Origin of the sequence: Pseudomonas sp. YuFO20 (assembly GCF_035064975.1) — a bacterium.
GTDB lineage: Bacteria > Pseudomonadota > Gammaproteobacteria > Pseudomonadales > Pseudomonadaceae > Aquipseudomonas > Aquipseudomonas putida_AE.
Genome location: NZ_JAXDEO010000050.1, coordinates 1 through 47,826 on the forward strand (window position 1 = coordinate 1; position 47,826 = coordinate 47,826).

Genomic DNA, 47,826 nt, shown 5'->3' on the forward strand with positions numbered 1-47,826 from the left:
AAGATCGCAGCCTGCGGCAGCTCCTACATGGAAACGCATATTCCTGTGTAGGAGCTGCCGCAGGCTGCGATCTTGTGATCTTGCTTAGGCTTGTTCCTTGTAAGCTTTCAACGCCTTGAGCCGTTCGCGCTTGATTGCCTCACCCAGCTCCGGCCCCTTGAATCCCTGCTCCAGCAACGGCTGAACCGCCACGCTACGCGCCGCCGTCGCCGCCCCGCGCAGGTAATCGGCCTGTGGATAACTTCTCTGCTCCAGCCCCTTCCGCCCTCGCGCATCCATCTCACAAGCCGCGATGAATTCCTCGAACCGCTGCGGCCGACGGTAAACGTCGAAGCTCTGCAGTAGCTCCAGCAAGGTCGATGGTTTCAGTTCCAGTGCGCGATGACCGTGGGTGTGGTACTCGCCGACCAGCAACGCAAGCTCCTGGCAATCCCTCGGTGCCTTGAAGCGTTCGTTGACCGCTTTGATCAACTTCAGTCCCTTGGACTCATGGGCAATGTGACGCGGCCACTGCTCCTCTGGCGTCAGCCCCTTACCCAGGTCATGCAGCAGGCAGGCCCAGCGTACGGTGAGCGTTTGTTTGTGTAGTGCCGCTTGCTGCAGCACGCTCAGGGTGTGGGCGCCGGTGTCGATTTCCGGGTGGTGGGCTGCCGGTTGGGGGACGCCGAACAGTGCGTCGACTTCCGGCATCAGCACTTCGAGCGCGCCACACGCGCGCAATACCTCGATAAACACCTGTGGCTGATTTTCCATCAGGGCGCGGGAGATTTCTTTCCAGCTGCGCTCAGCCGTCAGTGCCTGGAGTTCGCCTGACTCACTGAGCTGGCGCATCAGATCGAGGGTTTCGGGAGCGACAGTGAAGCCGAGTTCGGCGTAGCGTGCGGCGAAGCGAGCAACGCGCAAGACCCTGAGCGGATCTTCGGCAAACGCGGGGGAAACGTGGCGCAGTACACGGGCCTCGAGATCGCGCTGGCCGTGGTAGGGGTCGGTCAGGTTCTGCTGATCGTCTTCGGCCATCGCGTTGATCGTCAGGTCGCGGCGTATCAGGTCTTCTTCGAGGGTCACGTCGGGGCTGGCGTGGAACGTGAACCCGCCATAACCGCGTCCGCTTTTGCGTTCGGTGCGGGCGAGGGCATATTCCTCGCCGGTTTTCGGATGAAGAAACACCGGAAAGTCAGCGCCTACAGGCCGATAACCCTTGGCGAGCATCTCTTCAGTGGTCGCGCCGACCACGACCCGGTCGATATCGGTGACAGCTATGCCGAGCAGGCGATCGCGTACCGCACCGCCAACTTTATAAATCTGCATGAAAAACCTCCGTTAGCTCGACAGGATAACCCTTGCGTCGAGCGTTCGGAGGCATAAACGGCATCACAAATGGATGACAGCCAGGTCCAGCCGGCCGTAATCGCCTTCGGCGTGTTCGCCCCTCGGTGGCACATGGTGGGTTTTCATGATCTGGTCACCCTGCAGGGTTTCCAGGTGAATATCAAAGCCCCAGAGGCGATGCAGGTGCTTGAGCACTTCCTCGGTGGACTCTCCCAGCGGTTTACGGTCGTGTTGCTGGTGGCGCAGGGTCAGGGAGCGGTCGCCGCGTCTGTCGATGCTGTAGATCTGCACGTTGGGTTCGCGATTGCCCAGGTTGTATTGGGCCGCCAAGGTTTCACGGATGATGCGATAACCGCCTTCATCGTGAATGGCCGGTACCAGGAGATCGTCTTTCTGGTCGTCATCGAGAATGCTGAACAGCTTGAGGTCGCGGATCACTTTGGGTGAAAGGTACTGCAGGATGAAACTCTCATCCTTGAAGCTGCTCATGGCGAACTTGATGGCTGCCAGCCAGTCGGTGCCGGCAATGTCCGGGAACCAGCGGTAATCCTCCTCCGTAGGTTCTTCGCACATGCGCCGGATGTCGCGGTACATGGCAAAGCCCAGGGCGTAGGGGTTGATACCACTGTAATAGGGGCTGTCGAAGCCAGGCTGGAAGACCACGCTGGTATGGGACGTCAGGAACTCCATCATGAAACCGTCGGTCACCAGGCCTTCGTCGTACAGGTCGTTCATCAGGGTGTAGTGCCAGAATGTGGCCCAGCCTTCGTTCATGACCTGGGTCTGGCGCTGTGGATAAAAATACTGGGCGATCTTGCGTACGATCCGCACGATTTCCCGCTGCCAGGGCTCCAGCAGCGGCGCATGTTTTTCGATGAAGTACAGGATGTTCTCCTGCGGTTCGGCGGGGAAGCGCGCGTTGTCCTTGTCGCTGTACTTGTCTGCGCCTTTGGGAATGGTGCGCCACAGATCGTTGATCTGCTTCTGCAGGTGTTCTTCCCGGTCCTTTTGCCGGCGTCGTTCTTCCTCGGCGGAAATAGGGTAGGGACGTTTGTAGCGATCAACACCGTAGTTCATCAATGCGTGGCAGGAGTCGAGCAAGTCTTCGACCGCATCGATGCCATGGCGCTCTTCGCACTGCATGATGTACTGCTTGGCGAACACCAGGTAATCGATGATCGAGCTGGCATCGGTCCAGGTGCGGAACAGGTAATTGCCCTTGAAGAAGCTGTTGTGCCCGTAGCACGCATGCGCCACCACCAGCGCCTGCATGCAGATGGTGTTTTCCTCCATGAGGTAGGCGATGCACGGGTCGGAGTTGATCACGATTTCGTAGGCCAGCCCCATCTGGCCGCGTGTGTAGGACTTTTCGGTGCTGAGAAAATGTTTGCCGTAGGACCAGTGGTGATACCCCAGCGGCATACCGACGGAGGCGTAGGCGTCCATCATCTGTTCAGCGGTGATCACTTCGATCTGGTTAGGGTACGTATCGAGCGCGTAGCGAGCTGCAATACGACTGATTTCACGGTCGTAGGCCTGGATCAGCTCGAACGTCCATTCCGATCCGGTGGATATGGGTTGGCGCTTCTGCTCTTTGGCGGTCATGTCACTAACCTGCGCTGGAAGAGTTCACGGAAGACCGGATAGATATCCCCGGCCGAGACCAGTTGTTGCTGGGCAAAAGTGTCGGAAAAGGCTTCAGCGATGCGCTCGTACTCGAACCACAGGGCCTGATGTTCCCGTGGGGTGATCTCAACGTAAGTGTAGTACTGCACGAATGGCATGATCTGGTTGATCAGGATGTCGCGGCAAATAGGCGAATCGTCGTTCCAGTTGTCGCCGTCGGAGGCCTGGGCAGCGTAGATGTTCCACTCGTTGGCCGGATAGCGCTCGGCCATGATTTCCTGCATCAACTTCAAGGCGCTGGACACGATGGTGCCGCCGGTTTCTCGGGAGTAGAAGAACTCCTCCTCGTCCACTTCGCGGGCACTGGTGTGGTGGCGGATGAACACCACGTCGATCTTGTCGTAGTTACGCTTGAGAAACAGGTACAGCAGGATGAAGAAGCGCTTGGCGATGTCCTTGGTCGCCTGGGTCATCGAACCGGAAACGTCCATGAGGCAGAACATCACCGCCTTCGAGCTGGGGTTGGGTTGTTTGATCAGCAGGTTGTACTTGAGGTCGAAGGTGTCGAGAAAGGGTACGCGGTGAATACGCGCGCTGAGTTTTTCGATTTCTGCCTCAAGTTCCTGGATATCGCCGAAGTTGTCCGGTTCTTCCTGCTTGAGTCGCAGCAGTTCCTCTTTGGCTTCGCGCAGTTTCGCCCGGCTGCTGCCGGACAGGGCGATTCGCCGTGCGTGGGCTGAGCGCAGGGTGCGGATGATGTTGATCCGCGAGGGGTTGCCCTCGTTGCTGATCCCCGCGCGCACGGTCTTGAAGGTGTCGGTGCCGGTCAGGTTGCGCTTGACCAGGTTCGGCAGTTCAAGGTCTTCGAACATGAACTCGAGGAATTCTTCCTGGGTGATCTGGAAGACGAACTCGTCCATCCCTTCGCCCGAGTTGCCGGCCTTGCCAGGTCCTCTGCCGCCGCCACCCCCAGGTGGCCGGGCAATGTGTTCGCCGCTGGTGAATTCCTTGTTGCCCGGGTGCACGACGGTCTGTTTGCCGCCGCGTCCGTGGTGAAGCACCGGTTCGTCGATGTCGCGCCCCGGGATGCTGATTTGCTCGCCGTGTTCCATATCGGTAATGGAACGCCGGCTGACCGCCTCTTCGACAGCCTTTTTGATGTGATCACGGTAACGCCGCAGAAACCGCTGGCGGTTCACCGTGCTCTTGTTCTTGCCATTGAGACGTCGGTCGATCACATAGCTCATAGGCCCTCCGGGGAGCTTCGAGTCATAAGCTTCAAGCTGCAAGACAGAAGCTTCAGAAACAAGCGGCGCGCGACATATGGCCACATTTACGCCAACAACGCGTTTTCGGTGGGGCGGTGTCGCGTGCCGCTTGCAGCTCCCTTACTGGGACTTTCTGACCCTCAGGTACCACTCGGACAGCAGCCGTACCTGTTTGTCTGTGTAACCGCGCTCGACCATTCGAGTGACGAAGTCGTTGTGTTTCTGCTGGTCCTCTTTGCTGGCCTTGGCGTTGAAGCTGATGACTGGCAGGAGGTCCTCGGTGTTGGAGAACATTTTCTTCTCGATGACCACCCGCAGTTTTTCGTAGCTGAGCCAGGTCGGATTCTTGCCGTTGTTGTTGGCACGGGCGCGCAGCACAAAGTTGACGATTTCGTTGCGGAAATCCTTCGGATTGCTGATGCCGGCCGGTTTTTCGATTTTCTCCAGTTCTTCGTTCAGCGCAACACGGTTGAGGATTTCGCCGGTTTCCGGGTCGCGATACTCCTGATCCTGGATCCAGAAGTCTGCGTACAGCACGTAACGATCGAAGATGTTCTGTCCGTACTCGCTGTAGGACTCGAGGTAGGCGGTCTGGATCTCCTTGCCGATGAATTCGATGTAACGCGGTGCCAGGTACTCCTTGAGGAAGCGCAGGTAGCGTTCACGGGTTTCGGCCTGGAACTGTTCCTGCTCGATCTGTTGCTCGAGCACGTACAGCAGGTGCACCGGGTTGGCGGCGATTTCGTGAGGATCGAAGTTGAAGACCTTGGACAGGATCTTGAACGCGAAGCGGGTCGACAGGCCGTTCATGCCTTCGTCGACACCGGCGTTGTCGCGATACTCCTGGATCGACTTGGCCTTCGGATCGGTGTCCTTGAGGTTTTCGCCGTCGTACACCCGCATCTTGGAGTAGATGTTGGAGTTTTCCGGTTCCTTCAGACGTGAAAGCACAGTGAACTGGGCAAGCATTTTCAAAGTGTCGGGCGCGCAATGGGCTTTGGCCAGCGAGCTGTTGAACAGCAACTTGTCGTAGATCTTCACCTCGTCACTGACCCGCAGGCAGTACGGCACTTTGACGATGTAGATCCGGTCGATGAACGCCTCGTTGTTCTTGTTGTTGCGGAAGGTGTGCCATTCCGATTCGTTGGAGTGGGCCAGCAGGATCCCGGTGAACGGAATCGCCCCGAGACCTTCGGTACTGTTGTAGTTGCCTTCCTGGGTCGCGGTCAGCAATGGGTGCAGCACCTTGATCGGCGCCTTGAACATTTCGACGAATTCCATCAGGCCCTGGTTGGCCCGGCACAGTGCGCCCGAATAGCTGTAGGCATCGGCGTCGTTCTGTGGGAATTCTTCCAGTTTGCGGATATCGACCTTGCCCACCAGTGCCGAGATGTCCTGGTTGTTTTCATCGCCCGGCTCGGTTTTGGCCACGGCGATCTGGTTGAGGATCGACGGGTAGAGTTTGACCACGCGGAACTGGCTGATGTCGCCGCCGAATTCGGCCAGGCGTTTGGTGGCCCATGGCGACATGATGGTGTTGAGGTAGCGTCGCGGGATGCCGAAATCTTCCTCGAGGATCGCGCCATCTTCAGTGGCGTTGAACAGACCCAGGGGCGATTCGAATACCGGCGAGCCCTTGATCGCGTAGAAGGGCACTCTTTCCATCAGTTGCTTGAGTTTTTCGGCCAGGGACGATTTACCACCGCCAACGGGGCCGAGCAGATAAAGGATCTGTTTCTTCTCTTCCAGGCCTTGGGCGGCATGGCGGAAATACGACACGATCTGGTCGATGCATTCTTCCATCCCGTGGAAGTCTTCAAAGGCCGGATAGCGGCGGATCACCTTGTTGGAGAAGATTCGCGACAGCCTCGAGTTGGTCGAGGTGTCGAGGAGTTCCGGTTCGCCGATGGCCAGCAACAGACGCTCGGCGGCGGAAACGTAGGCGCTACGGTCCTTTTTGCACAACTCCAGATACTCTTGCAGCGAGAGTTCTTCCTGGCGTGTGGACTCGAAACGTTGTTGGAAGTGGCTAAAGATACTCATGACGTCACCTCGCTCGATACGTGGAGCCGACGCCGGATCACTCAGTCGATGCTGGCAGCAACCGAACAGGCAGTCGCTGTTTACCCCCCAGAACTCTTTCGGAGCTGACTACCCCGAAAGCTACTCCCGATGACCCGTGCGCCGGTGTACCGGCTCTCCCCTGTTTTGGATGGCCTGCGCTTAAGGATAGTTGGGAATTCGGGAGGTAAAGGCGAGATACGTAATTAGTTGTGGCTGACCGTTCGTCTGCCACCGCGCAAGCCCGCGGTGGCTGGGGCTTGCACATGACAAAAAAATTATTCGCTGGTGCCTTGCGCCGTTTCCGTAGGGTAAGTCGTACGCCACAGCTCAAAACCGCCATCCATGCTGTAGACGTCGGAGAAACCCTGGCTGATCAGGTAGGCGGCGGCGCCCTGGCTGGAGTTGCCGTGATAGCAGACCACCACGGTTGGCGCGTCCAGGTCGGCGCCCTGGATGAAGGCGTGCAGGGAGTGGTTGTCCAGGTGCTTCGAGCCGCTGATGTGCAAGGCGGCAAAGGTTGCAGGATCGCGAACGTCGACCACCACTGCGCCTTGTTCGCGCAGGGCCTGGGCCTGTTCCGGGGGGATACGTTTGAATTCGCTCATGGCGGGCTCCTGTGGCTCGGCTGAAAGCGCAGTCTAGCGCGGGGCGCTGGCTGACGATGGTTCGGAAATCTGTGGAGCGACTGGCGGCGCGGCGGCATGGCCATGTTCGTCGCATTTGCAGGACAGGCGTTCGCCCGTGTCGACATTCATCAGGGTCAGGGCACCGCCCCAGACGCAGCCGGTGTCGAGGGCCGAGATGTTCGGCTCCTGGACCTTGCCTTCCAGCGCTGCCCAGTGGCCGAAGATGATCTTCAGGTCCCTGGTCTTGCGCTCCTTGTGCTGGAACCACGGTTTGTAGCCTGCCGGTGCCGTGTCGAGGCCTTCCTTGCTCTTGAGGTCAAGCTTGCCCTCGGCCGTACAAAAGCGCATGCGCGTGAAATAGTTGGTAATCACCCGCAGGCGCGTCACGCCCTTGAGGTCGCTGTCCCATTTCGCCGGATCGTTCCCGTACATGCCATCGAGGTAGGGTGGCAACAGGTTGTCGTCGCGCAGGGCGGTCTCGACTTCGGCAGCGTATTTCAGCGCTTTGCGCAGCGACCATTGGGGTGGAATGCCGGCATGCACCATCGCAACGTTGCGCTGTTCGTCGTAGTGCATGAGTTTTTGCTGGCGCAGCCATTCCATCAACTCGGCGCTGTCCGGGGCTTCGATAATCTCGCGGAGGGTGTCGGCTTTCTTCAGGCGCTCGATGTTCTTCCCGGCCGCCAGCAAGTGCAGGTCATGGTTACCGAGCACGCACACCAGCGATTCGCGGATGCTATAGAGGAAGCGCAAGGTTTCCAGCGACTGCGGGCCGCGGTTGACCAGGTCGCCCACCAGCCACAGGCGATCGCTTGCCGGGTCGAAGGCGACCTTCTTGAGCAGGCATTGCAATGCGTCGAGGCAGCCTTGCAGGTCGCCAACGGCATAGGTTGCCATCAGTGCAAGGCTCCGGGCACCGCCAGGCGGAACGGGGCGATGATGGCATCGAAATGTTTGCCGTCATCGGCGCGCATCTCGTAGGTACCCTGCATGGTACCGACCTTGGATGTCATGACGGTGCCGCTGCTGTAGGTATGGCTTTCGCCCGGCTCGATCAGCGGTTGCTGGCCAACCACGCCCGCACCGCGAACTTCCTCGACATGCCCGTCGCCATCGGTGATGACCCAATGCCGAGACAACAGTTTGGCCGCTAGCGAGCCGTTATTTTGCACGGTGATGGTATACGCGAAGGCAAAACGCTCTTGCTCGGGTTGCGACTGTTCTGCCAGATAGCGGGTGACGACGCTGACGTCGACCTGATAACGAGGATCGGACATGCAAAGGGCCTTAAAAACGAAGCGGAACGCGGGGCATGACTGATGATCAGTCTAGGCCAGGTATCGGATAGTAAACCAGACATAAACGCTGGTGTCCTACCCGATAACGCTTCAGGTCTGTCAGACGTCCGCGGCTTTCTGTAGGACTTGTTCGCTTAGCTTATCGGCAAGGCGTACGAAGGCCGCCAGATCGAGCTGTTCGGGCCGCAAGCTGCCATCGACGCCAGCGGCTTCGATTTCGGCGTTGCTCAGCAACAGCTTGAGTGTGTTGCGCAGGGTTTTGCGGCGCTGGTTGAATGCCTCGCGCACGACACGCTCCAGCAAACGGTGATCCTTGGCCGGGTGCGGCAGCACCGCGTGGGGCACCAGGCGCACGATGGCCGAGTCGACTTTGGGTGGCGGATTGAACGCACCAGGCCCTACGTTGAACAGGTGTTCGACCCGGCAGTGGTACTGGACCATGATCGACAGCCGGCCCCAGTCACCGCCACCAGGCCCTGCCGCCAGGCGCTCGACCACTTCCTTTTGCAGCATGAAGTGCATGTCGCGAATCAGGTGCGCGTTGTGCAGCAGGTGGAAAATCAGCGGCGTGGAGATGTTGTAGGGCAGGTTACCGACCACGCGCAGGCTGCCAGGTGCGGCATTCAGGCTAGTGAAATCGAACTTCAACGCATCACCCTGATGCAGGTTGAAGTTGCTCTTGCCGGCGAATTGCTGGTTGAGGATCGGGATCAGGTCCTTGTCCAGTTCCACCACGTCGAGCTGGGCGCCGCTGCTGAGCAGGCCTTGGGTCAATGCGCCCTGGCCAGGGCCGATTTCCAGGAGACGGTCTTCGGCCTTGGCATGAATGGAGCGCAGGATGCGGTCGATAACGCCAGCATCGTGCAGGAAGTTCTGGCCAAAGCGCTTGCGCGCCTTGTGTTGGTATTGCTCGGTCATAAACGGGTCTCGGCCATCTGGTAGGCGGTTTCCAGGGCGACTTGCAGGCTGCCGGTGTCGATCTTGCCGCTGCCGGCCAGGTCCAGGGCGGTGCCGTGGTCGACCGATGTGCGGATGATCGGCAAGCCGAGGGTCACATTGACTGCTGCGCCGAAGCCTTTGTATTTCAGCACAGGCAGGCCCTGGTCGTGGTACATCGCCAGCACTGCATCGCAGTGCTCCAGATATTTGGGGGTAAACAGAGTGTCGGCGGGCAAGGGGCCGCGCAGGTCCATGCCTTCGCCGCGCAAGCGCTCTAACGTGGGTTCGATGATATCGATTTCTTCATGGCCCAGATGTCCGCCTTCACCGGCATGGGGGTTGAGCCCGCACACCAGGATGCGTGGCTGGGCAATGCCGAATTTTTGTTGCAGGTCGGTGTGCAGGATTCGCGTGACCCGCTCCAGCCGCTCAGGTGTGATCGCATCGGCAATCTCGCGCAGAGGCAGGTGAGTAGTGACCAGCGCCACGCGCAGCCCGCGAGTGGCGAGCATCATCACCACTTGCGCGGTATGGGTCAGGTCAGCGAGGAATTCCGTGTGCCCGGAAAAGGCGATACCGGATTCATTGATCACGCCTTTGTGCACCGGGGCGGTGATCATGCCGGCAAAATGCCCATCCAGGCAGCCTTGGCCCGCTCGGGTCAGGGTTTCCAGGACGAAAGCGGCGTTGGCCTTGTCCAGTTGCCCGGCGACGACCTTGGCGTTGAGCGGTGTATCCCAGACATACAGGCTGTTGGCGGGAGCGGGAGCATCCGGCCAGTTGTCCGGCGTGACGGGCAGCACATCGACAGCCACACCCAGCTGCGCGGCCCGCTCAAGGAGCAGGTCGCGGCTGGTGATGGCAATCAGGGGGTGTGGCTGGGCGTGCGAGGCGAGCAGCAGGCACAGGTCGGGACCTATGCCGGCTGGTTCGCCGGGTGTCAGCGCGAAACGTTGGGGTTTCACTGCGCTGCCTGGTCGGCGCCAGGGAGTTTGATTTCCACGTACGCTTCGTCACGGATCTGACGCAGCCAGGTTTGCAGCTCTTCATCGTATTTGCGGTTACGCAGTACGGTCATCGCTTGTTGCTCGCGAGCCTGGTTGGTGCTGTCTGTGGCGCGACGGCCAAGGACTTCCAGGACGTGCCAGCCGTATTGAGTCTGGAACGGCTTGGACAGCTGACCTTGCGGGGTCTTGGCCATCACTTCGCGGAACTCTGGAACCAATACGCTCGGGTCGATCCAGTTCAAGTCGCCGCCATTGAGCGCGGAACCCGGATCTTCCGAGTAGCTTTTCGCCAGTTCGCCGAAGTCTTCACCCGATTCGATGCGGCTGTATAGCGATTCGGCCAAGGCCTTGGTTTTAGCTTCGTCACGGATAGGACTTGGTTTGACCAGGATGTGGCGGACATGCACTTCGTCGCGTACCTGGGCTTCACCACCACGCTTGCCGGTGATCTTCAGGATGATGAAGCCACCTGGCGTGCGCATTGGCTGAGTGATGTCGCCAACCGCCATGGTGCTCAGCAGCTGATCGAACGGAGGTGGCAACTGTGCGGCTTTACGCCAGCCCATGTCGCCGCCTTCCAGTGCGGTTTCGCTGGCGGATTTGGCGAGGGCCAATTGAGCGAAGTCAGCGCCTTGCTTGAGCTGCTGGTACACCGCGTCAGCCTGTTTGGCTGCAGCCTGAATGGCCTCGGAATTGGCGCTTTCCGGCGTGGCAATCATGATGTTGGACAGGCGGAACTCTTGGGACAGCTGCATTTTGCCCAGGTCTGAAGCGAGGAAGTTCTTCACTTCCTGCTCGGACACCTGGATTCGCTCGGCCACCCGGCGCTGGCGCACACGGCTGATGACCATTTCACGGCGGATCTGGTCACGCGCGTCATCGTAGGACAGACCGTCATGAGTCAGGGCAGCGCGGAATTGCTCGATCGACATGTTATTGCGCTGGGCAATGGTGCCGACAGCCTGGTTCAGTTCTTCATCGGTAATACGGATGCCGGAACGTTCGCCGATCTGCAGTTGCAGGTTCTCGACGATCAGGCGCTCAAGCACCTGTTGCTCCAGTACGCTGGCCGGTGGCACAGCGGAGCCGCGCTTGGCGATGGTTTGCTGGACTTCGTGGACCCGTTGGTCCAGTTGGCTCTGCATGACCACGTCGTTGTCGACAATGGCCACCACTTTATCGATGGACTGTACCGCGGCGTTGGCCGCGGTACCCAGGAACAGCGCGCCCAGCAAAAGCGGGCGCAGACAATCAGAAAGCTTGGTCTTCACGTTCACGATAACCTTGGATGCCTTTGTCGAGGAAACTCTCTACTTTGGAGCCAGTGAGGCCGCCGAGTCCCTTCAGAACAATTTGGAGGAAGACGCCATGGTCGCCTTTTTCGTTTTCCGGAGCGTCTTGACTGGTTTCGTCATAATCGACCCAGTAACGGTTGATCAGGCGCAGTTTCCAGCAGCAGTTGTCGTACTCGAAGCCACCAAAGGCTTCCAGGGTACGGTTGCGGTTGTAGTCGTACTGCCAGCGGCTGATGACGTTCCATTGCGGCACGACCGGCCAGATCACCGAGAAGTCGTGCTGTTCGATCTTGTAGTAGTCCTTCACGTAGCCAGGAGTGCCCGGGGTGCCATAGTCACCACCGCCGACCTGCCATGTACCGGAGTTCTGGTCGTAACGAACCTGGTCATTGCGGTAGCGATAGCCGGCGTTGATGACCTTGTTCGGGTTGTCTTCAGGCTGGTAGTGGAACATCGCGCTGCCCGAACGAGGGCTGCGGCTGTCCGGGTCCCAGTTGTAATCGGCAGTGGTGCGCCAGTCGCGGTTCCAGCGGTATTCGTACTCCAGCGCATAAGGAGAAACGTCAGAGTGCGCGTCTTCGCGGGTTTTTGCATCGATACCCGGCAATTGGACTTCGCGATCCTTGAAGTATAAAGCCTGGCCGACGCTGATGCGTTGGCGCTCGAAGCCGTTTTCTTCGATCCAGCGACTGGTCACGCCCAGGGACAGTTTGTTCTCGTCGCCGACACGGTCAGAGCCAGAGAAGCGGTTGTCGCGGAAGAGCGACCCATAGCTGAAGGTGTATTCGCTGGTGTCGAATACCGGAATGTCTTCCTGGTCCTTCTCGGGTACGTACAGGTAGAACAGGCGTGGCTCAAGGGTCTGGTTATAGTCTTTGCCGAACCAGTTGGTCTTGCGATCGAAGTACAGGCCACTGTCGATGCTGGCGATTGGCACGCCACGGTTCTGGTTGCTGTCGAACGTGCCGTTTAGGCGGTCCTGTTCTGCAGTCTGCGCGGCAACCTGGCTTTTGCCGATGCTGTCGAGATCCAGTTGGTATTGCGTGTACTGGTACTTGAGTTTTGGCGTGAGGAAGCCATAGCTTGCCTCCATCGGATAGCTGACCGCTGGCGCAAGGTTGAGGCGATCGCCATTGGCGCGGGCCAGACCCTGAACGTTGGTGTCGAGGCGCGGCTCTACGTTGCCATCTTCATCGGTGAAGTTGCCGTTCTTCAAGTCCCGGTCAAACCGTACGAGCTCGGTGTCATAGGTGAAATTCAGTCCGCCTGGACGATCCGGCAGCGCACCGTTGAAGGTGATCTGTGGCAAGCGGTCGTACGGCGTGATGTTCGACACGGTCGCCAGTTGATAAGCCTGGGCATTCACGCGAGCGGTGTAGCTGTCGCCACGGTAGCTGACGACACCTTGCTGGTTCACGTAGTCGGCGCTTTTCACACCGATCTGGTCAGTCTGCAGATCCTGGAAGTAATAAGGATCGCTGATCTTGGTGTAGTCGACTTCTGTCAGCACACGCGAATCAAGACCACCCTTGTGCTGCCAGTTGTACATGTAGCGGGTTTTTTCGTAATCGGTCTGCAGCTTGCGATCGTCGTTCTCGTCGTTGAGGTACGCGGCGCCGAACTGACCTTCGCTGGACTTGGTCAGGTAGCGGAATTCGCCTTCCATCAACAGGCCGCGATCGCTCATGTAACGCGGGTACAACGTGGCATCGTAGTTCGGTGCCAGGTTGAAGTAATACGGCGTGACCAGCAGGAAGCCGGTATCGGTGCCTGTGCCGATGGTCGGCGGCAGGAAGCCGGATTGACGACGGTCGTCGATCGGGAAGTAGATATACGGCGTGTACAGGACCGGAATGTCCTTGACCCGCAGTGTCACGTTGGTCGCGGTACCGAAGCCGGTGGCCGGGTTCAGGGTGATGTTGTTGCCCTTGAGCTGCCAGGCGTTGCTGTTCGGCTCGCACGTGGTGTACGTACCATCCTTGAGGCGGATGATCGCGTTCTCGGCACGCTTGGCGTACAGCGCGTTACCGCGGATACGCGATTTGTGCATCACGTATTCGGCGTTGTCGACCTTGGCTTCACCGGTATCGAGTTGCACATCCGCGTGGTCGCCCACGATCAGTGCGCCGTTGTCGCGAATGCGCACGTTGCCGCTTAGCTCACCACGGCTCTCGGCCTGGTAAAGGTTGGCTTCGTCGGCCTCGACCTGCATGCTGCCCTGGCGCATGACCACGTCACCGGCCAGGGTGGCGACTTGCTCATCCTGCTTGTAGCGGGAGGCTTTGGCGCCGATAAAGGTTGGGGCGTCACTTTTATTCGTCTTGTCATTCATGCCAGGACGAGTCGGTTCGATATAGGAACCAGAGCAATAAGGACCGGTTTCGGCCAATTGTGCTGCAGTGAGCTGCTCGCGCGGAACCCAGTCGAGGTGGCTGTAGTCTGCGCTACGCGACTTCAGGCCACGGCCTTTGGATTCGGTGACCAGTGCGGGTTTGGCCCCCGTGTCTTCGCTGGTACCCGTTTCGGCGGGTGTCTCGCCGGTGGCGCTGACTGCGCTGCCGTCGTGGACCGGACGAGGTGGCAATGCAGCCGCCGGCGATTTTGGCGCACAACTCCAGGCTCCCGAAGCGGAGGCCGAGCAGTCATACTGTTCCGCGGCGACCACGAAAGGGGTGGCCAAGGGTTGCAGAGCCAGCAAACTGCCGGTCATCAACAACGGAAATTTTTTACGAAACGCGGGGGATTTCAATGCCATCTTAATAGTCCGGGCTTCCTGCGTGCCATCTGCCCGCGGTGTGGGCCGCACGCCTCTCGATGGTCTGAAAAAGATGCTGGATAATAAAGCATGACCCGCTTGACGGCTAGCGCCGTCGGAGACCCTTGCAATGCCTGACCAAGATCTACGTTTGCAACACCTGAAAGTTTGGCTCGATGAACAGCTGGCAATCCTTTTTGCGCAACAGGGATGGGGTGCCGTCCCCCCGGCCACGTTGACTGCGGCCAGCAGCGACGCGAGTTTTCGGCGCTATTTCCGTTGGGAAGGCGCAGGCAGAAGCTTGATCGTGATGGATGCGCCACCGCCCCAGGAAAACTGCAAGCCTTTCGTGGATATCGCTTTTCTGCTGGCGAAATCCGGAATAAATGTGCCGAAAATCTACGCCGAAGACCTTGAACGCGGATTTCTTTTGCTCAATGACCTGGGCACGAAGACGTACCTGGATGTGATCGACAGCGAAAACGCCGACGATTTGTTCAAGGATGCCCTGCAAGCGCTCCTGGCGTTCCAGCAGTTGCCGATGGTTGCGCCATTGCCGAGTTACGACGTGGCGTTGTTGCGCCGCGAGCTGGAGTTGTTCCCCGAGTGGTACGTCAAGCATGAGTTGGGCATCGAGTTCGATGCGGCGCAGCAAGTGCTCTGGCAGCAGGTCAGCGATCTGTTGATCGACAGTGCATTGGCCCAGCCGAAAGTCCTGGTGCACCGCGACTACATGCCGCGCAACCTGATGCTCAGCGAACCCAATCCCGGTGTGCTGGACTTTCAGGACGCCGTCTACGGTCCTGTCACCTACGACGTGACCTGCCTGTTCAAGGATGCCTTCCTCAGTTGGCCCGAGGAGCGCGTGCGCGGCTGGCTGGAAAATTACTGGCAGCAAGCGGCTGCGCTGGATATTCCGGTGCAGCCTGACTTTGAAGACTTTTTGCGCGCCAGCGACCTGATGGGGGTGCAGCGTCACCTGAAAGTGATCGGTATCTTCGCGCGCATTTGCCACCGGGATGGCAAGCCGCGTTACCTGGCTGATGTGCCACGCTTCTTTGCTTATATAGATTCAGTGATCGCGCGGCGTCCTGAGCTGGCTGAACTGGATGTTCTGCTTGCCAGCCTGCGTGCTGGAGTGCCGGCATGAAGGCAATGATTCTGGCGGCGGGCAAGGGCGAGCGCATGCGTCCCTTGACCCTGACCACGCCCAAGCCGCTGGTTCGCGCAGGTGGCGTGCCGCTGATCGAGTACCACCTGCGAGCGTTGGCCGCTGCCGGGTTTACCGAGATTGTGATCAATCATGCCTGGCTCGGCCAGCAGATCGAAGACTATCTCGGCGATGGATCGCGCTACGGTGTCAGCATTCGCTACTCGGCCGAAGGCGAACCCCTGGAAACCGGTGGCGGAATCTTCCGTGCGTTGCCGTTGTTGGGTGACGAGGCTTTCCTTGTCGTCAACGGGGATATCTGGACCGACTATGACTTCAGCGTGCTGCATCAACCCATCGCCGGGCTGGCGCACCTGGTGCTGGCCGACAACCCACCCCATCACCTCGCCGGCGACTTCAGCCTGACCGGTGACCAGGTCCGGGACGGTCAGCCGGACGCCGCCACCCTGACCTACAGCGGTATCGCCGTGCTGCATCCACAGCTGTTCGATGGCTGCTCGGCAGGGGCGTTCAAGCTTGCGCCATTGTTGCGCAAGGCCATGGCTGAAGGGCAAGTGACCGGCGAACGTCTGAAAGGTCTTTGGGTCGATGTCGGCACCCACGAGCGCCTGGCGGAAGCTGAATCCCTGATCGAAGCGAGCCGCTGACATGCTGTGGCCAGGGACTCTGATCGGAGCCGGAGCGGGCTTTGCCATCGCCAGTATTCCCGGGGCCATGCTTGGGGCCTTGATGGGGCAGGTGCTGGACAGGCACCTGGCCCTGCAAAGTTGGGCGCATCTGCGCGAAAAGCTCGGGGGGCGACCGGTCCTGCGCAACGACGAGTTGCTGTTTGTATTACTGGGGCGCCTGGCCAAGTGTGATGGAAGGGTAGTGGAGGGGCATATCCAGCAGGCCCGCGCGGAGATGCGTGCCCTGGAAATGTCCGAATCGGCACAGCGACGGGCGATTGCCGCGTTCAATAGGGGCAAGGCGGGCAGTGACCGGTTGCGGGGTCATCTGCTCCGGCTGAGGTCTCAGCCTTTTGCCGCAGAAGGGGTCTTGCGCGCTTGCTGGCGGATGGTTTGGGCCGATGGTCATGCCGGTACCCGGGAGCGTGAACTGCTCTTCCAGTGGGGCAGTTGGCTGGGGTGGAGCGCGCCACAGGTCAAGGGGCTGGCAACCGATTACGAGCCGCAGCATCGACCGCCGGTCAGCAGTGTCATTACAAGCTATCAGGACGCCTTGCGGTTGTTGGGGGTGTCCGCGACCAGTGAGCCCGCCCAGATCAAGCGTGCCTATCGACGCCTGCTCAGTCGCCATCACCCGGACAAGATTGCCGGCAGTGGTGCAACCGCGTCGCAGGTTCGCGAGGCCACCGACAAGACGCGCGAGCTGCACAATGCCTATACGTTGATTCGTCAGCGGCGGGATTTTCGCTAGCAGCGACCCGGTCAATCAGTCCGCCGCATTTTGCGGATTCAACCAGCCCCGCACCCGGCGCACCAATTGCTCCTGTTGTGCCTTGTTATTGCCCGGCAAAGCCTTGAGCGAGACCTGGCTGAAGGCCGAAGTCTTCACGCGCTTGCTAGCCTGCAAGCGAGCCAGCGCCGCGTTGCGATCCAGCGGCTTGTCCATATAGAAGAGGTCGACGGTGGGCAGCTTTAGGGTTGGCGCGAGTTCGTCCAGTTCTGGTGTCACTTTGACCGGCGTCTGCGCGGCGACCATGGCGAAGCGCTCGACTTGCGCCGTCTGCTTCTCGCTCAGATACCGCGCGGCCCAATAGGCGCCCGTGCCATGCCCCAGCAAGACGATGCTGCGGGCGCTTTGCTGTTCGGCAAAAGCGATGGCCGCGTCGATTCGGGCGAAGATTCGCTCGGCGTCAGCCTTGCTTTGCTCGTCGGCGGTTTCGGCGACGGCCTTGTCCGCCACCTCGGCTTCGCCGCCCGCCGCCTGTTCAATCGGGGCCGCGGTGGTCGAGTCTTTGCTGCCGACGTCCGGGGCCTTGGGGGCTGGAGCGGCTTCCATCACGCGTGGCGCAATGGCATCACTTTGCAAATCTGGCAGGGTGATACTCAGGCTGCTCCATTGCGCATCCGGCAATTGGCGACGCAGCGGACCGATTGCTTGCGGCCAGTCAACGGTTTCGCCTGCGCCAGGGATGATAATCACCGCGCCTTTGGGGTCAGCGGCGTTGGCCGGTTTCCACAGGGCCAGGAACGTATCGCTGCCCGCTTGCAGTTGTTGCTGTTCTTGAAGCGGAATTTTTCGCTCGAGTGCAGCGGCTTCTTCCTGACTACGCTCAGGCAATGGTTGGCGTTCGAGTGGTTTTTCTTCGGCGGGTTTTGCCTCTGCGGCAGCTGCCGCGGAAAAAGCCCATGGCAGGATCAGCGACAGGCACAATGCTGGCAGTGCCAGGCGGTAGACAGGGAGCATCGGATATTCCAGGCCAGAAGTTATCCCGGCAGCCTAATGGGTTGGTCAGTATTTGTCAGTGTGTGAGAGATCGATGATGCTTTTTCGCTGCCTGTGGGTTATCGGCTGTTTGTGGTTGCCCTTGATGGGCTGGGCGGCCGCCGCGCCACCGGCGCATGTCGCGCCGTTGTCGGCAGGCCAGCAGCAATGGCTGGCGCAGCAGGGCGATCTGCGGGTGGGGTTGGTGTTGCAAGCGCCCTACGCCCAGTACGACCGCCGCTTGCAGCGCTTGTCCGGAGTCAATGTCGAGCTGATGAAGTGGCTCGCCAAGTCGCTCAAGGTGGAACTGAGCTGGCGCAACTTTCCTGACCTGGAGCAACTGGAAGCGGCCGCCCGCGCAGGCGAAATCGACATCGCCCCGGGGTTGACCCAGACCCCGGGCGGTCTGCGCCTCTGGCAGTTTTCCGATCCGTACATGCGGGTGCCGCAACTGGTGGTCAGCGACCAGAAAAGCACCGGTGCGGTGGAACTGGAGAAACTCGACAGCCAAACCCGCGTCGCCGTACGCATGCCCAGTGCCACCGCCGATTACCTGCGCGGCAACTACCCGCATTTGAACCTGCAGGGGGTGCCGGTCGAACGCCAGGCGTTGCAGCTGTTGCTGAGCCAGCAAGCGGCCTACGCGGTGGTCGACGAGGCGCAATTGGGGCGCCTGTCCGTCGAGCCGGAGTTCGCCGGGTTGGTGGTGGTCGGGGATATCGGCTTGCCACAGCTGCTGCGGGTGGCCACGCGGCGCGACCTGCCAGAGTTGGCCGGTATTGTCGAAAGCGCGCTGCGGGCGATCCCGGCCAAGGATCTGGAGGCGCTGCACAGCCAATGGCTGCAACCCAAGTATCCTCGGCTCAGCGAATCCCCGGGGTTCTGGCAAAACCTCTGCCTGCTGATGCTGGTAGTGGCGCTCAGCGCCATGGCCATCGTGTTCTGGCAACGGCGCCAGCAGCACAGCCTGGAGCAACGCCTGGCGGCGGCGCAGGCTGACATTGCCCTGCGCGCCGCCAGCGAAGAAGCCCTGCGACTCACGCAGTTTTCCATCGACCAGAGTACCGTCGGCATTCTGTGGGTGAACTGGGACAGTCACGTGCGCTACGCCAACCGCGCCGCCGAAACCATGCTGGGCTATCCGCCTGGTGGGATCATCGAGCGGCCATTGATCGACTTCGAGCCCGGCCTGCACATGGATCGCTGGTTGAACCTGTGGAAGCGCGCCAGGGCCAGCGACGACGCGCCGCAAAGTTTCGAAACCCATTGCCTGAGGGCCGATGGCAGCGTGCTGCCGGCCGATGTCTCGTTGAGCTTCCTGCGCTTTCGCGATGGCGAGTACCTGGTGGTCTACCTGACCGATGTCACCGAAAGGCGTCGCGCCTTGGCGGCGCTGCAGGAAAGTGAAGCGCGCTTGCAAGGGATCGCGGCGAATGTGCCTGGCCTGGTCTTTCGCCTGGAGCGGGCGCCGGTGACGGGCCAGATCGACTTTGCCTACATCAGTGAAGGCAGCGAGAGCCTGGTGGGTTACTCGCCGGCCACCCTGGCCCATCGTGACAAAGGCCTGCGCAGCCTGGTGCATCCGGACGACAAGGCGAGCTATCACCAGACCCAGGATCATGCGCTGGACACCGACAGCGACTGGTCCTGGCAAGGGCGAATCCTGACGCGACAGGGCGAGCAGCGTTGGGCTGAAATCAAGGCGATCACCCGGCAACTCGAGGATGGCGCCTACGTCTGGGATGGGATTGTCTGGGACATCAGCGAGAGCAAGCGCATCGAGCTGGAACTGGCCAGCTCCCGTGGGCAATTGCGGGAATTGTCCGCGCACCTGGAGAGCGTGCGCGAAGAGGAAAAGGCCCGTATTGCCCGGGAAGTCCACGACGAACTGGGCCAGATGTTGACGGTGCTCAAGCTGGAAACGTCCATGTGCGAGCTGGCTTATGCACAACTCGATCCCGGGTTGAACAAGCGGTTGAACAGCATGAAGCGTTTGATCGCCCAACTTTTCCAGCTGGTACGCGATGTAGCGACGGCTTTGCGACCGCCGATTCTGGACGCCGGGATTGCTTCGGCCATCGAGTGGCAGGCACGTCGCTTCGAGGCGCGCACGCAGATTCCGTGTCTGGTACAGGTGCCGGAAAACTTGCCGGTGCTCAGTGATGCCAAGGCCATCGGCCTGTTTCGTATCCTTCAGGAGGCCTTGACCAATGTCATGCGTCACGCCCAGGCGCATACTGTCGAACTGACTTTGGCGATTGAGGGTGACGACCTGTGCCTGACCGTCAGCGATGATGGCGTAGGATTTGTCGCCTCGAGCGGCAGGCCGACATCCTTTGGGGTGGTGGGCATGCGCGAGCGGGTGTTGATCATGGGCGGGCAGCTGTCCCTTGAGAGTGAGCCGGGTGAGGGCACGACCCTGATCGTGCGAGTACCCCTGGATGAGGAGAGGTAAGTGATCCGTGTACTGGTAGCCGAAGACCACACCATCGTGCGTGAAGGCATCAAGCAATTGATCGGCCTGGCCAAGGACTTGCTTGTGGTGGGGGAGGCGAGCAATGGCGAACAGTTGCTCGAGACCTTGCGGCACGTGCCCTGCGAAGTGGTGCTGCTGGATATCTCCATGCCGGGGATCAACGGCCTCGAGGCAATTCCGCGGATTCGTGCCTTGAACAATCCGCCGGTGATCCTGGTGTTGTCGATGCACGACGAGGCGCAGATGGCCGCGCGGGCCTTGAAGGTTGGTGCGGCGGGCTATGCCACCAAGGACAGTGATCCGGCCCTGTTGCTGACAGCCATCCGCCGGGTAGCCGCTGGAGGGCGCTACATCGACCCGGACCTGGCCGACCGGATGGTCTTCGAAGTCGGCCTGACCGACTCGCGGCCGTTGCACTCATTGCTCTCGGAACGTGAGTTTTCCGTGTTCGAACGCCTGGCCCAGGGCGCCAACGTCAACGACATCGCCCAGCAACTGGCATTGAGCAGCAAAACCATCAGCACCCACAAGGCGCGGTTGATGCAGAAACTCAACATCACCTCACTGGCGGAGCTGGTGAAATACGCGATGGAACACAAACTTCTCTGAAAACACCGACCCCCCTGTGGGAGCGGGCTTGCTCGCGAAAGAGGTGTATCAGGTCCAGATATATCGACTGACGCACCGCTTTCGCGAGCAAGCCCGCTCCCACAGGTTCGGTTGTGGCATATCCATTTGCGACATACCGGACAAGCTGCTTTTGCTCTGACTTGCGGCTTGTAGCTGAAAGCTTGCCGCTGCCTCTACCCAAACGCGCCATCCTTGTAGGGCAATCCCTACCCCCAGTCTTCCATATGGCTGAGGCGATTCTCTCTTGCCCCCCGATTTGCGTGGTCCCCAGCGTCCACTAGGCTTAGTCCACAGCAGTCATCAACAACAAGGGTGTGGGTATGAGCCAGGTCGATTCAAGCGCAGGGGCCAATGATGTTCTGGTCAGCTTTCGTGGAGTGCAGAAGAGCTACGATGGCGAGAACCTGATCGTCAAGGACCTCAACCTGGACATTCGCAAAGGCGAATTCCTGACCTTGCTCGGGCCCTCCGGCTCCGGCAAGACCACCAGCCTGATGATGCTCGCCGGTTTCGAAACACCGACCGCGGGCGAAATCCTGCTGGCTGGTCGCGCCATCAACAACGTGCCACCGCACAAGCGTGACATCGGCATGGTGTTCCAGAACTACGCGTTGTTCCCGCACATGACGGTGGCCGAGAACCTGGCGTTCCCGCTGACCGTGCGCGGGCTGAATAAAAGCGACGTCAGCGACAAAGTCAAAAAAGTCCTGAGCATGGTGCAGCTCGATACGTTCGCCCAGCGTTACCCGGCGCAATTGTCCGGTGGTCAGCAGCAGCGCGTGGCACTGGCCCGCGCTCTGGTGTTCGAACCGCAGCTGGTGCTGATGGACGAACCCCTCGGCGCCCTCGATAAGCAACTGCGCGAACACATGCAGATGGAAATCAAGCACCTGCACCAGCGTCTGGGCGTGACCGTGGTCTACGTGACCCACGACCAGGGCGAAGCGCTGACCATGTCCGACCGGGTGGCGGTGTTCCATCAAGGCGAAATCCAGCAGATCGCTCCGCCGCGCACCCTTTATGAAGAGCCGAAAAACACCTTCGTCGCCAACTTCATCGGCGAAAACAACCGCCTCAATGGCCGCCTGCACAGCCAGACCGGCGATCGTTGCATCGTCGAGTTGAGTCGCGGTGAAAAGGTCGAAGCCCTGGCCGTCAATGTCGGCCAGACCGGCGAACCCGTCACCTTGTCCATTCGCCCGGAACGCGTGAGCCTCAATGGCTCCAGTGAGTCGTGCGTCAACCGCTTCTCGGGAAGGGTGGCGGAATTCATCTATCTGGGCGACCACGTCCGGGTTCGCCTGGAAGTCTGTGGCAAGACCGACTTCTTCGTGAAACAACCGATTGCCGAGCTGGATCCTGCGCTCGCGGTCGGCGATGTGGTACCGCTTGGCTGGCAGGTCGAACACGTTCGCGCGCTCGATCCACTTCTAGAGGCGCATTGATCGCCCCGGCTTCAACAACACCAACCCTGCACGTGGAGAGAACAATAAATGTTGAGATCCCTGAAATTCACCGCTCTGGCACTGGGCATGATGGGGGCAGCCAGCGCGATGGCGGCTGGCCCGGACCTGACCGTGGTGTCCTTTGGCGGGGCGAACAAGGCCGCGCAGGTCAAAGCCTTCTACGCACCGTGGGAAGCGGCAGGCAACGGCAAGATCGTGGCGGGCGAGTACAACGGCGAAATGGCCAAGGTAAAAGCCATGGTCGACACCAAGAGCGTGTCCTGGGACCTGGTGGAAGTGGAGTCGCCGGAACTGTCCCGCGGTTGCGACGAAGACATGTTCGAACAACTCGACCCGGCACTGTTCGGCAAGAACGAAGACTATGTCAAAGGCGCTATCCAGCCGTGTGGCGTGGGTTTCTTCGTGTGGTCGACCGTGTTGGCCTACAACGCCGACAAGCTGAAAACCGCACCAACCAGTTGGGTGGATTTCTGGGACACCAAGCAGTTCCCGGGCAAGCGTGGCCTGCGTAAAGGCGCGAAGTACACCTTGGAATTCGCGCTGATGGCCGACGGCGTTGCGCCGAAAGACGTCTACAAGGTATTGGCCAGCAAGGATGGTCAGGACCGCGCGTTCAAAAAGCTTGATGAACTCAAGCCAAGCATCCAGTGGTGGGAAGCCGGTGCACAACCACCGCAGTACCTCGCTTCTGGTGACGTGGTCATGAGCTCGGCCTACAACGGTCGCATCGCTGCCGTGCAGAAAGAAAGCAACCTGAAAGTGGTGTGGAACGGCGGCATCTACGACTTCGACGCATGGGCCATTCCAAAAGGCCTGGACGCCAAGCGTGCCGAAGCTGCGAAGAAATTCATCGCCTTCTCGGTGCAGCCGCAGCAGCAAAAGACCTACTCGGAAAACATCGCATACGGCCCGGCCAACACCCAGGCTGTTCCGTTGCTGGCCAAGGATGTCCTGAAGGACATGCCGACCACCCCGGAAAACATCGCCAACCAGGTGCAGATCGACGTCAGCTTCTGGGCTGACAACGGCGAGCAACTGGAACAGCGCTTCAATTCCTGGGCTGCCAAATAACGTGCGATTAAACCTGTAGGAGCTGGCTTGCCAGCGATCCGGGCGGCACGGTGTATCTGCCAGACCCCGTTATCGTTCATCGCTGGCAAGCCAGGCTCCTACAGGTGATCAGTTGTTATCAAGAACAGAGGTGGACTCACATTCAAAGAGTGCCACCTCTGTAACGATCAAAGATTTCCGGAGTACGCCATGGCTATCGCCGTTCCCGTGAACGCGGGCACTGACCCCACCTTGAAGCAGCGGCTCAAGCATGCCGAGCGGGTCAACCGCTGGAAGGCCCAGGCGTTGATCGCGCCGCTGGTGCTGTTCCTGTTGCTGGTGTTCCTGGTGCCAATCGTGGCGCTGCTCTACAAAAGCGTGGGTAACCCGGAAGTGGTCGGCGGCATGCCGCGCACCGTGGCAGCCATTGCCAGCTGGGACGGCCGCGGCCTGCCTGCGGAACCTGTGTACAAGGCGGCCAGCGAAGACCTCGCCGAAGCGCGCAAGAATCAGACCCTGGGCGATTTGTCCAAACGCTTGAACATGGAGTTGGCCGGCTACCGCAGCCTGCTGACCAAGACCGCCCGCGCCTTGCCGTTCGCCACTGAACCGGCCTCTTATAAAGAAGCGCTGGAAGGACTCGACGAGCGCTGGGGTGACCCGGCCTACTGGCAAGCCGTACGCCGCAACACCAGCAGCATCACCCCGTACTATTTGCTGGCCGCCGTCGACCACCGCATCGACGACCTCGGCGAAATCGCCCCGGCCACTCCGGACCAGGCGATCTACCTCGACATCTTCGCCCGCACCTTCTGGATGGGCCTGGTCATCACCGTGATCTGCCTGGTCCTTGCCTATCCACTGGCTTACCTGCTGGCGAACTTGCCGTCGCGCCAGAGCAACCTGCTGATGATTCTGGTGTTGCTGCCGTTCTGGACCTCGATCCTGGTGCGTGTCGCGGCGTGGATCGTGTTGCTGCAATCGGGTGGCCTGATCAACAGCGGCCTGATGGCCATGGGCATCATCGATAAGCCGATCGAGCTGGTGTTCAACCGGGTCGGTGTCTACATCTCCATGGTGCACATCCTGCTGCCGTTCATGATCCTGCCGATCTACAGCGTGATGAAAGGCATTTCGCCGACCTACATGCGCGCCGCGATTTCCCTCGGCTGCCATCCGTTCGCCAGTTTCTGGCGGGTGTACTTCCCGCAAACCTATGCCGGTGTCGGCGCCGGTTGCCTGTTGGTGTTCATCCTCGCCATCGGCTACTACATCACCCCGGCGTTGCTGGGCAGCCCGAACGATCAGATGGTCAGCTACTTCGTCGCCTTCTACACCAACACCAGCATCAACTGGGGCATGGCGACCGCACTCGGCGGGCTGCTGTTGCTCGCGACGGTCGTGCTTTATCTGATTTACAGCTGGCTGGTGGGCGCCAGTCGCCTGCGCCTGAGCTAAGGGGAGAATGAAATGCTGAGTCCTTATATGTCCCCCATTGAGCGGGTGTGGTTCTACAGCTTGCGGATACTCTGCGGCTTGATCCTGTTGTTCCTGATCCTGCCGGTGCTGGTGATCATCCCGCTGTCGTTCAACTCCGGCAGTTTCCTGGTGTACCCGCTGCAAGGCTTCTCGCTGCAGTGGTACCACGACTTTTTCGCCTCGGCGGAATGGATGCGCGCCCTGAAGAACAGCATCATCGTCGCCCCGGCGGCCACGGTGCTGGCGATGGTGTTTGGTACGCTGGCGGCCATTGGCCTGACCCGTGGCGACTTCCCCGGCAAACCGCTGGTGATGGCGCTGGTGATTTCGCCGATGGTGGTGCCAGTGGTGATCATCGGTGTGGCCAGCTATCTGTTCTTTGCGCCGTTGGGTCTGGGCAACAGCTTCTTCTCGCTGATCGTGGTGCATGCGGTATTGGGTGTGCCGTTCGTGATCATCACGGTGTCGGCAACCTTGCAGGGTTTCAACCAGAACCTGGTGCGCGCCGCTGCCAGCCTCGGTGCTTCGCCACTCACGGCGTTCCGTCGGGTGACCTTGCCGTTGATCGCACCCGGGGTGATTTCCGGTGCGTTGTTCGCCTTCGCCACTTCGTTCGATGAAGTAGTAGTAACGCTGTTCCTCGCCGGCCCCGAGCAAGCGACCTTGCCACGGCAGATGTTCAGCGGCATCCGCGAAAACCTCAGCCCGACCATCGCCGCCGCCGCGACGCTGCTGATTGCGTTCTCGGTGATCCTGCTGCTGACCCTGGAATGGCTGCGTGGCCGCAGCGAGAAACTTCGTACCGCCCAGGCCTGAAGTCCAACCCGGTAACAATGTGGGAGCGGGCTTGCTCGCGAAAGCGTAGTGTCAGTTGACGTATAAGCTGCATGACACACAGCCTTCGCGAGCAAGCCCGCTCCCACATTGGATCTCCATCGGACGTTCGGTCATTCATGACCTGAATACCAGCCAACCCCAAATCCCCAGCTACTATTGTGCCCAGCTCCCACTCCTATAAGAGGCTGCGCACATGGGTCTTTCCTCTTTCAAAATCGCTCACAAACTGATCACTGGCGCAGAGGCCATCGAGCAACTGTCCGCCGAGCTGACGCGTCTGGATATCGATAACCCGCTGATCGTCACCGACGCCGCGCTGGTCAAATCCGGCACGGTAGAGCTGGCGCTGGCGCAGCTGGGTGGGCGCAGCTACGAAATCTTCGACCGGGTGCTGCCGGACCCGGAAATCGCCATCGTCGAAGACTGCATGCGGGTCTATCGCGACGGAGGGCATGACGGGCTGATCGGCCTCGGCGGTGGCAGTGCCATCGACATCGCCAAGAGCGTGGCGGCCTACGCCGGTTATCACGGCGCGCTGGAAGACCTGTTCGGTGTCGACCAGGTGCCGCGCAAGGGCCCGCCACTGATTGCCATCCCGACCACGGCCGGCACGGGTTCCGAGGTCACCAACGTGGCGATCCTTTCCGACAAGGTCGCGCAGTTGAAGAAAGGCATCGTCAGCGACTATCTGTTGCCGGACGTGGCATTGGTCAGCCCGCAGATGACCCTGACCTGTCCGCGCAGTGTCACGGCGGCCAGTGGTGTCGATGCGCTGGTGCATGCCATCGAATCCTATCTGTCGGTCAATGCCTCGCCGATTACCGACGCCCTGGCCATCGGTGCAATCAAACTGATCGCCAAGGCATTGCCCAAGGCCTACGCCAACCCGTCCAACCTTCAGGCCCGCGAAGACATGGCCACCGCCAGCCTGATGGCGGGCATGGCATTTGGTAATGCCGGTGTCGGCGCGGTGCATGCTCTGGCGTATCCTCTGGGTGGGCGCTTCAACATTGCCCATGGCGTCAGCAATGCCTTGCTGCTGCCCCATGTCATGACCTGGAACAAGATGGCCTGCGTTGAACGCATGCAGGATATCGCCGAAGCCATGGGCGTAAAGACTGCTCATCTGAGCGCCAATGAAGCGGCCGATAAAGCCGTTGAGGCCATGACCGAGCTGTGCGCGGCCGTGGAAATCCCCCAAGGACTGCGCAGTTTCGGAGTTCCCGAGGATGCCATTGCAGCGATGGCCGTGGAGGCGGCGGGGATCGAGCGCCTGATGCGCAACAATCCGCGCCGGTTGAGTGCTGTCGATATCGAGAAAATCTACCGGGCGGCCTACTGATCATCGCGCTTTCGGTGCGCCGGCCAAAGCATGAGGTATACAATGCGCGCCATCGTGATTCTGCTCAGAAAAGGTGCGTCATGCAGCCCTTCGTAATTGCTCCGTCGATTCTTTCCGCCGACTTCGCCCGCCTGGGTGAAGAAGTGGACAACGTCCTGGCCGCCGGTGCCGACTTCGTGCACTTCGATGTCATGGACAACCACTACGTGCCGAACCTGACCATCGGCCCGATGGTCTGCTCGGCGCTGCGCAAGTACGGCGTGACCGCGCCGATCGACGCGCACCTGATGGTCAGCCCGGTGGACCGCATCGTCGGTGACTTCATCGAAGCGGGCGCGACCTACATCACCTTCCACCCGGAAGCCACCCAGCACATCGACCGCTCCTTGCAACTGATCCGCGAAGGCGGCTGCAAGTCGGGCCTGGTGTTCAACCCGGCGACGCCGCTGGACGTGCTCAAGTACGTGATGGACAAGGTCGACATGATCCTGCTGATGAGCGTCAACCCGGGCTTTGGCGGGCAGAAGTTCATCCCTGGCACCCTCGACAAGCTGCGTGAGGCGCGGGCGCTGATCGACGCTTCGGGTCGTGACATTCGCCTGGAAATCGACGGTGGCGTCAACGTGAACAACATTCGTGAAATCGCGGCGGCCGGCGCTGACACCTTCGTGGCCGGTTCGGCGATCTTCAATGCACCGAACTATCAGGAAGTGATTGAAAAAATGCGTTCCGAACTGGCGCTGGCTCGCCCATGAGTGGCTTTGAGCAGCTGTTCCCGGGATGCCTGCCCAGGCTGGTGATGTTCGATCTGGATGGCACGTTGGTCGACTCGGTCCCGGACCTGGCGGTAGCTGTGGACAAGATGCTGCTCAAACTCGGTCGCGCACCGGCCGGTCTCGATGCGGTGCGTGAATGGGTGGGTAATGGCGCGCCGGTGCTGGTGCGCCGTGCGTTGGCCGGCGGTATCGACCATTCGATGGTCGATGACGCCGAGGCCGACAGTGCGCTGGAGATTTTCATGCAGGCCTATGCCGACAGCCATGGCTTGACCGTGGTCTACCCCGGTGTGCGCGATACCCTGAAATGGCTGCAAAAGCAGGGCGTCGAGATGGCGCTGATCACCAACAAGCCGGAGCGCTTCGTCGCGCCGCTGCTGGATCAGATGAAGATCGGCCGATATTTCAAATGGATCATCGGCGGCGACACCCTGCCACAGAAAAAGCCCGACCCGGCCGCGCTGTTTTTCGTGATGAAAATGGCCAACATCCCGGCCTCGCAATCCTTGTTCGTCGGCGATTCGCGCAGCGATGTGCTGGCGGCGAAAGCGGCGGGGGTCAAGTGCGTGGCCTTGAGCTATGGCTATAACCACGGGCGTCCGATCGCCGAAGAATCGCCTGCGCTGGTGATCGACGATCTGCGCAAGCTAATTCGCGGTTGCCTGGACCCGGCCGCTGAGATAACGTTGGCCGACGCTGTTCAACCCCCTTCTGGAAACGCCATCGTGGTGGTCACTCGCAAACTCTGGATGAAAGTCATCAAGGCCCTTGCCCGCTGGCGTTGGCGCGCCTGACTTGATCCTGGCCGGTCATCCGGCGCGTTTGCATACCTGACTGTTAGAACCTCAAGCCACGAGGCACCTCATGATCCGCGAAGAATTCCTGCGTTTGGCCGCTGCCGGCTACAACCGCATCCCGCTTGCCTGCGAAACCCTGGCCGACTTCGACACGCCGTTGTCGATCTACCTGAAACTGGCCGACGAGCCCAACTCCTATTTGCTGGAGTCCGTGCAGGGCGGCGAGAAGTGGGGCCGTTACTCGATCATCGGGCTGCCGTGCCGCACCGTGCTGCGGGTGCATGACCATCACGTCAGCGTGACCATCGACGGCGTCGAGACGGAAAGCCACGATGTAGAAGACCCACTGGCTTTCGTCGAAGCTTTCAAGGCTCGCTACAACGTGCCGACTATCGCCGGCCTACCGCGCTTCAACGGTGGCCTGGTGGGCTATTTCGGTTATGACTGCGTACGTTATGTGGAAAAGCGCCTGGGCAAGTGCCCGAACCCGGATCCGCTGGGCGTACCGGACATCCTGCTGATGGTGTCCGACGCAGTGGTGGTGTTCGACAACCTCGCCGGCAAGATGCACGCAATCGTCCTGGCCGATCCGGCCCGGGAAGACGCCTTCGAGCAAGGGCGCGCGCGACTGGAGGAGTTGCTGGAAAGACTCCGTCAACCCATCACCCCGCGCCCTGGCCTGGATTTCAGCAAGCAGCAAGCGGCTGATCCGGTGTTCCGCTCCAGCTTCACCCAGGACGACTATGAAAAAGCGGTCGACACCATCAAGGAATACATCCTGGCCGGTGACTGCATGCAGGTCGTGCCGTCCCAGCGCATGTCGATCGACTTCAAGGCCGCACCCATCGATCTGTACCGGGCGTTGCGCTGCTTCAACCCGACGCCGTACATGTACTTCTTCAACTTCGGTGACTTCCACGTCGTCGGCAGTTCGCCGGAAGTGTTGGTGCGGGTAGAGGACAACCTGATCACCGTGCGCCCGATCGCCGGCACACGCCCGCGGGGTGCGAACGAAGAGGCCGATCTGGCACTGGAAAAAGACCTGCTGTCGGATGACAAGGAAATCGCCGAGCACCTGATGCTGATCGACCTGGGTCGTAATGACACCGGTCGGGTATCGGAAATCGGTTCGGTGAAACTCACCGAGAAGATGGTCATCGAGCGTTACTCCAACGTGATGCACATCGTGTCCAACGTCACCGGCCAATTGAAGGCAGGCCTGACGGCGATGGATGCACTGCGGGCGATTCTGCCGGCGGGCACCTTGTCCGGCGCACCGAAAATCCGCGCGATGGAAATCATCGACGAACTGGAACCGGTCAAGCGTGGTGTCTACGGCGGCGCCGTCGGCTACTTCGCCTGGAACGGCAACATGGACACCGCCATTGCGATCCGTACGGCGGTGATCAAGAACGGCGAGCTGCACGTGCAGGCCGGTGGCGGCATCGTCGCCGACTCGGTGCCGGCGCTGGAATGGGAAGAGACCCTGAACAAACGCCGCGCGATGTTCCGTGCGGTGGCCCTGGCCGAACAAACTCCGGACCTGTAGGAGCGAGCTTGCTCGCGATAGCGGTGGGTCAGACAACATCAATGTTGGTTGTGCTGGCCTCTTCGCGAGCAAGCCCGCTCCCACAATGGCTTCACCAGCATAAAAAACGCGGCGCCTGTGAGGGTGCCGCGTTTTTTTTGCCTGCTGTTTGGTGCATCAGAAGTCCAGCGCAACGCCTATGTTTATGCCTTGCTGGGTAAAGTCATCATCCTTGCGCAACGTATACCCGCCACGCAGCGCCAGATCGGCCGTCAACTTGTGGCTGACGCCAAGGCTCAGGCGATTCAAATGGCTCTGCGGCGTATAGCCCTCAAGCCTGAAATCGAGGGAAGGCAGGCTATTGAGGGCAATGTTCACCTTCTGCACGTCATCGTCATATTCGCGCTCGTAGGCATATTCGCCAAACACTTGGGTTTGCGGGGTGATCCGGTATTTACCCTGCAGCCCGGCGCCGAGTCGTTTTGAATCGCGCTTCTGATCATCAAAAGTCAGCGCCGTGGAACGATTGGTGTTTTCCGAGTAACCGTCGACGTCCACTTTCGCGTAATCGGCGCTGATGAACGGCGACAGGTGCCAGTCGCTGCCCGGCTGCGCAATGTCATAACCCAGGCGTGTGCTAAAGGCCCAAAGGTAGCCGTCGGTGTCGCCTTTCTCCGCACCTTCGCCACCGCCCAGATCGAATTTGCGTTTGAGGTTGTCGTAATCCAGCTTGCCACCGGTCAACGCGGCATCGGCCCACCAACGGTTCTGCTGGAACTGGGCGAATACCGTGGCCAGGTAGCTGTTGAGTTTGTAGTCCGAGTCGTTATCGCCTGCCTCCAGATCCTGATGATAGAAGCCCGCCGCCACACCCACGCGCCAGGCTTCATTGAGGCGATAGCTGCCGCCGATGTTCAGGTTGTAGCCGCTGCCATCGGCACTGGCGCCGCTGTCCTGACTGTCGACGTCCAGATGCTGACCGCCGCCGGCGACAATAGCGCGCCATTGGCCAACGGCCTGCCAGTCCTCCCAGTCGGATTGCCATTGGCTGCGCAGTTCATCCTGATGCGCACGTAACGTGGCGTGGGCCATTTCTGGCAGCAGCGTCAGTTCCCAAGGCGCAGCGAGCAAGGAATAGGCGTAATCGGACACCAGCTTTTGCCCGGCCTCGGTCGGATGCACCCCATCGTTGTAAATCAGTTGGCTGGGGTCCGGGTTGGCGCTGTTGATGCCAAAGGTAGCGTTTTCGGTGCAGCCGTCACCGCTGAAGCAAGTCGCCGTCAAATTCTGCCCGGTAGCAAAACCGAATCGCGCCGGATCGGCAACGGTTTCCTGCAGCAACAGGGGAATGTTCAGCGGAATGATTTCGGCATCGATCCCCGCCAGTCGAGTGACCAGTTGTCGGTTGAAGGCCGCGCTCAGTTGCGAAGTAGGCCCCTGCAGAGGGCTGCCATTGATGGCAGGGGTCAATCCCAGGTCGGGCAACAGCCAGACCATGATGTACCGGGCACCGGCCGTTTGCAGTACCTGAACGCTGTTTGCCAGGCGGTCCGCAGCGGCATTCGCCTGGGCGCCGCTTTGCACGCGCCCTTGCAGGAAGTCGTTACCGCCGCCGGAGAGGTAATAGAGTGCGTTCGGATCTGCACGCAAATTATTCGTCGGTAAGTAACCCAGTCGCGCACGTTCACCCGTGGCGGATACGGTGGTGATGGAATCGAGGATCTGATCGGTGCGGTAACCACCGACAGCCCAATTGTTACCATCCGCAAGGCCCTGGGCGGCGCGGGCGGCTGACGTCGAAGCGGCGGTCTGGTCCGCTGAGAATCCAAGCCTGCCTCCAAGCAATTGGGTCGAGTTGGCGGAGTAGGCTTCGCCGCTGCCGTCCTGATAAGTCGGCCCGGTCCGGTTGGTGAAGCGCAGGGTCGAACCGGGAGGTCCGCCCGTGTCGGTAAACTGCCCCGCATCGTTGAGGCTGTCACCGAAGACGATGAAGTTCGAATAAGGATTGGGCGCCGCGATCGCCTGGGCGCAGGCCATGGCGAGCAGGCAACCGGCAAGCGGTGCAAACAGCGTCTGTCTGATCATGAGCAAGTCCGTTTGTTTATTGTTTTAGTGAGTGAAACGACAGTGCCAAAAAACTATAGAGCCTGATGCCATTCGGCGCGAACCTGGCGAATGTTTCACTTGCTTCGATCGCCCCATATTGCACGCTCTGCCCAGCTAAGTTACTGTGCCAAGACGTATAAATGAGACCTTCCCCGTGTTGATCGTCAGCAAACTTCTGGATCAAGTCATCAAGGCACACGCCCGCTGGCGTTGGCGCGCCTGAATCCTTCTGCCGGCCCGGCCGGATCTTTACCGCTTTGCCTTCTTTATTCGTGCCATTGCGCTTTGCTTCGCGATTCCAGCGACCGCCAAAGTGCAGGACGCTGCGGGTAAATCATTCGAAGGCTGTATTAAGTCAGTGAATTTTTGAGGTTCTTAACGCCATGTTGCTGATGATCGATAACTACGACTCTTTTACCTACAACGTTGTGCAGTACCTTGGTGAGCTGGGCTCCCAGGTCAAAGTCGTGCGCAACGATGAACTCACGGTTGCACAGATCGAAGCCCTCAATCCTGAGCGCATCGTCGTCTCTCCCGGTCCTTGCACCCCCACCGAAGCCGGCGTCTCGATTGACGTCATCAAGCACTTCGCCGGCAAACTGCCGATTCTTGGCGTCTGCCTGGGCCATCAATCCATCGGCCAGGCCTTTGGTGGCGATGTGGTGCGCGCGCGCCAGGTCATGCACGGCAAGACCAGCCCGGTGTTCCATGAAGACAAAGGTGTCTTCGCCGGCCTGAACAGGCCGCTGACGGTCACCCGCTATCATTCATTGATCGTCAAGCGCGAAACCCTGCCCGATTGCCTCGAGCTGACCGCCTGGACCCAACTGGAAGACGGCTCGGTCGACGAGATCATGGGCCTGCGTCACAAGACCCTGAACATCGAAGGCGTGCAGTTCCACCCTGAGTCGATCCTCACCGAACAGGGCCACGAGTTGTTCGCCAACTTCCTCAAACAAACCGGCGGCACGCGCTAAGGACTATTCATGAATATCAAGACAGCCCTGGGCCGTATCGTCGATCACCTCGACCTCAGCACTGATGAAATGCGCGACGTGATGCGCGAAATCATGACCGGCCAATGCACGGACGCGCAGATCGGCGCGTTCATGATGGCCATGCGCATGAAGAGCGAAAGCATCGACGAAATCGTCGGTGCCGTGTCGGTCATGCGTGAGCTGGCGGACCAGGTCGAACTCAAGACCCTCGACGGTGTAGTCGATGTGGTGGGCACCGGCGGTGACGGTGCCAACATCTTCAACGTGTCGACCGCGTCGTCCTTCGTGGTCGCGGCGGCCGGTTGCACGGTGGCCAAGCACGGCAACCGCGCGGTCTCGGGTAAAAGCGGCAGTGCCGATTTGCTGGAGGCGGCCGGTATCTACCTGAACCTGACCCCGGTCCAGGTGGCGCGCTGCATCGATAATGTCGGCATCGGCTTCATGTTTGCCCAGACCCATCACAGTGCCATGAAGCACGCCGCCGGCCCGCGCAAGGAACTCGGGTTGCGCACCTTGTTCAACATGCTCGGCCCGCTTACGAATCCGGCCGGTGTGAAACATCAGGTGGTGGGCGTATTCACTCAAGCGCTGTGCCGGCCATTAGCCGAAGTCCTGCAGCGTCTGGGCAGCAAGCATGTGCTGGTGGTCCATTCGAAGGACGGCCTGGACGAATTCAGCCTGGCGGCACCAACCTTTGTCGCGGAACTGAAAAACGACCAGATCACCGAGTATTGGGTCGAGCCGGAAGACCTGGGCATGAAAAGCCAGAGTCTGCATGGCCTGGCGGTGGAAAGCCCGGCTGCATCCCTGGAGCTGATCCGCGATGCCCTGGGCAAGCGCAAGACCGAAAACGGTCAAAAAGCGGCTGAAATGATCATGCTCAATGCCGGTGCCGCGTTGTACGCCGCCGACCATGCGAGCAGTTTGAAAGAGGGTGTTGCCCTGGCGCACGATGCGCTGCACACCGGCCTTGCTCGGGAGAAACTCGAGGAGCTGGGTGCATTTACCGCGGTATTCAAAGTGGAGAATGAGGGATGAGTGTACCGACGGTTCTGGAAAACATTCTGGCGCGCAAGGTTGAAGAAGTTGCCGAGCGTAGCGCTCGTGTCAGCCTCGCCGAGCTGGAAAGTCTGGCCAAGGCGGCCGATGCACCCCGTGGTTTTGCCAAGGCTTTGCTGGCTCAGGCCAAGCTCAAAGAGCCGGCAGTGATTGCTGAAATCAAGAAAGCTTCGCCGAGCAAGGGCGTGATCCGCGAGAACTTCGTTCCCGCCGACATTGCCAGGAGCTACGAGAAGGGCGGCGCGACCTGCCTGTCGGTGCTCACCGATATCGATTACTTCCAGGGCGCCGATCTGTACCTGCAACAAGCCCGCGCGGCGTGCAAACTGCCGGTGATCCGCAAGGACTTCATGATCGATCCGTACCAGATCGTCGAAGCCCGTGCGCTGGGGGCCGACTGCGTGCTGTTGATCGTCGCCGCCCTGGACGACGTGAAAATGGCCGAACTGGCCGCCGTGGCCAAAGGTGTCGGCCTTGATGTGCTGGTGGAAGTCCACGATGGCGATGAGCTGGAGCGGGCGTTGAAAACCCTCGACACTCCGCTGGTGGGTATCAACAACCGCAACCTGCACACCTTCGAGGTCAACCTGGAAACCACCCTCGATCTGTTGCCGCGTATCCCGCGCGATCGTCTGGTGATCACCGAAAGCGGCATTCTCAATCGCGCCGATGTCGAGCTGATGGAAATCAGCGACGTCTACGCGTTCCTGGTTGGCGAGGCGTTCATGCGTGCCGAGAATCCGGGCACTGAACTGCAGCGTCTGTTCTTCCCGGAGCGCGGCATTCCTGTCAGCGGTTCTACCCTCGACTGAAAAGGCATCGCGAGCAAGCTTGCTCCTACAGGAGCGAGCCTGCTCGCGATAGCGGCATAAGAAACACCACAGACTTTTTGTCTTACGGAGTACCTTGTGACCTCACCTGTTTCTCTGACCATCGAAGCCGGCCTGCAAGCCGAACAGGATTTGCTGGCCTCTGTCTGTGCCGGCGACGCCGAGGTTGGCCTGCTGTTCTGGCAGCCAAGCGATCAGGCATTAGTGATGCCGCGCCGCTTGAATCGCTTACCAGGTTTCGAACATGCCTGCGAAGTCTCCGCCGCTGCTGGCTGGCCGGTGCTATTGCGCGATACCGGTGGCGAACCTGTTCCGCAATCGGCCACAACGATCAACATTGCCCTGGTTTACGCGCCGCCGCGCAGCGAAGGGGATCTGAACCGCATCGAGACCGGCTACCGGCGTCTGTGCGATCCGATCTGCCAGTTACTGGATGAGCTGGGCGGCACTTCGTCGCTGGGCGAAATTGACGGTGCGTTCTGTGATGGCCGGTTCAACGTCAACCTGGATGGGCGCAAGATGGTCGGCACCGCCCAGCGCTGGCGCCAGAGTCAGGGTGGTCAGCGTCCAGTCGGGCTGGTTCATGGTGCGATGTTGCTGGATAACGAGCGCGAATCGATGGTAGCGGCGGTCAACCGCTTCAATGAGGCCTGCGGCCTTGAGCAACGGGTGCGCGCCGAAAGCCACATCGCCTTGCATGAGAAGTTCGCAGCAAAGGATGCGCTGGAACGCCTCGATGAACTCTACCGGCGAATGCTGGCGCAGATCTTCAGCGGCTAAGTCTACGAGCCTAGCGCGTACCGAAGACCACCATGGTCTTGCCTTTGACGTCCACCAGGTTGCGCTCTTCCAGATCCTTGAGCACGCGTCCGACCATCTCCCGGGAACAACCGACGATCCGTCCGATTTCCTGACGGGTCACCTTGATCTGCATGCCGTCGGGGTGGGTCATGGCGTCTGGCTGCTTGCACAGTTCAAGCAGGCAACGGGCGACGCGACCGGTGACGTCGAAAAACGCCAGGTCACCCACCTTGCGCGTAGTGTTGCGCAGGCGTTGTGCGATTTGTCCGCTTAATACGTAAAGAATGTCCGGGTCCTGCTGGGACAATTCGCGGAATTTCGCGTAGCTGATTTCCGCCACTTCGCATTCGACCTTGGCCCGCACCCAGGCGCTGCGCTCCTGCTCCAGACCTGCCTGCTCGAACAGACCCAATTCACCGAAAAAATCCCCGGCGTTCAGGTAGGCGATGATCATTTCCCGACCGTCGTCGTCTTCGATCAGGATGGTGACCGAACCCTTGATGATGAAGAACAGCGTTTCCGAGCGGTCGCCGGCGCAAATGATGTTGCTCTTGGCCTGATAGCGACGGCGCTGGCAATGCATCAACAGCTTGTCGAGGTTTTTCATCTTGGGGTTGGGGGCAATAGCAACCATGGTTGTATCCCGAAAAGACTGCACGGTGTGTTGGGTTTTTTATGAATTGCGCACGTTGGGGCATAGCTGGCCATGCGCCAGTGAATTGGCGCCAGCTTACCAGACACTTCCTGCAATATTCGAGATTTTACCTACAGCGTCGCAGGTTATGTCCTAGGACGGCGATCACTGTCAATCAAGGGGCCTGTGCTAAGCTGGCGACCCTTTTTTTAGACAGTGGAGTCTTGGCGATGAAGGCACGCATCCAATGGGCTGGCGAAGCCATGTTCCTCGGCGAATCCGGCAGCGGTCATGTCGTGGTTATGGACGGCCCGCCCGATGCCGGCGGTCGTAACCTGGGTGTCCGGCCGATGGAAATGCTCCTGCTGGGTGTAGGCGGATGCAGCAATTTCGATGTGGTCAGCATTCTCAAGAAATCACGCCAGGCCGTCGAGAGTTGTGAAGCCTTCCTCGAAGCCGAGCGTGCGACCGAAGATCCAAAGGTTTTCACCAGGATCCACATGCATTTTGTGGTCAAGGGCCGTGGCCTGAAGGAAGCGCAGGTCAAGCGCGCCATCGAACTGTCCGCCGAGAAGTATTGCTCGGCGTCGATCATGCTCGGGGCAGCAGGTGTCGAGATTACCCACGACTACGAGATCATCGAGCTGGGTTGAATCGAGATCATAAAAAAGGCGACTACCTCACGGCAGTCGCCTTTTTTGTCTCTGACGCAGCCGGTCAGATCCGATAAGTACTCTTGGTCATGACCTTGGCCATCAAACTCATCCCGAACTTCACCGGCGCCGGAAAGCGGAAACCGCCAGCCTCCAGTGCGCTTTCGGCATGTTGCTCTTCATCGATGCGCATCTGCTCCAGGATCGCCCGGGATTTTTCATCCTCGGCCGGCAGTTGCTCAAGGTGTTCGTTCAAGTGCTTGCACACCTGATCTTCCGTCGCGGCGACAAAACCCAGGCTGACTTTGTCGCTGATCAGGCCTGCAACAGCACCAATCCCGAATGACATGCCATAGAACAGCGGATTGAGAATACTGGTGTGGCTACCCAACTGATGAATGCGTTGCTCGCACCACGCCAGATGGTCGACTTCTTCTTCGGCGGCGTGCTCCATGGCGACGCGCACTTGTGGCAGCCTGGCAGTCAGGGCCTGGCCTTGATACAGCGCTTGGGCGCAGACCTCTCCGGTGTGATTGATGCGCATCAGCCCGGCCACGTGGCGGGTGTCTTCGTCACTCATTTTCGCATCAGGTTGCACGATGGCGGGCGACGGACGGTAAGGCTGGCCGCTGAAGGGCAGCAGGGTACGCATCGCGGCATCGGCTTGCAGCAGAAGGCGATCAATCGGCGAGTAGTGACGTTGGGTAGTCATGCTGACCTCCGGAGGAATCTCGGTGGCCAGTTTAACCCAATCGGCCGGGGAAGGTTTGCGCTGGGACATTGCGACGCAGGCAATATCTGTAGGAACCCGGCTTGCCGGCGAAGGCGATCTCAATCACGCCATCGCCGGCAAGGGAAAATACAAATCAGCCCGGCGGCCAGTGCATCTGACGCTGACCCAGCACATGCATATGAATGTGGTAGACAGTCTGCCCACCTTCTTCATTGCAGTTCATGACAACGCGGAAACCTTTTTCGCAACCCAGTTCCTTGGCCAGGCGTTGGGCGGTAAACAGGATGTGTCCAGCCAGCGCCTTGTCGTCCTCGGTCAGGTCGTTCAAGGTGCGTACCGGCTTTTTCGGGATCACCAGGAAGTGCACCGGTGCCTGTGGCGCGATGTCGTGGAAGGCCAGTACCTGGTCGTCCTCGTAAATGATATTCGCCGGGATTTCCCGGTTGATGATCTTGGTGAACAGAGTATCCACAGCTGTTTTCTCCGTTGTTTGAGCTGGCCTGAGTGTACCCATGGCGGATGCGCCAGCCCAGTGTTTTACCGCAGGGCCATTCAGCGCGGGCAGTGGGCCTTGATGACCATGCCGGTGATTGTGCGGATCAGCCAGCGCGAGCCGAACCGGGGCAGGGTGGCGAACCAGCGGTTGCGCCGCCCGGGAATAATGATTGCGCGATTTTTTTCCAGGGCCCGCACGGTATAGAGCGCGACTTCCTCCGGGCTCATCAGCATTTTACTGTTGGCCAGTTTGTCGTTGTTCAGTTGCGCTGTGCGGAAGAACGCCGTGCGAGTCGGGCCGGGGCATAGCACCGAGACCTTGACCGCGCATTTTTTCAACTCGACGCGCAGGCCTTCGGAAAAGTGCAGCACATAGGCCTTGCTGGCGTAGTAAGTGCTCATCCACGGGCCGGGCTGGAACGCCGCGACCGACGCGACGTTGAGGATCTGCCCGCCACCCTGCAGCGCCATGCTGTTACCGATGGCATGGCACAGGCGAGTGAGCGCCAGAATGTTCACTTCGATCAGGTCCTGCTCGGTCATCCAGTCCTGCGCCAGGAACGGGCCGCAGGTGCCGATGCCGGCGCAGTTGACCAGCAGGTCGATCTGCCGGTCACCTTCTTCCAGCTCCAGCAAAAAGCCGGACAGGCGTAGCGGCTCGCCCAGGTCACAGGCACGGAACAACACCTCCACGCCAAAACGTTGGGTCAGTTCAATCGCAATGCTTTCCAGCTGATCACGCTGTCGGGCCACCAGAATCAGGCTGCGGCCGCGCCGGGCCAGCGCTTCGGCCATCGCCAGGCCGATGCCGCTGGAAGCGCCAGTGATCAGAGCGTAACGGGTCATGCCATTCTCCATCGCAACAGCTCCGCGCCGCGACGCAGGTGTCACGGGCGGGGAGCGCTGTTCATTCTTTCGCAGAGTCTACAGGGGGCGGGGCTTCTTCGGCTGCCTCGGCTGGGGAATTTGCTTCAGGTTCGACGTCGATATCGATTTCCTCGGTGCTCACCGAGCCGCTTTGGTAGCTGCTTTCGAGGCTGTCTTCATACTCTTGCTGGATTGCCGAGATACCACCCAGCATAGCGGCGACGCCAAACAAGCCGATAAACACAATCCACAATGCGCACAGAACCTTGACCGCCGTGCTGTTAGGCGGCGGGGGTGGGCCATAACGATTGGCGCCGGTATTGCCTGGCACGAGCATGATCACCAGCGGGAAAAAACTGCCTATGAACGGAACCAGGTGAAGGAGCCAGAGCCAGCCCGACCAGCCGATATCATGCAAACGCTGAACGCTGAACAGAACGCCGATAACTATGAACGCCAGGAACAGGAAGAAGGCCAGGATGCCGCCGAGGATCAGTCCGGTGGTGGAATTGCCACTGACCAGGCCCAGGCCGATGAGCGCAAACACGCCGACAACGGGCAGGGTGACCAGGCTCAGCACCAAGGTCCATGCCAGAAACCGCAGGCGTCCGATTCGACCTTCAATGCTGAAGGGCTTGAGTGCGGCGAACTCCGGCAGTTTTTCGCCGACGCGGGCCTGTGGAGGCGCATAAGGGGAGTGGGGCTCAGCCGCAGCGGGATGGTCGTGAACATCGGCCAGGTCAAGCTCGATCGAAGGTTCCGTCTCGATCCGGGCATCGATGCCAGTGTTTTTCAGGGCCTGGAGGTAGGTCTGCGCATCCGCCTGGGACAGGTCGCGCTTGAGTGCTACCGGTCGACCATTGAACAGGCGCTCGATGGCGCTGACGTCGCTCTTGAACAGCGTAGCGAGATTGAGTTTGGCGCTGTTGAGATCAACACCCGGCAACAGTGCTCCGTCGAACACGATCTTGTAACGGTTTTCGCTCATTGCCCAGGCATCCTTGTCGCCAGTCATTGGTACGAATAGCCAGCCTCGGCTGGCCCGAATGTTCAGCGCGGCCAGTGTTGGCGCAGCTGCGCTGCTTGTTCCTGCGCCGTGCGGTACTCGGCGTCGAGGCGCGCGACCAGTTGCTCGACGCTCGGCAAGTCATCGATTTCACCCACGCCCTGGCCCGCGGACCACACGGTTTTCCAGGCTTTGGCTTCATCGCTGATGGGTTTGAGCTTGGAGCCGAAATTGACCTCGCCCTTGTTTTGCAGGGCTGCCATGTCGAAACCGGCGGCCTCCAGGCTCTGGCGCATGAAACTTGCCGGTACACCCGACACCGCTGGAGTATGGATGATGTCTGCCGCTCTGGATGTCAGCAGCATCTCTTTGTAGGCATCCGGTGCATGACTTTCGGTGGTGCCGATAAATCGCGTGCCGAAGTAGGCCAGGTCGGCGCCGAGCAATTGCGCGGCGAGAATTTCGTGGCCGTGATTCAGGCACCCGGCCAGCAGTAGGGTCTTGTCGAAGAACTGGCGGATTTCGGCGATCAGCGAGAACGGGCTCCAGGTCCCGGCATGTCCGCCGGCACCCGCAGCGACGGCGATCAGCCCGTCCACCCCCGCCTCAGCGGCTTTCTCCGCATGGCGGCGAGTCGTCACATCATGGAATACCAGGCCGCCGTAGCTGTGGACCGCATCGACCACTTCCTTCACGGCGCCGAGACTGGTGATCACGATCGGCACTTTGTGTTCGATACAGATTTGCAGATCCGCCTGCAATCGCGGGTTGCTGTTGTGAACGATCAGGTTCACCGCGTAGGGCGCGGGATTCTCCAGTTTCGCCAGCCCGGCTTCGATTTCTTCCAGCCAGGCCTTGAAACCGCTGCTCTCGCGCTGGTTCAGCGCCGGGAAGCTGCCGACCACGCCATTGCGGCAGCAGGCGAGCACCAGTTGCGGGTTGGAAATCAGGAACATTGGCGCCGCCACCACGGGCAGACGCAAACGTTGTTCGAGCAGAGCGGGCAGCGACATTGGAAATACCCCGGTAATGGGTGCGTGTTGATTTAAAACGGCCGGACGACGACCAGAATTACGATAGCCAGCAATATCAGGACTGGCACTTCGTTGAACCAGCGATAAAAGACATGGCTGCGGGTGTTCTCGCCACGGGCAAAGCGCTTCACCTGCGCGCCGCACATGTGGTGGTAGCCGATCAACAATACGACCAGGGTCAGTTTGGCGTGTATCCAGCCACCCTGGCTGAAGATGCCTGGATTAAGGTAGATGAGCCAGCCCCCGAAGATCAGCGTGGCGATCATCGAAGGTCCCATGATGCCCCGGTACAGCTTGCGCTCCATGATGCTGAAGCGCTCCTTGCTGACCGCGTCTTCGCTTTGAGCATGGTAGACGAACAGGCGCGGCAGGTAGAACAGGCCGGCAAACCAGCAGACGACGCTGATGATGTGGAAAGCTTTGAGCCACAGATAAAGCATTTTGGTTATTCCCAGGTTCACGGTAGCCCGGATAGTAGAGGGTTGAGGCTCCACACGTCACCTTGCCGGTTGTCGCAGGACGATACGGGCCCTATTATCGACGGCTTTCCAGTGGGTTCGTTGAGGGCAGGTTTATGGTCAAGGTCGGTATCGTCGGCGGCACGGGTTACACCGGTGTCGAACTGTTGCGTCTGTTGGCACAGCATCCGCAAGCTGAAGTGGTGGTGATCACTTCCCGATCCGAGGCTGGCCTGGCCGTGGCCGACATGTATCCGAACCTGCGAGGCCACTACGACGGCCTGGCGTTCAGCGTTCCGGACATCAAGACCCTGGGTGCCTGCGATGTGGTGTTCTTCGCCACGCCGCACGGTGTTGCGCATGCCTTGGCGGGCGAGCTGCTGGCGGCCGGGACCAAGGTCATTGACCTGTCCGCGGACTTCCGTCTGCAAGACGCTGATGAGTGGGCAAAATGGTACGGCCAGCCGCACGGTGCACCGGAGTTGCTGGACGAGGCGGTCTACGGTTTGCCGGAAGTCAATCGTGAACAGATCAGGAAAGCACGCCTGATCGCCGTGCCCGGTTGCTATCCAACCGCCACTCAATTGGGTTTCCTGCCATTGCTTGAAGCGGGCCTGGCCGATGCTTCGCGCCTGATCGCCGACTGCAAGTCCGGCGTCAGCGGTGCCGGTCGTGGCGCTGCCGTAGGCTCGCTGTACTCCGAGACGTCGGAAAGCATGAAGGCTTACGCCGTCAAAGGGCATCGCCACCTGCCGGAAATTCGCCAGGGTCTGCATCGTGCCGCCGGCAAGGACGTTGGCCTGACCTTCGTTCCGCACCTGACGCCAATGATCCGTGGCATTCACTCCACGCTCTACGCAACCGTCGTGGATCGCTCGGTGGATCTGCAGGCGCTGTTTGAAAAACGTTATGCCGACGAACCGTTCGTCGACGTCATGCCTGCCGGCAGCCACCCGGAAACCCGCAGTGTGCGCGGCGCCAACGTCTGCCGTATTGCCGTGCACCGTCCACAGGACGGTGACCTGGTGGTCGTGTTGTCGGTGATCGACAACCTGGTCAAAGGTGCGTCGGGTCAGGCGGTGCAGAACATGAACATCCTGTTTGGCCTGGATGAGCGTCTGGGCCTGTCCCACGCGGGCATGTTGCCTTGAGAGCAGCTACAAGCTTCAAGTTGTAAGCGGAAAGCTTGAGGCTCACAGCTTGAAGCTTGAAGCTTGAAGCTTGAAGCTTGAAGCTTGTCGCTGCTCCTAGAATAGTTGACCGCTTTTCTAGGAGAAGCGGATAATGCGCGTCATCACGCAATATGACGGCGTAACGCCGGGAGATAGTCAGCATGAGCGTCGAATCCTTCACCCCCACGGCTTTGCAATTCACCCACGGTGCCGCGCACAAGGTGAAGAGCCTGGTCGATGAAGAGGGGAATGATCGCTTGAAGCTGCGCGTATTCGTTACGGGCGGCGGTTGTTCAGGTTTTCAGTACGGCTTCACTTTCGATGAAGAAGTGGCCGATGACGACACCATCGTTGAGCGCGAAGGTGTGAGTCTGGTTGTCGATCCGATGAGCTTCCAGTACCTGGCAGGAGCCGAGGTGGATTATCAGGAAGGTCTGGAAGGCTCGCGCTTCGTCATCAAGAACCCGAACGCGACCACCACCTGTGGCTGTGGCTCTTCGTTCTCGATCTGATCAGCGCGTCGGTATCATCAAAACGCCGCATGGCCCTGAGGCCCTGCGGCGTTTTGCTGTGCGTCACTTATGCGGGGTAGATGGCGCCGAGTACACGCAGCCCGCGAGCGCCAGTGACGCTTGGGCGATTGGCCGCGATGCCTTCCAGGCAGCAGTGGGCCAGCCAGGCGAAGGCCATGGCTTCGACCCAGTCCGGGTCTACGCCGTGAGTGGCGGTGCTGCTGACAGTCGCATTCGGTAGCAGGTTGGCCAGGCGCTTCATCAGTGTGGCGTTGTGCGCACCACCGCCGCAGACCAGCAGCTCTTGAGTATCTGCCTGGGCGCTGTGCAGCGATTCGATGATGGTCAATGCCGTCAGTTCCAGCAGCGTTGCCTGTACATCCTCGGCAGCGAAGGTCGGCAGCGCTGCCAGATGGCGGGTCAGCCAGGGCAGGTTGAAGACTTCACGGCCGGTGCTCTTTGGGCCCTTTGTCACGAAGAAGGGGTCGCTGAGCAGTGCCTTCAACAGTGCTGGCTCAATCTTGCCGCTGGCTGCCCATTGGCCATCACGGTCAAAGTTGTCTCCGCGCTGTTGGTGAATCCAGGCGTCCAGCAACACATTGCCCGGGCCGCAGTCGAAACCTGCAACGGGTTTGCCGGGTTCAATCAGGCTGAGGTTGCTGAAACCACCCACGTTGAGCACCGCGCGGTTGCCGGTGCATTCTTCAAAAAGCGCTTCGTGAAAGGCTGGAACCAGTGGTGCGCCTTGCCCGCCGGCGGCGACGTCGCGGCTGCGGAAGTCACTGACCACGGTGATGCCGGTCAGCTCGGTCAGCAGGGCAGGGTTGCCGATTTGCACCGTGAAGCCGCGAGCGGGCTCATGGCGAATGGTCTGGCCGTGACTGCCAATCGCGCGAATGTCTTCGGGTTTGAGCTGCTGTTGGGCGAGGAGGGCGTTAACGCCCTGTGCCGCCAGCTTCACCCAGTTCTGTTGGGCGATGGCGGAGCGGGCAATCTCGTCCGGACCGCTGGCGCACAAGCCAAGCAGCTCGGCGCGCAGGGAGTCGGGCATCGGGATGTAATGTGTTGCAATCAGCCTGATCGCCGGGGCCTGCTCGATCAGCGCTATGTCCAGGCCATCAAGGCTGGTCCCGGACATCACACCTATATAGAGCGCCATGGCCTAGCGCTTGGCCGAAGCCAGCTGGGTGGATTTTTCCTGGTCCATGCGCGCCATCAGTGGCTGGCTCTGCGCCAGGAAACGTGCGCGTTCGGCTTTGGATATAGGGTCGGCCATCGCTACTTTCTGGCCCAGTGGATCGACATGTACGCCATTCACCTGGAATTCGTAGTGCAAATGCGGGCCGGTGGACAGGCCGGTAGTGCCGATGTAGCCGATGACCTGGCCTTGTTTGACGGTGCCGCCAGTCTTGACGCCCTTGGCGAAGCCTTGCATGTGGCCGTACAGCGTGCGGTAGGTATTGCCGTGTTGGATGATCACGGTGTTGCCGTAACCGCCGCGGCGGCCCGCCAGCAATACTTTGCCGTCACCGGCCGCCTTGATTGGCGTGCCGCGCGGTGCTGCGTAGTCGACGCCTTTGTGGGCGCGAATCTTGTTCAGGATCGGGTGCTTGCGGCCCATGGAAAATTTCGAGCTGATGCGGGCGAAGTCCACCGGGGTACGGATGAATGCCTTGCGCATGCTGTTGCCGTCAGCCGTGTAATAGCTGGTGTTGCCTTGCTTGTTGGTGTAGCGCACGGCGGTGTAGGTCTTGCCGCGGTTGGTGAAGCGGGCGGACAGGATCGGGCCGTTACCGACCGCTTTGCCGTTGACCACTTTCTGTTCATAGATCACATCGAACTGGTCACCCTGGCGAATATCCTGGGCAAAGTCGACGTCATAGCCAAACACGCTGGCCATGTCCATGGTCAGGCTGTGCGACAGGCCAGCACGGGCAGCGGACTGGGACAGCGAGCTGTTGATCACGCCATGCACGTACGCTGAGCGCACGGTGGGCTTGGCGGTCACGCGGTTGAAGCTGTAGCCCTTGTCGTTCTTGGTCAGAGTGATGGTCTCGAGGTCGCTGACCTGGCTGTGCAGGCTGGCCAGTTGCCCATCAGGACCCAGTTCGAATTCGAGTTTCTGCCCATGCTTGAGCTGGCTGAATTGCTTGGCCTGTTTGCTGCTGGCCAGCAGGTCATGTACCGAAGGGGCTGGAAGGCCGACTTTCTCGAACAGCGTGGAGAGCGTATCGCCTTTGGTGACGATCACTTCCCTGTGAGTGGGCGCCTTCTTTTCTTCGGCAACCGGTGCAGGGGTGGGTGCAGGGACTACTGGTGCAGGTGCGGCTTGAGCGGTTTCCTGGGGTTCCTGCGCACTGTCTTCGATCTGCGCAAATGGAGACTCGACCGCCTCATTTGTGGCCTGGACGGCTTCTGCAGCGTCTTGTTCCTGTGTCAGTTGTTCAGCAGGGCTTTCCAGTTCAAGACTCAGGGTTGTCTTTTTGGCTTCGACATCACTGGAAGGAAATACCAGAAGCGCCAGGCTCAGAAGGGCGGCAATGCCACTCGCTGCGAGCAGGTGGGTCTTCGGGTAAAGCGGTGGCGCTTTAGACGATTCTTTGGTCATAGGTAGTGTTTTGACTTTGAAAAAGATGAATTGGAAAAGATGAATGACATGATAAAGATGAAATAACTGTATAAAATATAACCAAATCATCCCTTAAGCAAGTCCGCAGACGCTCTGTCAGCGGATTGGCGTCATTGCGCCGGCCAAACTTTGTATTTGCCGCGCGATCTTGTATGGTTGATCCCCTTTGAATTCGAGCCTTGCGGGTCTGTTATGAAGTCGGTTGAAGAGCAGCTAGCGCTGATTAAACGTGGTGCGGAAGAACTGTTGGTCGAGTCCGAGCTGATCGAAAAGCTCAAGCGTGGCCAGCCGCTGCGGATCAAGGCAGGCTTCGACCCGACTGCCCCTGATTTGCACCTGGGGCACACCGTGCTGATCAACAAGCTGCGCCAGTTCCAGGAGCTTGGTCACCAAGTGATCTTCCTGATTGGCGACTTCACCGGGATGATCGGCGATCCAAGCGGCAAGAGCGCAACGCGTCCTCCGCTGACCCGCGAGCAGGTGCTCGAAAATGCCGAGACCTACAAGACCCAGGTTTTCAAGATTCTCGACCCGGCCAAGACCGAGGTGGCGTTCAACTCCACCTGGATGGATCAGATGGGCCCGGCCGACTTCATTCGCCTGACTTCGCAATACACCGTGGCTCGCATGCTCGAGCGCGATGACTTCGATAAGCGCTACACGACCAACCAGCCGATCGCCATTCACGAGTTCCTGTATCCGTTGGTACAAGGCTACGACTCGGTGGCCTTGCGTGCGGACGTCGAGCTCGGCGGTACCGACCAGAAGTTCAACCTGTTGATGGGGCGTGAGCTGCAGCGTGGTTACGGCCAGGAAGCCCAGTGCATTCTGACCATGCCATTGCTCGAAGGCCTGGACGGCGTGAAGAAGATGTCCAAGTCCCTGGGCAACTACGTTGGTATCCAGGAAGCACCAGGTGTGATGTACAGCAAGCTGGTCTCCATCCCGGATGCACTGATGTGGCGTTACTTCGAACTGCTCAGCTTCCGCTCCATGGATGAGATCAATGCGTTCCGTGCCGATGTCGAGGCGGGTGCCAATCCGCGTGACATCAAGATCAAGCTGGCTGAAGAGATCGTTGCCCGTTTCCATGGTGAGGAGGCTGCGGCCAATGCTCATCGCGCGGCAGGCAACCGCATGAAGGATGGCGAGCTGCCGGACGATCTGCCTGAGATCGAATTGACGGCTGCCGAAGACATGCCGATCGCGGCTGTCCTTAATAAGGCAGGCTTGGTGAAGAACTCGGCTGTGGCCCGTGATCTGCTCGGTTCTGGTGGTGTGCGTATCGATGGCGAGGTGGTTGATCGCTCCTTTATATACGTACTGGGTGTGACCCACGTTTGCCAGGCCGGCAAGAAGGCATTTGCGCGTATTACGCTCAAGTCCGAATAAACCTGAAACAAAAGGTTGACGGCGAATTCCAGAGGCCTATAATTCGCCCCACTTCCGGCGCAGTCGAAACGGAAAACTCCTTGGTAAACAATGAGTTACATAGTTTTGACAGCGGATTGCTTCAGTTCATCGAAGCCAAAAGGAAGTTGAAAAAGAGGTGTTGACAGCAGCGTGTAACGCTGTAGAATTCGCCTCCCGCTGACGAGAGATCTGAAGCGCAAGTGGTTGAAGTTGTTAAGGATTCCTTGAAAACTTCTG

General features: G+C 59.9%; 43 protein-coding genes. 21 read left to right on the forward strand and 22 right to left on the reverse strand.

The window, feature by feature from the left end; genetic code table 11:
• Positions 1–84 precede the first annotated feature (84 nt).
• The 11 genes from SOP85_RS23995 to SOP85_RS24045 form a co-directional block, all read right to left on the reverse strand.
• On the reverse strand, positions 85–1,308 hold the full coding sequence (locus SOP85_RS23995) for a multifunctional CCA addition/repair protein (protein ID WP_323628429.1): 1,224 nt from the start codon (positions 1,306–1,308) through the stop codon (positions 85–87).
• Between the two features lie 63 nt (positions 1,309–1,371).
• A complete protein-coding gene (locus tag SOP85_RS24000) occupies positions 1,372–2,934 on the reverse strand; it encodes a SpoVR family protein (protein ID WP_274077727.1) in 1,563 nt (520 codons plus the stop codon).
• A complete protein-coding gene (locus SOP85_RS24005) occupies positions 2,931–4,202 on the reverse strand; it encodes a YeaH/YhbH family protein (protein WP_008061553.1) in 1,272 nt (423 codons plus the stop codon). The genes SOP85_RS24000 and SOP85_RS24005 overlap by 4 nt, the downstream gene beginning before the upstream one ends.
• Positions 4,203–4,343: 141 nt before the next feature.
• The gene (locus tag SOP85_RS24010) at positions 4,344–6,266 is read right to left on the reverse strand and encodes a PrkA family serine protein kinase (protein WP_008061555.1); all 1,923 of its coding nucleotides are present in this window, start codon (positions 6,264–6,266) and stop codon (positions 4,344–4,346) included.
• Positions 6,267–6,562: 296 nt separating this feature from the next.
• Positions 6,563–6,892 carry a thiosulfate sulfurtransferase GlpE gene (glpE, locus tag SOP85_RS24015; RefSeq protein ID WP_323628431.1) on the reverse strand — a complete coding sequence of 110 codons (330 nt, stop codon included), beginning with the start codon at positions 6,890–6,892 and terminating at the stop codon, positions 6,563–6,565.
• A gap of 33 nt (positions 6,893–6,925) precedes the next feature.
• A complete protein-coding gene (locus tag SOP85_RS24020) occupies positions 6,926–7,810 on the reverse strand; it encodes a symmetrical bis(5'-nucleosyl)-tetraphosphatase (RefSeq protein ID WP_274077725.1) in 885 nt (294 codons plus the stop codon).
• On the reverse strand, positions 7,810–8,190 hold the full coding sequence (apaG, locus tag SOP85_RS24025) for a Co2+/Mg2+ efflux protein ApaG (protein WP_274077724.1): 381 nt from the start codon (positions 8,188–8,190) through the stop codon (positions 7,810–7,812). Before apaG ends, SOP85_RS24020 begins: the two co-directional genes overlap by 1 nt.
• 120 nt (positions 8,191–8,310) lie before the next feature.
• Positions 8,311–9,129, reverse strand: coding sequence for a 16S rRNA (adenine(1518)-N(6)/adenine(1519)-N(6))-dimethyltransferase RsmA (gene rsmA / locus SOP85_RS24030; RefSeq protein WP_274077723.1), 819 nt, complete (start codon positions 9,127–9,129; stop codon positions 8,311–8,313).
• Positions 9,126–10,115 carry a 4-hydroxythreonine-4-phosphate dehydrogenase PdxA gene (gene pdxA / locus SOP85_RS24035; RefSeq protein ID WP_323628432.1) on the reverse strand — a complete coding sequence of 330 codons (990 nt, stop codon included), beginning with the start codon at positions 10,113–10,115 and terminating at the stop codon, positions 9,126–9,128. Before pdxA ends, rsmA begins: the two co-directional genes overlap by 4 nt.
• A complete protein-coding gene (surA, locus tag SOP85_RS24040; protein ID WP_274077721.1) occupies positions 10,112–11,434 on the reverse strand; it encodes a peptidylprolyl isomerase SurA in 1,323 nt (440 codons plus the stop codon). Before surA ends, pdxA begins: the two co-directional genes overlap by 4 nt.
• Complete coding sequence (locus SOP85_RS24045) at positions 11,409–14,207, reverse strand: LPS-assembly protein LptD (protein ID WP_274077720.1); 2,799 nt, start codon at positions 14,205–14,207, stop codon at positions 11,409–11,411. The genes surA and SOP85_RS24045 overlap by 26 nt, the downstream gene beginning before the upstream one ends.
• Before the next feature lie 130 nt (positions 14,208–14,337).
• Here SOP85_RS24045 and SOP85_RS24050 point away from each other — a divergent pair, with 130 nt between their 5' ends.
• Genes SOP85_RS24050 through SOP85_RS24060 form a run of 3 tightly spaced genes read left to right on the forward strand, consistent with a single transcriptional unit; the run spans position 14,338 to position 16,797 of the window.
• On the forward strand, positions 14,338–15,357 hold the full coding sequence (locus tag SOP85_RS24050; protein ID WP_323628434.1) for an aminoglycoside phosphotransferase family protein: 1,020 nt from the start codon (positions 14,338–14,340) through the stop codon (positions 15,355–15,357).
• A complete protein-coding gene (murU, locus tag SOP85_RS24055; protein WP_274077718.1) occupies positions 15,354–16,025 on the forward strand; it encodes an N-acetylmuramate alpha-1-phosphate uridylyltransferase MurU in 672 nt (223 codons plus the stop codon). Before SOP85_RS24050 ends, murU begins: the two co-directional genes overlap by 4 nt.
• Before the next feature lies 1 nt (position 16,026).
• Entirely contained in the window at positions 16,027–16,797 is a 771-nt protein-coding gene (locus SOP85_RS24060; protein WP_274077717.1) for a DnaJ domain-containing protein, read from the forward strand.
• A 15-nt stretch (positions 16,798–16,812) separates the two neighbouring features.
• Here SOP85_RS24060 and SOP85_RS24065 read toward each other — a convergent pair whose 3' ends face one another.
• Positions 16,813–17,790 carry an alpha/beta hydrolase family protein gene (locus SOP85_RS24065; protein WP_323628435.1) on the reverse strand — a complete coding sequence of 326 codons (978 nt, stop codon included), beginning with the start codon at positions 17,788–17,790 and terminating at the stop codon, positions 16,813–16,815.
• Positions 17,791–17,863: 73 nt separating this feature from the next.
• Here SOP85_RS24065 and SOP85_RS24070 point away from each other — a divergent pair, with 73 nt between their 5' ends.
• From SOP85_RS24070 to trpE, 10 genes are all read left to right on the forward strand, one after another.
• The gene (locus SOP85_RS24070; protein WP_323628437.1) at positions 17,864–20,263 is read left to right on the forward strand and encodes a PAS domain-containing sensor histidine kinase; all 2,400 of its coding nucleotides are present in this window, start codon (positions 17,864–17,866) and stop codon (positions 20,261–20,263) included.
• Entirely contained in the window at positions 20,264–20,893 is a 630-nt protein-coding gene (locus tag SOP85_RS24075) for a response regulator (RefSeq protein ID WP_274077714.1), read from the forward strand.
• Positions 20,894–21,234: 341 nt separating this feature from the next.
• Complete coding sequence (locus tag SOP85_RS24080) at positions 21,235–22,359, forward strand: ABC transporter ATP-binding protein (protein WP_274077983.1); 1,125 nt, start codon at positions 21,235–21,237, stop codon at positions 22,357–22,359.
• 48 nt (positions 22,360–22,407) lie between these two features.
• Entirely contained in the window at positions 22,408–23,451 is a 1,044-nt protein-coding gene (locus SOP85_RS24085) for a polyamine ABC transporter substrate-binding protein (protein WP_077184552.1), read from the forward strand.
• Between the two features lie 189 nt (positions 23,452–23,640).
• The gene (locus SOP85_RS24090; protein ID WP_274077985.1) at positions 23,641–24,888 is read left to right on the forward strand and encodes an ABC transporter permease; all 1,248 of its coding nucleotides are present in this window, start codon (positions 23,641–23,643) and stop codon (positions 24,886–24,888) included.
• 12 nt (positions 24,889–24,900) lie between these two features.
• The gene (locus SOP85_RS24095; RefSeq protein ID WP_323628439.1) at positions 24,901–25,725 is read left to right on the forward strand and encodes an ABC transporter permease; all 825 of its coding nucleotides are present in this window, start codon (positions 24,901–24,903) and stop codon (positions 25,723–25,725) included.
• Between the two features lie 214 nt (positions 25,726–25,939).
• Positions 25,940–27,088, forward strand: a complete 1,149-nt coding sequence (locus tag SOP85_RS24100; protein ID WP_274077986.1) for an iron-containing alcohol dehydrogenase — start codon at positions 25,940–25,942, stop codon at positions 27,086–27,088.
• Between the two features lie 80 nt (positions 27,089–27,168).
• Positions 27,169–27,843 carry a ribulose-phosphate 3-epimerase gene (rpe, locus tag SOP85_RS24105; RefSeq protein ID WP_033044299.1) on the forward strand — a complete coding sequence of 225 codons (675 nt, stop codon included), beginning with the start codon at positions 27,169–27,171 and terminating at the stop codon, positions 27,841–27,843.
• On the forward strand, positions 27,840–28,658 hold the full coding sequence (locus SOP85_RS24110) for a phosphoglycolate phosphatase (RefSeq protein WP_274077987.1): 819 nt from the start codon (positions 27,840–27,842) through the stop codon (positions 28,656–28,658). Before rpe ends, SOP85_RS24110 begins: the two co-directional genes overlap by 4 nt.
• Positions 28,659–28,728: 70 nt before the next feature.
• The gene (gene trpE, locus SOP85_RS24115; RefSeq protein WP_323628440.1) at positions 28,729–30,210 is read left to right on the forward strand and encodes an anthranilate synthase component I; all 1,482 of its coding nucleotides are present in this window, start codon (positions 28,729–28,731) and stop codon (positions 30,208–30,210) included.
• Between the two features lie 156 nt (positions 30,211–30,366).
• On the opposite strand, the gene estP is transcribed toward trpE, so the two are convergent.
• Positions 30,367–32,274, reverse strand: a complete 1,908-nt coding sequence (estP, locus tag SOP85_RS24120; protein ID WP_323628441.1) for an esterase EstP — start codon at positions 32,272–32,274, stop codon at positions 30,367–30,369.
• A 404-nt stretch (positions 32,275–32,678) separates the two neighbouring features.
• On the opposite strand from estP, the gene SOP85_RS24125 reads away from it, so the two are divergent.
• The 4 genes from SOP85_RS24125 to SOP85_RS24140 all read left to right on the forward strand — a co-directional run bounded on the left by SOP85_RS24125 (position 32,679) and on the right by SOP85_RS24140 (position 35,962).
• Positions 32,679–33,272: an aminodeoxychorismate/anthranilate synthase component II gene (locus SOP85_RS24125; RefSeq protein ID WP_274077990.1), complete on the forward strand. Its 594-nt coding sequence runs from the start codon at positions 32,679–32,681 to the stop codon at positions 33,270–33,272.
• Positions 33,273–33,281: 9 nt separating this feature from the next.
• Positions 33,282–34,331: an anthranilate phosphoribosyltransferase gene (gene trpD / locus SOP85_RS24130; RefSeq protein ID WP_323628442.1), complete on the forward strand. Its 1,050-nt coding sequence runs from the start codon at positions 33,282–33,284 to the stop codon at positions 34,329–34,331.
• Complete coding sequence (gene trpC, locus SOP85_RS24135; RefSeq protein WP_274077992.1) at positions 34,328–35,164, forward strand: indole-3-glycerol phosphate synthase TrpC; 837 nt, start codon at positions 34,328–34,330, stop codon at positions 35,162–35,164. The genes trpD and trpC overlap by 4 nt, the downstream gene beginning before the upstream one ends.
• A 96-nt stretch (positions 35,165–35,260) precedes the next feature.
• Positions 35,261–35,962 carry a lipoate--protein ligase family protein gene (locus SOP85_RS24140; protein WP_274077993.1) on the forward strand — a complete coding sequence of 234 codons (702 nt, stop codon included), beginning with the start codon at positions 35,261–35,263 and terminating at the stop codon, positions 35,960–35,962.
• Between the two features lie 10 nt (positions 35,963–35,972).
• Here SOP85_RS24140 and crp read toward each other — a convergent pair whose 3' ends face one another.
• Positions 35,973–36,617 carry a cAMP-activated global transcriptional regulator CRP gene (gene crp, locus SOP85_RS24145; protein ID WP_274077994.1) on the reverse strand — a complete coding sequence of 215 codons (645 nt, stop codon included), beginning with the start codon at positions 36,615–36,617 and terminating at the stop codon, positions 35,973–35,975.
• A 230-nt stretch (positions 36,618–36,847) separates the two neighbouring features.
• Here crp and SOP85_RS24150 point away from each other — a divergent pair, with 230 nt between their 5' ends.
• A complete protein-coding gene (locus tag SOP85_RS24150) occupies positions 36,848–37,270 on the forward strand; it encodes an OsmC family protein (protein WP_015097046.1) in 423 nt (140 codons plus the stop codon).
• A 64-nt stretch (positions 37,271–37,334) separates the two neighbouring features.
• Here the strand turns inward: SOP85_RS24150 and coq7 are convergent, their stop codons facing one another.
• The 6 genes from coq7 to hemJ all read right to left on the reverse strand — a co-directional run bounded on the left by coq7 (position 37,335) and on the right by hemJ (position 41,845).
• Entirely contained in the window at positions 37,335–37,982 is a 648-nt protein-coding gene (coq7, locus tag SOP85_RS24155; RefSeq protein WP_274077996.1) for a 2-polyprenyl-3-methyl-6-methoxy-1,4-benzoquinone monooxygenase, read from the reverse strand.
• Positions 37,983–38,136: 154 nt separating this feature from the next.
• Entirely contained in the window at positions 38,137–38,475 is a 339-nt protein-coding gene (locus SOP85_RS24160; protein ID WP_274077997.1) for a histidine triad nucleotide-binding protein, read from the reverse strand.
• An 80-nt stretch (positions 38,476–38,555) separates the two neighbouring features.
• A complete protein-coding gene (locus SOP85_RS24165) occupies positions 38,556–39,344 on the reverse strand; it encodes an SDR family NAD(P)-dependent oxidoreductase (protein ID WP_274077998.1) in 789 nt (262 codons plus the stop codon).
• 61 nt (positions 39,345–39,405) lie between these two features.
• The gene (locus SOP85_RS24170; RefSeq protein WP_323628444.1) at positions 39,406–40,353 is read right to left on the reverse strand and encodes a DUF805 domain-containing protein; all 948 of its coding nucleotides are present in this window, start codon (positions 40,351–40,353) and stop codon (positions 39,406–39,408) included.
• A 62-nt stretch (positions 40,354–40,415) separates the two neighbouring features.
• Entirely contained in the window at positions 40,416–41,384 is a 969-nt protein-coding gene (locus tag SOP85_RS24175) for an NAD(P)H-dependent flavin oxidoreductase (RefSeq protein WP_274078000.1), read from the reverse strand.
• A 32-nt stretch (positions 41,385–41,416) separates the two neighbouring features.
• Positions 41,417–41,845, reverse strand: coding sequence for a protoporphyrinogen oxidase HemJ (gene hemJ / locus SOP85_RS24180; protein ID WP_323628445.1), 429 nt, complete (start codon positions 41,843–41,845; stop codon positions 41,417–41,419).
• Positions 41,846–41,979: 134 nt separating this feature from the next.
• Between hemJ and argC the strand changes: the two genes are divergently transcribed.
• Both argC and erpA read left to right on the forward strand, forming a co-directional pair.
• Positions 41,980–43,014: an N-acetyl-gamma-glutamyl-phosphate reductase gene (gene argC, locus SOP85_RS24185; RefSeq protein WP_323628446.1), complete on the forward strand. Its 1,035-nt coding sequence runs from the start codon at positions 41,980–41,982 to the stop codon at positions 43,012–43,014.
• A 182-nt stretch (positions 43,015–43,196) separates the two neighbouring features.
• Entirely contained in the window at positions 43,197–43,547 is a 351-nt protein-coding gene (erpA, locus tag SOP85_RS24190; RefSeq protein ID WP_007906865.1) for an iron-sulfur cluster insertion protein ErpA, read from the forward strand.
• 67 nt (positions 43,548–43,614) lie between these two features.
• Here erpA and SOP85_RS24195 read toward each other — a convergent pair whose 3' ends face one another.
• The gene (locus tag SOP85_RS24195; protein WP_323628447.1) at positions 43,615–44,706 is read right to left on the reverse strand and encodes an anhydro-N-acetylmuramic acid kinase; all 1,092 of its coding nucleotides are present in this window, start codon (positions 44,704–44,706) and stop codon (positions 43,615–43,617) included.
• A 3-nt stretch (positions 44,707–44,709) separates the two neighbouring features.
• On the reverse strand, positions 44,710–46,155 hold the full coding sequence (locus tag SOP85_RS24200; protein WP_274078004.1) for a peptidoglycan DD-metalloendopeptidase family protein: 1,446 nt from the start codon (positions 46,153–46,155) through the stop codon (positions 44,710–44,712).
• Positions 46,156–46,368: 213 nt separating this feature from the next.
• Here SOP85_RS24200 and tyrS point away from each other — a divergent pair, with 213 nt between their 5' ends.
• A complete protein-coding gene (gene tyrS / locus SOP85_RS24205) occupies positions 46,369–47,568 on the forward strand; it encodes a tyrosine--tRNA ligase (RefSeq protein WP_323628449.1) in 1,200 nt (399 codons plus the stop codon).
• Positions 47,569–47,826: the final 258 nt, after the last annotated feature.

Bases quoted from the DNA above. Each gene is read 5' to 3' on its own strand.
- SOP85_RS23995 (WP_323628429.1), bottom strand. From the start codon at position 1,308: ATGCAGATTTATAAAGTTGGCGGTGCGGTACGCGATCGCCTGCTCGGC.
- SOP85_RS24000 (WP_274077727.1), bottom strand. From the start codon at position 2,934: ATGACCGCCAAAGAGCAGAAGCGCCAACCCATATCCACCGGATCGGAA.
- SOP85_RS24005 (WP_008061553.1), bottom strand. From the start codon at position 4,202: ATGAGCTATGTGATCGACCGACGTCTCAATGGCAAGAACAAGAGCACG.
- SOP85_RS24010 (WP_008061555.1), bottom strand. From the start codon at position 6,266: ATGAGTATCTTTAGCCACTTCCAACAACGTTTCGAGTCCACACGCCAG.
- glpE (WP_323628431.1), bottom strand. From the start codon at position 6,892: ATGAGCGAATTCAAACGTATCCCCCCGGAACAGGCCCAGGCCCTGCGC.
- SOP85_RS24020 (WP_274077725.1), bottom strand. From the start codon at position 7,810: ATGGCAACCTATGCCGTTGGCGACCTGCAAGGCTGCCTCGACGCATTG.
- apaG (WP_274077724.1), bottom strand. From the start codon at position 8,190: ATGTCCGATCCTCGTTATCAGGTCGACGTCAGCGTCGTCACCCGCTAT.
- rsmA (WP_274077723.1), bottom strand. From the start codon at position 9,129: ATGACCGAGCAATACCAACACAAGGCGCGCAAGCGCTTTGGCCAGAAC.
- SOP85_RS24045 (WP_274077720.1), bottom strand. From the start codon at position 14,207: ATGGCATTGAAATCCCCCGCGTTTCGTAAAAAATTTCCGTTGTTGATG.
- SOP85_RS24050 (WP_323628434.1), top strand. From the start codon at position 14,338: ATGCCTGACCAAGATCTACGTTTGCAACACCTGAAAGTTTGGCTCGAT.
- murU (WP_274077718.1), top strand. From the start codon at position 15,354: ATGAAGGCAATGATTCTGGCGGCGGGCAAGGGCGAGCGCATGCGTCCC.
- SOP85_RS24060 (WP_274077717.1), top strand. From the start codon at position 16,027: ATGCTGTGGCCAGGGACTCTGATCGGAGCCGGAGCGGGCTTTGCCATC.
- SOP85_RS24065 (WP_323628435.1), bottom strand. From the start codon at position 17,790: ATGCTCCCTGTCTACCGCCTGGCACTGCCAGCATTGTGCCTGTCGCTG.
- SOP85_RS24070 (WP_323628437.1), top strand. From the start codon at position 17,864: ATGATGCTTTTTCGCTGCCTGTGGGTTATCGGCTGTTTGTGGTTGCCC.
- SOP85_RS24080 (WP_274077983.1), top strand. From the start codon at position 21,235: ATGAGCCAGGTCGATTCAAGCGCAGGGGCCAATGATGTTCTGGTCAGC.
- SOP85_RS24085 (WP_077184552.1), top strand. From the start codon at position 22,408: ATGTTGAGATCCCTGAAATTCACCGCTCTGGCACTGGGCATGATGGGG.
- SOP85_RS24090 (WP_274077985.1), top strand. From the start codon at position 23,641: ATGGCTATCGCCGTTCCCGTGAACGCGGGCACTGACCCCACCTTGAAG.
- SOP85_RS24095 (WP_323628439.1), top strand. From the start codon at position 24,901: ATGCTGAGTCCTTATATGTCCCCCATTGAGCGGGTGTGGTTCTACAGC.
- SOP85_RS24100 (WP_274077986.1), top strand. From the start codon at position 25,940: ATGGGTCTTTCCTCTTTCAAAATCGCTCACAAACTGATCACTGGCGCA.
- rpe (WP_033044299.1), top strand. From the start codon at position 27,169: ATGCAGCCCTTCGTAATTGCTCCGTCGATTCTTTCCGCCGACTTCGCC.
- SOP85_RS24110 (WP_274077987.1), top strand. From the start codon at position 27,840: ATGAGTGGCTTTGAGCAGCTGTTCCCGGGATGCCTGCCCAGGCTGGTG.
- trpE (WP_323628440.1), top strand. From the start codon at position 28,729: ATGATCCGCGAAGAATTCCTGCGTTTGGCCGCTGCCGGCTACAACCGC.
- estP (WP_323628441.1), bottom strand. From the start codon at position 32,274: ATGATCAGACAGACGCTGTTTGCACCGCTTGCCGGTTGCCTGCTCGCC.
- SOP85_RS24125 (WP_274077990.1), top strand. From the start codon at position 32,679: ATGTTGCTGATGATCGATAACTACGACTCTTTTACCTACAACGTTGTG.
- trpD (WP_323628442.1), top strand. From the start codon at position 33,282: ATGAATATCAAGACAGCCCTGGGCCGTATCGTCGATCACCTCGACCTC.
- trpC (WP_274077992.1), top strand. From the start codon at position 34,328: ATGAGTGTACCGACGGTTCTGGAAAACATTCTGGCGCGCAAGGTTGAA.
- crp (WP_274077994.1), bottom strand. From the start codon at position 36,617: ATGGTTGCTATTGCCCCCAACCCCAAGATGAAAAACCTCGACAAGCTG.
- SOP85_RS24150 (WP_015097046.1), top strand. From the start codon at position 36,848: ATGAAGGCACGCATCCAATGGGCTGGCGAAGCCATGTTCCTCGGCGAA.
- coq7 (WP_274077996.1), bottom strand. From the start codon at position 37,982: ATGACTACCCAACGTCACTACTCGCCGATTGATCGCCTTCTGCTGCAA.
- SOP85_RS24165 (WP_274077998.1), bottom strand. From the start codon at position 39,344: ATGACCCGTTACGCTCTGATCACTGGCGCTTCCAGCGGCATCGGCCTG.
- SOP85_RS24170 (WP_323628444.1), bottom strand. From the start codon at position 40,353: ATGAGCGAAAACCGTTACAAGATCGTGTTCGACGGAGCACTGTTGCCG.
- SOP85_RS24175 (WP_274078000.1), bottom strand. From the start codon at position 41,384: ATGTCGCTGCCCGCTCTGCTCGAACAACGTTTGCGTCTGCCCGTGGTG.
- hemJ (WP_323628445.1), bottom strand. From the start codon at position 41,845: ATGCTTTATCTGTGGCTCAAAGCTTTCCACATCATCAGCGTCGTCTGC.
- argC (WP_323628446.1), top strand. From the start codon at position 41,980: ATGGTCAAGGTCGGTATCGTCGGCGGCACGGGTTACACCGGTGTCGAA.
- erpA (WP_007906865.1), top strand. From the start codon at position 43,197: ATGAGCGTCGAATCCTTCACCCCCACGGCTTTGCAATTCACCCACGGT.
- SOP85_RS24195 (WP_323628447.1), bottom strand. From the start codon at position 44,706: ATGGCGCTCTATATAGGTGTGATGTCCGGGACCAGCCTTGATGGCCTG.
- SOP85_RS24200 (WP_274078004.1), bottom strand. From the start codon at position 46,155: ATGACCAAAGAATCGTCTAAAGCGCCACCGCTTTACCCGAAGACCCAC.
- tyrS (WP_323628449.1), top strand. From the start codon at position 46,369: ATGAAGTCGGTTGAAGAGCAGCTAGCGCTGATTAAACGTGGTGCGGAA.